The organism is Dechloromonas denitrificans (genome assembly GCF_001551835.1).
Classification (GTDB): Bacteria; Pseudomonadota; Gammaproteobacteria; order Burkholderiales; family Rhodocyclaceae; genus Azonexus; species Azonexus denitrificans.
Window position 1 is genome coordinate 1 of sequence record NZ_LODL01000002.1, and the last position, 57,671, is coordinate 57,671.

General features: G+C 61.7%; 49 protein-coding genes (1 of these 49 running past the window's edge). 17 read left to right on the plus strand and 32 right to left on the minus strand.

The genetic code is table 11. The features are described from left to right. Positions 1 to 14: 14 nt before the first annotated feature. Positions 15 to 1,787, minus strand: coding sequence for a DEAD/DEAH box helicase (locus AT959_RS00010; RefSeq protein WP_066879057.1), 1,773 nt, complete (start codon positions 1,785 to 1,787; stop codon positions 15 to 17). Positions 1,788 to 2,258: 471 nt separating this feature from the next. Between AT959_RS00010 and AT959_RS00015 the strand changes: the two genes are divergently transcribed. Then, complete coding sequence (locus AT959_RS00015; protein ID WP_205629800.1) at positions 2,259 to 3,020, plus strand: nitroreductase family protein; 762 nt, start codon at positions 2,259 to 2,261, stop codon at positions 3,018 to 3,020. Between the two features lie 131 nt (positions 3,021 to 3,151). Here AT959_RS00015 and AT959_RS00020 read toward each other — a convergent pair whose 3' ends face one another. The 3 genes from AT959_RS00020 to AT959_RS00030 form a co-directional block, all read right to left on the minus strand. Further along, a complete protein-coding gene (locus tag AT959_RS00020; RefSeq protein ID WP_066879065.1) occupies positions 3,152 to 3,520 on the minus strand; it encodes a hypothetical protein in 369 nt (122 codons plus the stop codon). A 179-nt stretch (positions 3,521 to 3,699) separates the two neighbouring features. Further along, the gene (locus AT959_RS00025) at positions 3,700 to 6,216 is read right to left on the minus strand and encodes a Lon protease family protein (RefSeq protein ID WP_240481639.1); all 2,517 of its coding nucleotides are present in this window, start codon (positions 6,214 to 6,216) and stop codon (positions 3,700 to 3,702) included. Beyond that, entirely contained in the window at positions 6,191 to 6,589 is a 399-nt protein-coding gene (locus AT959_RS00030) for a DUF3135 domain-containing protein (protein WP_066879070.1), read from the minus strand. Before AT959_RS00030 ends, AT959_RS00025 begins: the two co-directional genes overlap by 26 nt. 551 nt (positions 6,590 to 7,140) lie before the next feature. Here AT959_RS00030 and AT959_RS21935 point away from each other — a divergent pair. Both AT959_RS21935 and AT959_RS00040 read left to right on the plus strand, forming a co-directional pair. Continuing rightward, the gene (locus AT959_RS21935; protein ID WP_066879073.1) at positions 7,141 to 8,247 is read left to right on the plus strand and encodes a methyl-accepting chemotaxis protein; all 1,107 of its coding nucleotides are present in this window, start codon (positions 7,141 to 7,143) and stop codon (positions 8,245 to 8,247) included. Next, entirely contained in the window at positions 8,247 to 10,481 is a 2,235-nt protein-coding gene (locus tag AT959_RS00040; RefSeq protein ID WP_240481640.1) for a putative bifunctional diguanylate cyclase/phosphodiesterase, read from the plus strand. Before AT959_RS21935 ends, AT959_RS00040 begins: the two co-directional genes overlap by 1 nt. A 1-nt stretch (position 10,482) precedes the next feature. Here AT959_RS00040 and AT959_RS00045 read toward each other — a convergent pair whose 3' ends face one another. Continuing rightward, the gene (locus AT959_RS00045) at positions 10,483 to 11,724 is read right to left on the minus strand and encodes a threonine/serine exporter family protein (protein WP_066879076.1); all 1,242 of its coding nucleotides are present in this window, start codon (positions 11,722 to 11,724) and stop codon (positions 10,483 to 10,485) included. Between the two features lie 106 nt (positions 11,725 to 11,830). Continuing rightward, positions 11,831 to 12,142: a hypothetical protein gene (locus AT959_RS00050; protein WP_066879079.1), complete on the minus strand. Its 312-nt coding sequence runs from the start codon at positions 12,140 to 12,142 to the stop codon at positions 11,831 to 11,833. A 122-nt stretch (positions 12,143 to 12,264) separates the two neighbouring features. Here AT959_RS00050 and AT959_RS00055 point away from each other — a divergent pair, with 122 nt between their 5' ends. Then, positions 12,265 to 13,014, plus strand: coding sequence for a Mut7-C RNAse domain-containing protein (locus AT959_RS00055; protein WP_066879082.1), 750 nt, complete (start codon positions 12,265 to 12,267; stop codon positions 13,012 to 13,014). Positions 13,015 to 13,162: 148 nt separating this feature from the next. Beyond that, on the plus strand, positions 13,163 to 13,474 hold the full coding sequence (locus AT959_RS00060) for a hypothetical protein (RefSeq protein WP_066879085.1): 312 nt from the start codon (positions 13,163 to 13,165) through the stop codon (positions 13,472 to 13,474). A gap of 118 nt (positions 13,475 to 13,592) precedes the next feature. On the opposite strand, the gene AT959_RS00065 is transcribed toward AT959_RS00060, so the two are convergent. From AT959_RS00065 to AT959_RS00075, 3 genes are all read right to left on the minus strand, one after another. Further along, positions 13,593 to 14,582 (minus strand): hypothetical protein, encoded by a 990-nt coding sequence (locus AT959_RS00065; RefSeq protein WP_066879088.1) that lies wholly within the window; start codon positions 14,580 to 14,582, stop codon positions 13,593 to 13,595. 383 nt (positions 14,583 to 14,965) lie between these two features. Next, positions 14,966 to 17,341, minus strand: coding sequence for a phosphoenolpyruvate synthase (gene ppsA, locus AT959_RS00070; RefSeq protein ID WP_066879091.1), 2,376 nt, complete (start codon positions 17,339 to 17,341; stop codon positions 14,966 to 14,968). A gap of 33 nt (positions 17,342 to 17,374) precedes the next feature. Next, positions 17,375 to 18,151: an FCD domain-containing protein gene (locus tag AT959_RS00075; RefSeq protein ID WP_066879094.1), complete on the minus strand. Its 777-nt coding sequence runs from the start codon at positions 18,149 to 18,151 to the stop codon at positions 17,375 to 17,377. Positions 18,152 to 18,326: 175 nt separating this feature from the next. On the opposite strand from AT959_RS00075, the gene AT959_RS00080 reads away from it, so the two are divergent. The 10 genes from AT959_RS00080 to ppsR all read left to right on the plus strand — a co-directional run bounded on the left by AT959_RS00080 (position 18,327) and on the right by ppsR (position 32,277). Continuing rightward, positions 18,327 to 19,109 carry a (Fe-S)-binding protein gene (locus AT959_RS00080; protein WP_066879097.1) on the plus strand — a complete coding sequence of 261 codons (783 nt, stop codon included), beginning with the start codon at positions 18,327 to 18,329 and terminating at the stop codon, positions 19,107 to 19,109. After that, positions 19,106 to 19,777: a LutC/YkgG family protein gene (locus AT959_RS00085; RefSeq protein ID WP_066879101.1), complete on the plus strand. Its 672-nt coding sequence runs from the start codon at positions 19,106 to 19,108 to the stop codon at positions 19,775 to 19,777. The genes AT959_RS00080 and AT959_RS00085 overlap by 4 nt, the downstream gene beginning before the upstream one ends. Beyond that, positions 19,774 to 21,216, plus strand: coding sequence for a LutB/LldF family L-lactate oxidation iron-sulfur protein (locus AT959_RS00090; protein ID WP_066879103.1), 1,443 nt, complete (start codon positions 19,774 to 19,776; stop codon positions 21,214 to 21,216). Before AT959_RS00085 ends, AT959_RS00090 begins: the two co-directional genes overlap by 4 nt. A 601-nt stretch (positions 21,217 to 21,817) precedes the next feature. Next, positions 21,818 to 24,586, plus strand: a complete 2,769-nt coding sequence (locus AT959_RS00095) for an FAD-binding and (Fe-S)-binding domain-containing protein (RefSeq protein WP_066879108.1) — start codon at positions 21,818 to 21,820, stop codon at positions 24,584 to 24,586. Between the two features lie 74 nt (positions 24,587 to 24,660). Further along, positions 24,661 to 25,107 (plus strand): universal stress protein, encoded by a 447-nt coding sequence (locus AT959_RS00100; RefSeq protein ID WP_066879111.1) that lies wholly within the window; start codon positions 24,661 to 24,663, stop codon positions 25,105 to 25,107. A gap of 96 nt (positions 25,108 to 25,203) precedes the next feature. Next, positions 25,204 to 27,966 carry a phosphoenolpyruvate carboxylase gene (gene ppc / locus AT959_RS00105; RefSeq protein ID WP_066879114.1) on the plus strand — a complete coding sequence of 921 codons (2,763 nt, stop codon included), beginning with the start codon at positions 25,204 to 25,206 and terminating at the stop codon, positions 27,964 to 27,966. A gap of 141 nt (positions 27,967 to 28,107) precedes the next feature. Beyond that, positions 28,108 to 29,616, plus strand: a complete 1,509-nt coding sequence (locus AT959_RS00110) for a CHASE2 domain-containing protein (protein ID WP_083518116.1) — start codon at positions 28,108 to 28,110, stop codon at positions 29,614 to 29,616. Then, positions 29,613 to 29,975 carry a hypothetical protein gene (locus tag AT959_RS00115; RefSeq protein WP_066879116.1) on the plus strand — a complete coding sequence of 121 codons (363 nt, stop codon included), beginning with the start codon at positions 29,613 to 29,615 and terminating at the stop codon, positions 29,973 to 29,975. Before AT959_RS00110 ends, AT959_RS00115 begins: the two co-directional genes overlap by 4 nt. Then, the gene (locus AT959_RS00120; protein WP_066879117.1) at positions 29,972 to 31,417 is read left to right on the plus strand and encodes a M48 family metallopeptidase; all 1,446 of its coding nucleotides are present in this window, start codon (positions 29,972 to 29,974) and stop codon (positions 31,415 to 31,417) included. Before AT959_RS00115 ends, AT959_RS00120 begins: the two co-directional genes overlap by 4 nt. A gap of 41 nt (positions 31,418 to 31,458) precedes the next feature. Continuing rightward, positions 31,459 to 32,277, plus strand: coding sequence for a posphoenolpyruvate synthetase regulatory kinase/phosphorylase PpsR (gene ppsR, locus AT959_RS00125; RefSeq protein WP_066879118.1), 819 nt, complete (start codon positions 31,459 to 31,461; stop codon positions 32,275 to 32,277). 3 nt (positions 32,278 to 32,280) lie between these two features. Here the strand turns inward: ppsR and AT959_RS00130 are convergent, their stop codons facing one another. The 17 genes from AT959_RS00130 to rfbD form a co-directional block, all read right to left on the minus strand. Next, complete coding sequence (locus tag AT959_RS00130) at positions 32,281 to 33,051, minus strand: TrmH family RNA methyltransferase (RefSeq protein ID WP_066879121.1); 771 nt, start codon at positions 33,049 to 33,051, stop codon at positions 32,281 to 32,283. Further along, complete coding sequence (gene rnhB, locus AT959_RS00135; protein WP_066879124.1) at positions 33,048 to 33,638, minus strand: ribonuclease HII; 591 nt, start codon at positions 33,636 to 33,638, stop codon at positions 33,048 to 33,050. Before rnhB ends, AT959_RS00130 begins: the two co-directional genes overlap by 4 nt. Beyond that, entirely contained in the window at positions 33,626 to 34,774 is a 1,149-nt protein-coding gene (gene lpxB, locus AT959_RS00140) for a lipid-A-disaccharide synthase (RefSeq protein ID WP_066879127.1), read from the minus strand. Before lpxB ends, rnhB begins: the two co-directional genes overlap by 13 nt. Then, the gene (gene lpxA / locus AT959_RS00145; RefSeq protein ID WP_066879130.1) at positions 34,774 to 35,544 is read right to left on the minus strand and encodes an acyl-ACP--UDP-N-acetylglucosamine O-acyltransferase; all 771 of its coding nucleotides are present in this window, start codon (positions 35,542 to 35,544) and stop codon (positions 34,774 to 34,776) included. Before lpxA ends, lpxB begins: the two co-directional genes overlap by 1 nt. Before the next feature lies 1 nt (position 35,545). After that, positions 35,546 to 35,980: a 3-hydroxyacyl-ACP dehydratase FabZ gene (gene fabZ, locus AT959_RS00150; protein ID WP_066879133.1), complete on the minus strand. Its 435-nt coding sequence runs from the start codon at positions 35,978 to 35,980 to the stop codon at positions 35,546 to 35,548. A 4-nt stretch (positions 35,981 to 35,984) separates the two neighbouring features. Beyond that, positions 35,985 to 37,007, minus strand: coding sequence for a UDP-3-O-(3-hydroxymyristoyl)glucosamine N-acyltransferase (gene lpxD / locus AT959_RS00155; RefSeq protein WP_240481653.1), 1,023 nt, complete (start codon positions 37,005 to 37,007; stop codon positions 35,985 to 35,987). Between the two features lie 20 nt (positions 37,008 to 37,027). Beyond that, positions 37,028 to 37,534: an OmpH/Skp family outer membrane protein gene (locus AT959_RS00160; protein WP_205629801.1), complete on the minus strand. Its 507-nt coding sequence runs from the start codon at positions 37,532 to 37,534 to the stop codon at positions 37,028 to 37,030. A 12-nt stretch (positions 37,535 to 37,546) separates the two neighbouring features. Further along, complete coding sequence (gene bamA / locus AT959_RS00165; RefSeq protein ID WP_066879469.1) at positions 37,547 to 39,826, minus strand: outer membrane protein assembly factor BamA; 2,280 nt, start codon at positions 39,824 to 39,826, stop codon at positions 37,547 to 37,549. 3 nt (positions 39,827 to 39,829) lie between these two features. Continuing rightward, positions 39,830 to 41,197 (minus strand): RIP metalloprotease RseP, encoded by a 1,368-nt coding sequence (gene rseP / locus AT959_RS00170; RefSeq protein ID WP_240481641.1) that lies wholly within the window; start codon positions 41,195 to 41,197, stop codon positions 39,830 to 39,832. Continuing rightward, entirely contained in the window at positions 41,194 to 42,378 is a 1,185-nt protein-coding gene (ispC, locus tag AT959_RS00175) for a 1-deoxy-D-xylulose-5-phosphate reductoisomerase (protein WP_205629803.1), read from the minus strand. Before ispC ends, rseP begins: the two co-directional genes overlap by 4 nt. Positions 42,379 to 42,383: 5 nt before the next feature. Beyond that, positions 42,384 to 43,214: a phosphatidate cytidylyltransferase gene (locus AT959_RS00180; protein WP_066879145.1), complete on the minus strand. Its 831-nt coding sequence runs from the start codon at positions 43,212 to 43,214 to the stop codon at positions 42,384 to 42,386. Continuing rightward, a complete protein-coding gene (gene uppS, locus AT959_RS00185) occupies positions 43,207 to 43,968 on the minus strand; it encodes a polyprenyl diphosphate synthase (protein WP_066879148.1) in 762 nt (253 codons plus the stop codon). Before uppS ends, AT959_RS00180 begins: the two co-directional genes overlap by 8 nt. 28 nt (positions 43,969 to 43,996) lie before the next feature. Beyond that, positions 43,997 to 44,554 carry a ribosome recycling factor gene (gene frr / locus AT959_RS00190; protein WP_066879152.1) on the minus strand — a complete coding sequence of 186 codons (558 nt, stop codon included), beginning with the start codon at positions 44,552 to 44,554 and terminating at the stop codon, positions 43,997 to 43,999. Positions 44,555 to 44,566: 12 nt separating this feature from the next. Further along, the gene (gene pyrH / locus AT959_RS00195; protein WP_066879154.1) at positions 44,567 to 45,283 is read right to left on the minus strand and encodes a UMP kinase; all 717 of its coding nucleotides are present in this window, start codon (positions 45,281 to 45,283) and stop codon (positions 44,567 to 44,569) included. Positions 45,284 to 45,303: 20 nt separating this feature from the next. Beyond that, the gene (gene tsf, locus AT959_RS00200; protein ID WP_066879157.1) at positions 45,304 to 46,203 is read right to left on the minus strand and encodes a translation elongation factor Ts; all 900 of its coding nucleotides are present in this window, start codon (positions 46,201 to 46,203) and stop codon (positions 45,304 to 45,306) included. Between the two features lie 56 nt (positions 46,204 to 46,259). Continuing rightward, on the minus strand, positions 46,260 to 47,009 hold the full coding sequence (gene rpsB, locus AT959_RS00205) for a 30S ribosomal protein S2 (RefSeq protein WP_066879159.1): 750 nt from the start codon (positions 47,007 to 47,009) through the stop codon (positions 46,260 to 46,262). A gap of 199 nt (positions 47,010 to 47,208) precedes the next feature. Continuing rightward, positions 47,209 to 48,120, minus strand: coding sequence for a dTDP-4-dehydrorhamnose reductase (gene rfbD, locus AT959_RS00210; RefSeq protein WP_066879472.1), 912 nt, complete (start codon positions 48,118 to 48,120; stop codon positions 47,209 to 47,211). Between the two features lie 119 nt (positions 48,121 to 48,239). Between rfbD and map the strand changes: the two genes are divergently transcribed. Beyond that, complete coding sequence (gene map, locus AT959_RS00215; RefSeq protein ID WP_066879162.1) at positions 48,240 to 49,040, plus strand: type I methionyl aminopeptidase; 801 nt, start codon at positions 48,240 to 48,242, stop codon at positions 49,038 to 49,040. Continuing rightward, positions 49,037 to 51,598: a [protein-PII] uridylyltransferase gene (locus AT959_RS00220; RefSeq protein WP_240481642.1), complete on the plus strand. Its 2,562-nt coding sequence runs from the start codon at positions 49,037 to 49,039 to the stop codon at positions 51,596 to 51,598. Before map ends, AT959_RS00220 begins: the two co-directional genes overlap by 4 nt. A gap of 79 nt (positions 51,599 to 51,677) precedes the next feature. On the opposite strand, the gene AT959_RS00225 is transcribed toward AT959_RS00220, so the two are convergent. The 6 genes in view from AT959_RS00225 to AT959_RS00250 are tightly spaced (at most 1 nt apart) and all read right to left on the minus strand, a layout consistent with a single transcriptional unit that may run on beyond the window. Further along, a complete protein-coding gene (locus AT959_RS00225; protein ID WP_066879165.1) occupies positions 51,678 to 52,445 on the minus strand; it encodes an S-methyl-5'-thioinosine phosphorylase in 768 nt (255 codons plus the stop codon). Position 52,446: 1 nt separating this feature from the next. Next, a complete protein-coding gene (locus AT959_RS00230; RefSeq protein WP_066879168.1) occupies positions 52,447 to 53,148 on the minus strand; it encodes a class I SAM-dependent methyltransferase in 702 nt (233 codons plus the stop codon). Beyond that, complete coding sequence (locus tag AT959_RS00235) at positions 53,148 to 53,693, minus strand: hypoxanthine-guanine phosphoribosyltransferase (protein ID WP_066879171.1); 546 nt, start codon at positions 53,691 to 53,693, stop codon at positions 53,148 to 53,150. Before AT959_RS00235 ends, AT959_RS00230 begins: the two co-directional genes overlap by 1 nt. Next, positions 53,693 to 54,565, minus strand: a complete 873-nt coding sequence (galU, locus tag AT959_RS00240) for a UTP--glucose-1-phosphate uridylyltransferase GalU (protein ID WP_066879173.1) — start codon at positions 54,563 to 54,565, stop codon at positions 53,693 to 53,695. The genes AT959_RS00235 and galU overlap by 1 nt, the downstream gene beginning before the upstream one ends. Continuing rightward, a complete protein-coding gene (gene ligA, locus AT959_RS00245) occupies positions 54,565 to 56,949 on the minus strand; it encodes an NAD-dependent DNA ligase LigA (protein ID WP_066879176.1) in 2,385 nt (794 codons plus the stop codon). The genes galU and ligA overlap by 1 nt, the downstream gene beginning before the upstream one ends. Further along, positions 56,949 to 57,671, minus strand: the 3' portion of a protein-coding gene (locus AT959_RS00250; RefSeq protein ID WP_066879179.1) for a cell division protein ZipA C-terminal FtsZ-binding domain-containing protein. 564 nt of this gene lie beyond the right edge of the window; 723 of the gene's 1,287 nt are visible here — the last part of the coding sequence; the start codon falls outside the window, past its right edge — the gene reads right to left on this strand; it ends in the stop codon at positions 56,949 to 56,951. Before AT959_RS00250 ends, ligA begins: the two co-directional genes overlap by 1 nt.

Genomic DNA, 57,671 nt, shown 5'->3' on the forward strand with positions numbered 1-57,671 from the left:
CCCCCCAAATATTATTAAAAAATAACCAACTCCCGCGTCGCCCGCGTCATCGCCACATACAACAACCGCGCCTCTTCATCCTTCCGCCCTTGATCCGCTTCCGCCCTACCCGCCCCCGGTATCGCCACCAGCGGGAACTCCAGCCCCTTGCAGCTATGCATGGTCAGGAACTTCACCGTGTCTTCCTTTTCGGCGAAGGTAATGTCGTCCTGATAAGTCACCGGGACGCCTGCTTTGCGTAGCGTCGCCAGCACAGGTTTGCCGATGTGCGGGTAGTCACGGTAGATGACCGCCATGTCGCTCCACGGGGTGCCGGTTTTGTGGGCTTCCTTGAGGTGATTGGCGATGTAGTCGGCTTCGTCCTGAATGCTCGGCAGCTTGATCAGCAGTGGTTTGGGGCCGTGGCGGCCGGCGCTGATCGGGGCGACGAGCGGCACGCCGTCTTCGTCCGAGGCAGTCGGCTTGAGCAGTTCGCTGGCGATGCCGCTGGCCAGCTCGAGCACTTCCTGCGTGTTGCGGTAGTTGACCTTGAGGATGGTGGTACGCCCCTGCGCCTGTATGCCGAGGCTCTTGAAGCTGAGCTTGCCGCGCTTGTCGCGGCCGTAGATGGATTGGGCATCGTCGTAGAGAACGAGCAGTGAATTGGTGCTCGGGTTGACCATCTGGGCGACGAGCTTGAGCCATTCGGGCTCGAAGTCATGGCCTTCGTCGATCAGCACGGCGTCGTACTGGCCGGCCGGGATGATATTGGCGTCTACGGCGCGAATGATGCGGTCGACCAGTTCCGAGGCGTAAAAATCGTTGTCTTTGCCATTTTCCGGCAGGCCGGCGTCGTAGGCGACAAGTTGCGCCCGGCACCACTGGTGAAAGCTGTGCACCAAGACCTTGTCGGCCAGCCCCTTGGCCGCCATGCTGCGCGCCAGCCGTTTGGCCAGAGTACGGTTGTAGCAAAGGACGAGGATCGGCCGGGCGCAGACCTTGGCCAGATGTTCGGCCCGGTAGCCGAGGATCAGCGTCTTGCCGCTGCCGGCAACGCCGTGGATGACGCGGTGGCCTTCGCCGAGGCTGCGTGCGAGCTGCTCCTGCTGAATATCCATGACGCGGACAATGTCGGGAATCTCGGGTTCGCCTTCTTCGAACAATCCACCTTGTGCGAGTGCGGCGATGCGAATTTCCGGGAAGAGGTGCCAGCGGATGCGGTCGATCTGCGGCAACGAGAGCGGCACACTGCGGGCAAAGGGCAGCATCCCCCAGAGGCGTTCCTGCAGCGCTTCGGCATCGACCGCTTCGGTCATTTCATCCTGGCAGATGACACGATGCGCGTCGAGCACTTCTCCGAGGTTGGTGCTCTCGAACTGCTTGCGGGTGATATTGGCCAGCACGACGCCATACCCCCAGGGGAACAGCAAGGTGCCTTGCATCCTGCCGCTGTTGATGGTCAGTTGCGGATCGCGTTTGAGGAGATCGACCACTTCATGCGCGTATTGCCGGGCCTGTTCGAGCGGATTGGCCTGACGTTTGAGGCCGTTGCTGGTCAGCAGGCTGACGCTTTGCCGGTCGATTTCCTGGATGGTGTCGAGGCGCCAATCCTTGACCTCCAGCACCAGCAGGCCACGCCGCGGGTTGAAGACGACGAAGTCGGGATGCACATTGCGCGGGCCGAGCGGTACGTCGTACCAGAGCAGCCAGTCGTCTTCGAGCTTGTTTTCTAGGCGCTGGGCCAGCCGCCGTTCACCGCCGGTCATGCGTGAAACGCAGGTACCGATGGCCGGAATCAATGAAGCCACGACGCTCCCCTTTTTTTGTTATGACTTTATCGTTGGTCGATTATGCCATGTGCAGCAATGCACCGTTGCGCACTCTCCGCTGTGAAAGAAGGCTTGTGGCGCTTCCTGGCGATGCTTGCAACTGATCGTCATAGCACCGATCCGGCAGCGCTCCAGCAAAAAGCAGGTAGCGCCTGCCAACTTGAAATAATCAAATATAGGTATTTTCTTAAGCCTGACTGTCCGTCAAGATTGCAGAGGTCGATGCCTGATACATATTCCACCAACAAGCAGGCAAAGACAGTTCCATATCGCATCGAGGTGCATCCGGCCTGACGGTTTTGCCGTCGGCTGGCTGCGACGCGGAGACATTCGATAGAAAGCGAGGAATCTTGTGCTGAGACAACACAAGCATGTAGATATGCACGTTCCACAGGTCGGGCATGATGCAGACTGGCAAGCGGTTGCCCGTGCCCATTCATCAAACCTTCAATGGGCCAGGGAGAAAATGCCCGGGCCGCAACAGGCGGACGAGGCAGCGATCTCGGGCCGGCATTCAACGATCCAGCATCTGGCAAGCGAAACGGCCCGCCTGCAACGCCGTTTGGCCGAGCTTTACCCGGCCCTGGCGAGAAGTCAGCAGTCGTATGGCTGAGTGACCAACTGCCGGCGATGGTCCATCTGCTTGCCCCCTTGAATACACTTGAGGCCATCAACCAGCGTCGTTCGGTGCGCTCGTTTTGCAGCAAAGGCATCTCGCGGGAAACTGTCCGCCAGTTGCTGGCCGCTGCGGTGCGCGCACCGACGGCGATGCATCAGGAGCCTTGGGCTTTCGCCGTCATTCAGGATCGCCAGTTGCTGAAAAGCATCTCGGACCGGGCAAAGCCGCTCGCCCTGGCCGAGATGCAGCGCGCCGATTGCGACGCCGAGGTGCTGAGTTTGTTTGCCCACCCCAATTTCAACATTTTCTACAATGCCGGGACTTTGATTTTGATCTGCGGCCAGATCGCGAACCCGATGGCAGTCGCCGATTGCTGGCTGGCAGCGGAAAACCTCATGCTGGCGGCCTGTGCGATGAGCCTGGGCAGTTGTGTCATCGGCTCGGCGAGCGAGACGCTGAACACGCCGCCAATCAAGGCGGAACTTGGCATCCCGGACGACATGCAGGTGCTGGCGCCGATCATTGTTGGTGTACCCGATGTGGCGGGCAAACCGTCACCAAGAAAAGAACCACGGATTCTTTGCTGGAAATAAGCCTGGCTCGACCGCATTGGCGGTGGGAGCGGCAAGCCGGAGCTTGCCAAATCGGATCGGAAACGCTGCCGATCCTGAGCGGCCGGCGCTGATCGGCGGATACGCCGTCAGCGTCGACCGCTATCGCGACCTTAGCTGGCGCTGGAAATCTGGGTGCTTTCCATCATGCCCTTGATGAACTGACGGTTCATCTCGGGTACTTTGTTCTTCATCAGGTCGATCACGGTGTTCTGGTAGTTGAGACCATTGGTCAGGTAGCCGGTCGCCCCTTCCGAGGTGACGCGAATGGTGTTTTCAACGATTTTCGGCAGCTTGTTCATGATGGCCGCCGGTTCGCCGGACTTGATGATCTCGCGATAGCCTGAAGTGGTGCTGGTGTAGACCTTCTCGGCAATGTCCAGTTGCGACTGGAGCAGTTGCGCGGTGCATTCCATCATTTGCTGAGCATACTCCATGGCGCTTTGGGCGCTGGGAAGAAACGGGCCGGCTTTTTTGATCATGGGAACTCCCTTATTGAATGACGATTTAAGCAGTGCGGCCCCACCAAACTGAGTCGATGACTGCAATGCAGGAGTTGGCAAGTTTCTTTTTTGTAACAATGTTCTGGAATACCCGGAGCACGGTAATCCGTTACCGGCTTTCGCCTATTTTTGTTGGATTTCGCACATATTTAGCATAATTATTGGCTGGTTTTCTTTGGCGGCTGCTTGAGTACCGGCTTTTTCCGGTGGCTGACGTGTTTGGCACTGGGCTTCCTCTCTTCGTGCGCTAGTTGCTGCATTGAGTGCAGTTCAAGAAGATGCGTCGCCACCAGGTAATTGATGCTGCCCTCGGGAACTGCGCCGTTGGCGTCGGCATCGCCAGCCGGCAGACCGGTGAGCAGTTCGATGGCCTGGTCGACATGATCCACCGCCGCTACGCGGAAGCGCCCGGCGGCGACGGCTTCGAGCACGGCCGGCTTGAGCATTAGGTCGCGAACGTTGGCGGCCGGGATGATGACGCCCTGCTCGCCGCTCAAGCCGCGGGCGGCGCAGATATCGAAAAAGCCCTCGATTTTCTCGTTGACCGCGCCAATCGGCTGAACGGCGCCATATTGATTCACCGAGCCGGTCACCGCCCAGCACTGACGGATCGGCACGGCGCCGATCGCCGAGAGCAAGGCGCACAGTTCGGCCAGCGAGGCGCTGTCGCCCTCCACCTCGCCATAGGTCTGTTCGAAGACGAGACTGGCATTGAACGCGAGGGGCATGCCCCGGCCGAAGCGGGCGGAAAAGAAGCCGGACAGGATCATCACGCCCTTGGAATGGATCGGCCCGCCCAGTTCGACCTCGCGCTCGATGTCGATCATTTCGCCTTCGCCAATCCGCACGGCGGCGGAAAGACGCACCGGGTGGGCAAAAACGAAATCGGCCAGGGCAATGGCTGCCAGCCCATTGACCTGCCCGATCAGTTCGCCTGCCGTGGCAATGAGCAGGATGTCGCGCTGGATTGCCTCGAAGACCCGCTCGCGCAGGCGGTCAACACGCCGCGTCCGCGCCGCCATCGCCTGCTCGACGTGCGCCCGGCCGATCAGTTCGGCGCTTCCGGCCAGGAAATCGGCCTCCTGCATCAGTTCGAGCAGTTCCCGGGTCAGCACGCTGAGCCGTTCGGCATCCTCGGCCAGGCGAGCGGCGTGTTCGATCAGGCGGGTGACTGCCGCCCTCTCCAGCGGCTTGAGCTGGTGGCGGCGGGCCTGGGTGGCCAGATAGCGGGCAAACTGGCCGCTGTTCTCCGTATTGCGGGGAATTCTGTCGTCGAGGTCGGCGGCGACCTTGAACAGGCCGGCAAACTCGGGGTCGAATTCGGCCAGCAGGTAATAAATGATCGGCTCGCCGATCAGCACGACCTTGACCTTGAGCGGGATCGCTTCCGGCTGAAGTTGCAGGGTGCTGGTCAAGCCGTAGATTTCACCGAGCGACTCGATGCTGATCCGCCCGCTTTGCAGGGCGCGCTTCAGGCCGTCCCAGGCACCCGGCTGGCTGAGCAGGCGGACGGCATCGAGAACGAGATAGCCGCCATTGGCCCGGTGCAAGGCGCCAGCCCGGATCAACGTGAAGTTGGCGAGCAGCGTGCCCATGTGCGAGACGTGTTCGACCCGGCCGAGCAGATTGGGCAAGGTCGGCAGGTTTTCGCAAATGACCGGCTGGCCTTGGGTCGCTGCGTTATCGACCAGCAAATTGACGTGGTAGCGCTGGATGGAAATGCTGCCGGTGAAATGCATCGTTTCGGGGTCCGGATCTTCCTGCCGGGTTTCGCGCAGCGTATCGCCGGAGTCGACGATATCGGCCTCGACGGCATCGAGAAAGGTCAGCACGGCCGGCAGATCGGCGTAGTTGGTTCTGATTTCCGCCAGCAGATGGCTGATGGTCTGGCGGATGGCATCCCGGCCAATCTCCCGCAGCGCTTCCTGCAACTCGTGCCGCCAGCGGGGAAAGTGGGCGAGTAGTTTTTCCAGCGGCGCCTGGAACTCCTTGATGATATCGACCAGCTCGTGCTGACGCGCCTCGGGCAGTTGCTCGAAAGCCTCCTTGTCGATTGGCTCCTTGCTCGCCGGATCGATCGGCGTGAACGCGAAGCCGGCCGAGGTGTGCATCAGCGCCACACCACGCGCCAGGGCGGTGTCGCCCAGCTCGCTCAAGGCCCCCTCCTGGCGCTGCTTGAAGCCCTCCTCCAGCGCGCTGACCCGGGCCCGGTATTCCTCGCTTTCAAAAGCCATCGCGATGGCCGGGCCAAGGCAACTGGTCATCTGCTGCATGTCGTCGCGCAAGCGTGTTCCGCGACCGGCCGGCAGTTGCAGCAGGCGGGGTGCATGCGGGTTCTGGAAATCATTGACGTAGCAGTAATCGACGTGGGCCAGCGTCTTTTGCCGAACCTCTTCGATCAGATGACAGACCAGGGCGTGTCGGCGGCTGCCGCTTTCGCCAAGCACAAACAGATTGAAGCCGGCCTGCGGCATGGCCAGGCCGAAGCGCAGCGCTTCGACGGCCCGCGGCTGGGCAAAGCTTTCATCGACATCGGGCAGTTCCGAGGTATTGCTGAAAGGCAGCTCGTCCAGTGTGCTGGCCGTATAAAGCTGGTGGGGCTCAAGCAAACGGGCGGGCATCGCGGCGTGCGTTCTCGACGAGGTGAAATCAGAGACGGCCACCCATGCTCGCATTGGATCGCCGAATGGTCAGCGAAATGACTGCGGCGCTCCGTTTCGGCGGCGCCCGACCGGTCATCGGCGGAGAGGTGCTGCCTCGGTTCAGCAGGCCGAAACGATGCAACTCTTCCTTCAATTGCACGAAGGACTCCCACATCAGTGCATGGATGCGCTGGCTGGCCGCCAGCGGCGAGCTCGAAGTCTTGCGGATGCCGTCGATCCTGAATTGCAGTTGGCGCAGGCGAAGCTGCACGGCTTCGGGCGCACTGGCGATCTGGCGCTCGATCAACTCACGGCGCAGCGCCTCAAGTGCTTCGGGATCCTCACTGGCCAGCCTGGCCAGCGCTTCGTGCGGGGGCAGGATTGCCACCGGTCGGTTCTCGTTCATCGTGCCACCTCCCCTTGCCCGGTCCTTCCTTGCTCCGTGATCGAAGCGGAAAGACAGCGATGAAAGGGTTGGCGCATCGCCCAGCCCCTGCCATCGTCACTTCAATACTGCCCGGCGTGAAAACGCGTCAGGCGCCAGTCATGCCTCGCCCCTCCTGCCCTCGGGCAGAAACAGGGTCATGCAATGGACGAATTTCATTTCCTTCCCCCATCCAATCGCGAGACAAAGACAAAACGGCAAATTGAAGCAATACGAGCGGCGGGTCAGCCTGTGCATGCCACGGGCTTAGCCTTCTTAGATGTCATTCAATCTACGATTGGCCGCGCCGGAAAAACATACGTTGAGCCCAGTATTGTTGATACCGGCTATCGAGTAGGCAGCGAAACCCCGCCCCCCGGCCATTGCTTCCGGCTTTTGCCGTTTTACCGACGTTGACCGGCGGAATCGCCTGCCGCAACGACCGGCCGGACAAATTTGATCTTGGTCATGCGTCGCCGCGTAATACCATAGTAAATTACTCAACTTTAAAGACCCATGTAAAAGGAAGCCGCATGTTCGGAAACAAGGCAAAACGGGAACTGGCGGCAGCCCAGGCGGAAAATGCCCAGTTGAATGCGCGCTTGCTTGCCCAGCAGGATGAACTGGCCCGGACCCAGGCCCAGCTCACCCAGGCGACAGCGCAAGCGCAGCAACTGGCCAACCGGCAGACCCTGCTCGATGGCGTCCTCGGCAACATCCCCCGCTTTGGCGAATCGCTGGCCGGCATGCGGCAGTCGTTTTCGGGCCTGTCTGGGCAACTGAACGAGGACTCGGCGGCGGCCCTGACCGCTGCCGCCGAATCGGACAGCAACCGGGGCGCCTTCGAGAAAATCGCCACCAGCCTGCATGGCATGTTCGAGCGGATCAGCGCTGCCGGCCAGAGCGTCGAAGGTCTGTCGCACCGGGCCGGCGAAATTGGCGGCATCGTCCAGTTGATCAAGGAAATTGCCGAGCAGACCAATCTGCTGGCGCTGAATGCCGCGATCGAAGCGGCCCGGGCCGGTGAAGCGGGACGCGGTTTTGCGGTGGTCGCCGACGAAGTCAGAAAGCTGGCCGAACGCACCGCCAAGGCAACGACGGAAATCGGCGGGCTGGTCACCGGCATCCAGCAGGAAACCGGCAACGCCAAGGCAATCATGGATCTCGGCGCCGACAATGCAGCCAATCAGAGCGCCGAGAGCGAGGCCGCGATGCGCAGCATGCAGCGCCTGCTCGAATTGTCGCAACGCATGCAGGGCAGCATCGCCTCGTCGTCGCGGCTGGCCAATGCCGAACTGGCCAATATCGAAGAGCTGACGCTGAAGCTCGAAGTCTACAAGGTGCTGCTCGGCCTCTCCGATCTTCGGCCGGAAGCGCTGCCCGACGAAACCGAGTGCCGCCTCGGCCAGTGGTATTACGAGGGCGAAGGCAAGGCGGAGTTTTCGCGCCTGCCCGGCTACCGGGAAATGGAAGCGCCGCACAAGGCGGTGCACGACTACGCCCGGCGTGCCGTCGACAATTACCGGCGCGGCGACTTCACCGGCGCCCTCGATGCCCTGACCCGGATGGAAGAAGCCAACCTGACCGTGATGGGCGGCATGGAACGCATCCTGGCGCAAATGCCCGGACGCTGCGCCTGATGAACGCCGCCGCCCCGCACCTTGGCCAGCCGCCCGGCGAGCTGGACGGCATCGCCGCCGAAATGGGCATCGATGCCGCCGAGATCGCTTCGCGCAAAGCCTTCCTCGAATTCACCGAGGCCGACGCCGAGCAACTGCGCGCCATCCGCGGCAAGCTGGCCGCTGCCGAGGACGGTTTCGCCGACGGTTTCTATGCCTACCTGCGCCAGTTGCCGGAACTGGCCGCCCTGCTCCCCGACGACGCCACCGTCGCCCGCCTGAAGGCGGCGCATGGCCGCTACTTTGCCAGCCTGACCGAAGGCTGCTACGACGAAAGCTACGTCGGCGGCCGTCTGCGCGTCGGCATGACCCATGCCCGCATCGGGCTGACGCCGAAATGGTATGTCGGTGCCTTCCGCAAGTACCTTTCGGACATGCTGGGCGCGACCTGGGCCGCCGCCGACGGCGATTTTGAGACCTTCAAGCCGGCTTTCGACGCGCTGCTCAAGGTCGTCATGCTCGACCTCGGACTGACGCTGGACACTTACATCCATGCCGACAAGCGCGCCATCGCGCTGCGCGATAGGGCCATCGAGTCGAGCGTCAATGGCATCTTCATCGCCGCCGCGACGCCACCCGATTACCGGCTGACCTACGTCAATGCCGCGTTTTCCGAGATCCTCGACAGCCCGCGCGAGACCGTTCTCGGCCAGCCCTGCCTGTGCACCGGTGAGGACGACGGCTTCGCGCTGATCCGCGCCGCCATCGCCGAAGGCCGCGATGGCTACACCACGCTATCAAGGCCGCGCTGCGATGGCTCGCGGCAATGGATCGAACTCTTCCTGGCCCCGGTGCGCAGCGACGCGGGGGCGATTTCGCATTTCGTCGGCGTCCTCAACGACGTCACGCCGCGCAAGGAAGCTGAAGAACAACTGGCTTTTCTCGCCCACCACGACTCGCTGACCGGCCTGCCCAACCGCAGCCTGTTCGAACAACGCCTGCGCCAGGCGCTGGCCCGCGGCGAACGGCGGCAGGGTTTCGCGCTGTGCTTCATCGACCTCGATCGCTTCAAGCTGATCAACGACAGCCTCGGCCACGATGCCGGTGACAGCGTGCTGCTCGAAGTGGCGCGCCGGGTCGGCGCCGTCTGCCGCGACGGCGACATGCTGGCCCGGCTGGCCGGCGACGAATTCGTCATCCTGATCGAAGGCGCCGGCAAGGCCGAACCGGCGGCGGCCATCGCCAACCGGGTGCTGGCCGCGCTGAGCCGCCCGATCCGCGCCGGCGGCCGGGAAATCGATGTCGGCGCCAGCCTCGGCCTGGCGCTGTGCCCGACCGATGGCAGCGATGTCGACACCTTATTGCGCAACGCCGATGCCGCGATGTACGCCGCCAAGGCGGCCGGCCGCAACACCTTCTGCTTCTACGACGAAGCGATGAACCGGCAGGCCAGCCAGCGGCTGGCGCTGGAAGCCGACCTGCGGCGGGCGGTCGGGCGGCAGCAGCTCGAACTGTTCTACCAGCCGCAGATTCGCGCCGTCGAAGGCGGCCTGGCCGGGGTCGAGGCGCTGCTCCGTTGGCACCACCCGGAACGCGGCCTAGTCTCGCCGGGCGAATTCATTCCGCTCGCCGAAGAGGTCGGCATCATCGCCGAACTCGGCGAGTGGGCCTTGCGCGAAGCGGCGCAGCAGATCGTCGACTGGCAGCGCCGCGGCATCGCCGTGCCTCGCGTCGCCGTCAACCTGTCACCGCGGCAGTTCCACGACGCCGACCTGGCTGAACGGCTGGAACGCATCCTGGTCGCCACCGGTGCACCGCCGGAATGTATCGAACTGGAAATCACCGAATCGGCCGCCATGCAGCACCCGGCCGACGCCGTTCAGGTGCTGCAGCGTCTGCGCCAGCGCGGCATCCAGGTCGCGATGGACGATTTCGGCACCGGCCACTCCTCGCTCGCCATGCTGCGTACCCTGCCCCTGCATGTGCTCAAGCTCGACCTCAGCTTTGTCCAGCACCTGCCCACTTCGGAAACCGATGCCGCAGTGGCCGGCGCAGTCGTCACGCTGGCCCGGCAACTCGGCCTGTCGGTGGTCGCCGAAGGGGTCGAAACCGAAGCGCAACGGCAGTTCCTGGCCGGCATCGGCTGCGATCTGCTGCAGGGTTTCCTGTTCGCCCGCCCGATGCCGGTGGCGCAATTCGAGTCCTGGCTGGCAACAACGACCATTCCGCCGGTCAACCTCGCCAGCGGGCAATAAATCAAACGGCCCGGTCGCCGGCGCCGCGCCGCTCGAAAATCAGCGGCAGGATGTTGTCGGCCAGCAGCAGGCCGACGGCGAGCACGGCACCGGTCATCACCATGTCGGTGAGCAGGCTGATGCCGGCCGCGCTGTCCTGCTGGATCAGCGCATGGACCCCGCGAAAGCCCATGCTGCCCGGAACCAGCGTGATCAGCCCGGGAATCTGGACCAGCGCCGCCGGGCGCTTGCTCAGGTATTGGTAAAGGTGCCCCGCGCTGGCCACGGCCAGCGCCCCGGCAAAGGCGCCGACCACGTTGCCCATCCGGGCATTGACCAGCGAGTAGACGGCCCAAGCCAGCAGGCAGGCACCGACCGAGACATGCACCGCCGACCACGGTGCCTGCAGCACGGCAAGCAGCGAAATGCCGAGCGCCGCAATCGCCGCCCAGATCGCCCAGGCCGGCAAGGCGGCGACGCTGTCCGGCAGCGGCACGGCCGGCAGCCAAGCGAGGCTGATCTGGGTGCCGATGGCCAGCCCGGCGCCCATCAGGAAGAGCAGCACGAAAGCGCCGGTCAACCGGCCGGTGCCGGCCAGATAATTCTGCGTCGCCAGTTCAGACATCGCGACGGTCAGCATGAACCCGGGCAGCAACAGCACGATGCCGGCAACGGCCGATATGAAGGGTACTTGCTGCGGCCACAGATGGGCCAGCCCCTGCGCTCCGATTGCCGCCAGGGCGCAAAGAATGACCGGCACGGCCGGCCCGAGCCGGGGAATACGGGCGAACTGCAGGTAGCCGGCAACGAAGAACATGCCAAGTAAGCCGCCGCACAGCATCTCGACCCAGCCGCCGCGCAGCAGCAAGGCGACTGAGCCGGAGAGCAGAAAGCCCATGCCGACAAAACGCCAGCCCGACCACGGCGCCGGCTGGCGCATGATGGCGGCGAGGCGCTCGATGTAGTGCTCCAGATCGTCCACCGACGAAATCTCGCGGCACAGCGCATCGAGTTCGATCAGCCGAGCCATGTTGTAGTCGTAGGGCGGCAGGCGCAACAGTTCGACGCGCCGCGAGTTGCCGCCGGCGACCACGGTCAGGGCGAGAAAAGTCAGTACCGCGAAACCTTCGACCCGCGCCCCGAGGCGCCGGCCAATCTCCTTCATCGCCGTTTCCAGATCGTGCGCCGGAGCGCCGCTGACATGCAGAGCCTGCCCGAGGTCGCGCAGAAAAAGCGCCAGTCGCGCCAGGGTTTGTTCATTCATGCTCAGGGAAGGCCAGTCGACATCGCGGCACAGGATGCAGGGAGACGCACTTTACCTCAGGAAAGCCGCCGGCTCGGCGGCCTGAACAAGCGAGAGGCAAACCAGGCTAGGAACCCGCCTTACCCCGCAACCGCCGGAACAGCGCTGCGCAGCTGTCATCGAGGGCAAGGCCCTGGGCCTGCATCAGCCGGACATGGAGCACCAGGTTTTCGAGGACCAGCTTGGCAGCCACCGCCAGCAATACCGTGCGGGACTCCTCCTCGCCCAGTTCCTCGGCCCGGCCGGCAATGTCGCGCACCTGGTCGCAAACCAGCAGCCGCAACTCCTCTTCAGCATAGGGCAGATCACCATAGTCGATCGGATCCTCGGCTTCGACTTCGCGAATCAGTTCAACCAGTTCGGCGGTGTTGATCATCATGACAACTCCTTGCGGCTCACTTCCTGCTTGATCAGACCGCAAGGGCGAGCGAAGGTGCCCGGGCCGCTTTGTACTATGCTGGATATGTTTGCTTCGCCGGTGCTGCCGGGGAAAGGATCGCCATGCCCAGCTTCCGTTTCTACGAGGAACTGAACGATTTCCTCGCCCCCGGCCGCCGTTATCGCGATTTCGACCTGCCCTGCGCCGACGGGGCGAGTCTCAAGCATGTCATCGAAGCCGTCGGCGTGCCGCATACCGAGGTCGAACTGATCCTGATCAACGGCGTATCGGTCGGCTTCGCGGCAAGCCTGCAGCCCGGCGACCGCGTTTCCGTCTATCCGAAATTCGAAAGCCTCGACATCGGCCCCCTGCTCCGCTTACGGCCACAGCCCCTGCGGGTCACGCGCTTTGTCGCCGACGCCCACCTCGGCGGCCTGGCCCGCCTGCTCCGCATGGCCGGCTTCGACACGCTCTACGACAACCATTTCGACGACGCCGAAATTGCGCGCCTGGCGACCAGCGACGGGCGCATCGTACTGAGCCGCGACCGCGCCCTGCTCAAACGGCGCAGCATCACCCACGGCTGTTACGTCCATGCGCTGAAACCGCTGGCGCAACTGGTCGAAATCCTGGCCCGCCTCGACCTCACCGCCCGCGTCCAGCCGCTTTCGCTGTGCCTGGAATGCAATGCACCGCTGCAGCCAGTGGCCAAGACGCAGATCATCGACGCCCTGCCCGCCAACGTTCGCGCCGGCAAGCACAGCTTCAGCACCTGTCGCGTCTGCCAGCGCGTTTTCTGGGAAGGCAGCCACTGGCAGCACATGCAGCAGCGCCTGGCATTCGCCGTGACCGCCGCCTCGGCGAAAAACTAGCGACTGACGGCCCAGGCCCGGCCATCTCTGTGCATCTAGTGTTGCAAGATGTAAGCAGTCATTAAAGCCCTCAACCTTGGGCCCTGTCTGGCCGTTAATAGCAGTACGGAAGCAGTTTTCCGGACTCGATCAATGAAGGAGTACCACCATGATGCAGCTCACCCAGACCGACCTCAGTACGCTTGAAGCCACCGCGACAACCGCCGCGGCGTATCTGGATGCCTGCGACAGTGGTGCGAAATTCGTCCGCCTGGACCCGACCTATTACCAGGCCTGCGGCCGCCTGCTGCTGCTCATCTTTTCCGCGACTGATGCCAACAGATCCTTCCCCAGCCTGGTCAAGCAGTCGGCCGCCGCCCGCGACGCACTGGAATCGGTCGATATCGGCCGCCACATCGAACTCAGCCGCCTGGCCTACTATCCGCAACTGAGCGTGATCCTGAACCGGGCGGCGGCCTGATGCGGGGGCAACACACCGCATGCAAAAAGGCCGGGATCGCTCCCGGCCTTTTTTACTAGTTCCTGCGGTCGACCGCTGAAATCAGGTCTTTTTGAAACAATGTTGAAAAACCGCCAATTCATCCGACGCCGTGAGTCGCGTTGTAATTGGCCAAGGCCTTGGCCACCTGGCCGCTCGGCATCGCCGGGTCACCCTGACCGAATTCGGCCTGCAAGGACGCCATGTTGGTATCGATGTAGCTAATGACACGCGACAGATTGTCCAGACGATTGGCGATGAAGTTGCCGGCTGAATTCAACAACTCAGCGGCCTTTGCGAAATTGGCGGTGAATTCGTGCAGCGCGCCGATTGCAGCCGTCTTGTTGTTGGTCAGCGCGGCATCCAGCCGGGCGTTATCCAGTGTCGCCAGCTTGGTCAGCGGATCGATGCTCAGACCGAGGTCAGCCATGCCGTGCAGGCCATCCTTGGCACCATTGAATGGATTGGCGATGCTCTGCTCAAATTCCCACTGCGACACCTTGGCCGCCTGCGTGCCAGCCAGCAAGCCGCCATCCTGCAACTCGCTGCCAAAGCGCTGCATCCAGCCATTGTAGGCATCGGCAAATGCCTGCACTCGGCCACGGACCTCTTCGCCGCTGCTCAAGGCATCGGTACCGCCCAGCTTGACCGCCTCCTGCTGTAGCGTCGATATGTAGGATTTCATGTCGCCCATTTCGGACGACTCGGCCTTGTAAGTGGCGGCTTTGGTGTTGATCAGCGTCATCATTTGATAAGCCGACTCCGGGTCGAACAAAGCCATGTTGCGTCCCGGAGCCGACACGCCATTCACGCTCGCGGCATTGCCCAACATCTCTTCCAGAGAGGAAGTGCCGGCCGTTTTGCCGAGCCCGAGGATATCGGCAAAGCTTGCCGCCCCCGACACCTTGCCGGAACCGAGCGCCGACGAGACCAGCGAGCCGACAGTTTGTGCTTCAAGATTGGCCATCTGCAACTTCAGCGCGGACGAGAAGTCCACCGCCCCAGCCGAGCCAGCCGCCGGCGTCGTCGCCCTGTCACCCAAGAGTTTTGAGAAATCGAAACCGTTGCTGTTAATTCCATTGACCGACATATCGCCTCCAGCTGTTTAGAAGGCCAAAGGCCCTCGTCCTGCTTCAGGTCCAATTACCAGCAACAATCACACCTGTCTGTTGCATCGACTTGGATCGTAGCGGAGCAAAGCCAAGCTTCCCGGCCGGACCCGCTTGCGGCACAGGGAATCCAGAGATTCGGCTACATACCGAGCAAAATTCTGACAGTCAATGATAGACCTGAGCGCAGCCCGCGCGTTCCCTGCAAGGCTGGCAATTTCTACCGAGCCGGGAGGTACCGGGCAAAATATCAGTCAATTCAAACGCCACTGCCTCCCCCCCCGATTTTAAACCCTAAAAAAGAAGGCCGGGATCGCTCCCGGCCTTCTTAACTTCTACGCATTCCTGCGGTCGACCGTAGCAATCAGGCCTTTTTGTGACCGGCCAGACGGGTCCAGGTATCGACCACGGTATCCGGATTCAGGGAGATCGAGGAGATACCCTGGTCCATCAGCCATTCGGCCAGATCCGGGTGATCGGACGGGCCCTGACCGCAGATGCCGATGTACTTGCCGGCCTTGTTGGCAGCAGCGATGGCCATGCCGAGCAGCATCTTGACGGCCGGATCGCGTTCGTCGAACAGGTTGGCGACCAGACCGGAGTCACGGTCCAGACCAAGGGTGAGCTGGGTCAGGTCGTTGGAGCCGATCGAGAAGCCGTCGAAGATCTTCAGGAAGTCTTCGGCCAACAGCGCGTTGGACGGGATTTCGCACATCATGATCAGCTTGAGGTCGTTTTCGCCCTGCTTCAGGCCGTGTTCGGCCAGCAGATCGACGACGGCCTGGCCTTCGCCGACGGTACGGACGAACGGCACCATCAGTTGCACGTTGGTCAGGCCCATTTCTTCGCGGACCTTCTTCATGGCGCGGCATTCCATCTCGAAACAGTCGCGGAAGGACTGGGCGATGTAACGCGAGGCACCACGGAAGCCGAGCATCGGGTTTTCTTCTTCCGGCTCGTAGAGGTCGCCGCCGAGCAGCTTGCGGTACTCGTTGGACTTGAAGTCGGACAGACGGACGATGACCGGGTTCGGCCAGAAGGCGGCGGCGATGGTGGACACACCTTCAACCAGCTTCTCGACGAAAAATTCCTTCGGCGAAGCGTAGCCACGGGCACGGCGCTTGATTTCGTCGCGCTTCGAAGCCGGCAAGCGCTCGACGTCGAGGATGGCCTTCGGGTGGATGCCAATGACGTTGTTGATGATGAACTCGACGCGGGCCAGACCGACACCGGCGTTCGGCAGCTGGGCGAAATCGAAGGCCAGTTCAGGGTTGCCGACGTTCATCATGACCTTGACCGGGACGTCCGGCATGGCCGAAATGTCACGCGAGGTGATTTCGAAGTCGAGGCGACCGCGATAGACGTGGCCGGTATCGCCTTCGGTACAGGAAACCGTCACTTCTTCGCCTTCGGTCAGCGTTTCGGTGGCGTCACCGCAACCGACGATGGCCGGGATGCCCAGCTCGCGGGCGATGATCGCGGCGTGGCAGGTGCGGCCGCCACGGTTGGTGACGATGGCGGAAGCACGCTTCATCACCGGTTCCCAGTTCGGGTCGGTCATGTCGGCGACCAGCACGTCGCCCGGCTTGACCTGGTCCATTTCCTTCGGGTCCTTGACGATGCGGACCGGACCGATACCGATCTTCTGGCCGATGGCGCGGCCGGAGGCGAGCACCTTGGAGAACTGCTTGAGCTTGAACTTCTCGACCTTGCCGGCGCCAGTCTGCGACTGCACGGTTTCCGGGCGGGCCTGCAGGATGTAGAGCTTGCCGTCGACACCGTCCTTGCCCCATTCGATGTCCATCGGGCGACCGTAGTGCTTTTCGATGATCATCGCGTAGCGGGCCAGCTCCATGACTTCTTCGTCATTGATGGAGAACTGGTGGCGCAGGCTTTCTTCGACATCCTCGGTGATCACCGACTTGCCGGCCATCTTTTCGGCCGAGAAGGTCATCTTGATCATCTTCGAACCGATGTTGCGACGGACGACGGCCTTCTTGCCGGCAGCCAGCATCGGCTTGTGCACGTAGAACTCGTCCGGATTGACGGCGCCCTGGACGACGGTTTCGCCGAGGCCGTAGGAAGAGGTGACGAAGACGGCATCACGGAAGCCGGATTCGGTGTCGAGGGTGAACATGACGCCAGCGGCGCCCTTGTCGGAGCGCACCATGCGCTGGATACCGGCGGACAGTGCGACATCGGCGTGGATGAAGCCCTTGTGCACACGGTAGGAAATGGCGCGGTCGTTGTACAGGGAAGCGAAGACTTCCTTGATCGCGTGCAGGATGTTTTCCAGGCCGACGATGTTCAGGAAGGTTTCCTGCTGACCGGCGAAGGAAGCGTCCGGCAAGTCTTCGGCGGTGGCGGAAGAGCGCACGGCGAAGGACATGTCGGCGGAGGAGTCGGCCACCAGGCGCTGATACTGCTCGGTGATGGCGATGGTCAGTTCCATCGGGAACGGGGTTTCCATGATCCACTGACGGATCTCGGCGCCACAGGCAGCCAGGGCATTGACGTCTTCGACATCGAGGGCGTCGAGGGCGGCGTTGATCTTGTTGTCCAGACCGCTCTGGGCCAGGAAGTCGCGGTAGGCCTGCGCCGTGGTGGCAAAGCCGCCCGGTACGCGCACGCCGGAATCAGCCAGCTGGCTGATCATTTCGCCGAGGGAAGAATTCTTGCCGCCGACTTGCTCAACGTCGGTCATGCGCAGCTTTTCAAAGGGAATAACCAGGGGCTCCATGCGGATTCCTTTCAGTGGGTCAAATTAAAACGATTAAACAGATAGGGAAGGTGAAAACTCGGTATTCAGACGGCGCTCGGCCGTTTCGCGGCGGGCGGCGGAACGCAGCGACTGGGCCAGCGTCTCGCGGACGAAGTCGATATGCGTCTCGGCAGCAGCCCGGGCGGCTTGCGGCTTGCGCTCGGCAATCGCCTTGTAGATCGACTCGTGCTGGCTCATCAGCAATGAACTGGCGGCCGGGATGCCTTTCAGTTCGCCGAGGTTGAGGCGGATGTTGTCGTGCATCAGGCGCAGCAAGGCGGCCGACATGTGGCCGAGCAGCGCATTGTGGGCGGCATCGCCAATCGCCTGGTGAAAGGCGATATCGGCGGCCGAACGCTTTTCGGTGTCGTCGCTGGCGAAAGCGTCGCGCAAGGCGCTGAAGGTTTGTTCGAGGCGCTGCAGGTCGGCATCGGTAGCCCGCTCGGCGGCCCAGGACGCAGCCTGGCCTTCCAGCATGTGACGAAACTCGAGCATGTCCTCGCGCAGGTTCGGGTGGTTACCCAGCATGTCGCGCCAGGGATCAAAGAAGGTAGAGTTGAGACTGTCGGTGACGTAGGTACCGCCGCCCTGTTTGCTCTGCACCATGCCTTTCGAAGCCAGCTTCTGGATTGCCTCGCGCAACGAGGGACGGGAAACGCCGAATTCGGCGGCCAGTTCGCGCTCCGGCGCTAGTCGGTCACCCGGCTTCAAGGAGCCTTCGAGGATGCGACGCTCCAGCGATGCCGCAACGGCATCGGATATACGCGGAACCTGCACCTTGTTCGACATCGGTAAGACCACCTTGATTGGTAAGACCAACACATTCTAAACAGCGAATCGGTAATGCGCAAGCGTAGGGATTTCCCTATCGTGATTGACTAAGTATCGGTATTCACGTAAATTTTCACCCCATCAAGCATTGGTCTTACCAATGTACCGATAAATATTTAACGTCGGAGACACAATGAGCAGCCCAAAACCGGAAACCCCCAGGCCCAGCGACGTCTATTTTTTCGCCACCTGCGTCGTCGATCAGTTCTTTCCCGGCGCCGGGATGGATGCCATTACCCTGCTTGAACGCGAGGGCATCCGCGTGCACTTCCCCGAGGAACAGACTTGCTGCGGTCAACCGGCCTACACCAGCGGTTTTCCCGACGAGGCGCGCAAGGTCGCGGCCCTGCAACTGACGCTGTTCCCGAACGACTGGCCGGTCGTCGTGCCCTCCGGCTCCTGCGCCGGCATGATGAAGCACCATTACCCGACGCTGTTCGCCGGCGACCCGGTGCGCAAGGCCCAGGCCGAGGCGCTGTCGGGCCGGGTCTACGAATTCACCGATTTTCTGGTCAATGTGCTGAACTTCAAGCCGGAAGACAGCGGCAGCGACTGCACCGTCGTCCTCCACACCTCCTGTTCGGCCCGCCGCGAAATGGGCGTCCATCTGACCGGCCGCAAGCTGCTCGGCGATCTCGGCAAAGTCACGGTCGCCCAGCAGGACCACGAATCGGAATGCTGCGGTTTCGGCGGCACCTTCTCGGTCAAGCAGCCGGAAATCTCCGGCGCCATGGTCGAAGACAAGGTCAAGGCACTCAAGGCGACCGGCGCCGAACGCGTCGTCAGCGCCGACTGTGGCTGCCTGATGAACATCCTCGGCCACGCCGCCTGGAAGGACAAGCAGGAAGGCCGCGCTACACCGAGCCTGCCCGGCGAACACATTGCCACCTTCCTGCTGCGGAGGACCGCCAAATGAGCGCCCGTGATCGCATCCTGGCCAAATTGAAGGCCAACGCACCGTCGACTGCCGGCGAGCTGCCCAATGTCGCCGACTGGTACGCCACCCACCGCAGCGTCGAGAGTCAGGCCGACAAGGCGAAGCGCTTCCGCCACTTCATCGAACTGGCGCACGCCGAGGTCTATTCGGTGTCGCGCGGCGGGTGGCTGCAAAAGCTGTGGGAAGTGCTCGATGCCAAGCAGCTCGGCAAATTGTTGGTCGCTCCCGGCACCGCCCACGGCGAGCGGGCCGAGCGCGAACTGACGGCGTTGGGTATCGACTGTCCGAGCTACGGGCAGGCCATCGAAAACTGGAAACCGGCAATGTTCAACGAGACGCCGGCCGGCTTCACCGCCGCCCGCGCCGCCATCGCCGAGACCGGCACGCTGATTCTCTGGCCGGACGCCGACGAACCACGCCTGATGTCGCTGGTACCGCCGGTACACATCGTGCTGCTCGATGCTGCCAACATTTACAACACCTTTTACGAAGCCATGCAGACGGAAGGCTGGGCCAACGGCCTGCCAACCAATTCGCTGCTCATTTCCGGTCCTTCGAAAACCGCCGACATCCAGCAAACGCTGGCCTACGGCGCGCACGGCCCGAAGGAGCTGGTGGTCTTGATGATCGAGGACAACCTGCAATGAACGCCCCCCAGACCCCGCACGCCCTGCACTTCATGCCCTCCGAAGGCTTCCGCGCCCGCTCCAAGGCGGTCGTCGAGAATCCCTTCCTGCGCCAGAGCTTCCGTGGCGCGATGGATTTCCTGATGAGCAAGCGCGCCGCCCAGTTTCCGGATGCCGAGGAACTGGAAAGCCTGCGCAGCCTGGGCGAACGCATCCGCCAGTACAACCTGGCCAAGCTGCCCGACCTGCTGGTGCAACTCGAAACCAACCTGACCCGCAACGGCATTCAGGTCCATTGGGCGGAAACGCCAGACGAAGCCAACGCCATCATCCTCGGCATCTGCCAGAAGCATTCGACCAAGCTGATGGTCAAGGGCAAGTCAATGGTCAGCGAGGAAATCGAACTGAACCACGCCGCTGAAGCGGCCGGCATCGGCGCACTGGAGTCGGACATGGGTGAGTACATCGTCCAGCTTGCCCATGAAAAGCCGTCGCACATCATCATGCCGGCCATCCACAAGACCAAGCAGGAGATCGCCCAGCTCTTCGCCGACAATGTGCCGGGTGTCGACTACACCGACAACGTCGATGCGCTGATCCAGATCGGCCGCAATGTACTGCGCCAGAAATTTTTGGAGGCGGACATCGGCCTCTCCGGCGTCAATTTCGCCGTCGCCGAAACCGGCACCCTGTGCCTGGTCGAAAACGAAGGCAACGGCCGGATGTGCACGACGGCACCGCCGGTCCACATCGCCATCACCGGCATCGAGAAGATCGTCGAGAAGCTGGAGCATGTGCCGCCGCTGCTCTCGTTGCTGACCCGCTCGGCCACCGGCCAGAACATCTCGACCTACTTCAACATGATCTCCAGCCCGCGCAAACCGGGCGAGAAGGACGGTCCGGGCGAAGTGCACCTGGTACTGCTCGACAACGGCCGCAGCCAGGCCTACGCCGACGAGCAACTGCGAAAGACGCTGCAATGCATCCGCTGCGGCGCCTGCATGAACCACTGCCCGGTCTACACCCGCATCGGTGGCCACGCCTACGGCACGACCTACCCCGGCCCGATCGGCAAGATCATCTCGCCGCACATGCTGGGCCTCGAAGCGACCGCCACCATGGCCACCGCCTCCTCGCTGTGCGGCGCTTGCGGCGAAGTCTGCCCGGTGAAGATTCCGATTCCCGAATTGCTGATGCGCCTGCGCGAGGAATCGTTTTCCGAGCCGCACGCCAATCCGGTGATGCGTGGTCAGGGGGCGGGCTATAGCCGCCTGATGACTTCTATTTGGCGCGGCTGGGCGGCGGTTTATCGCTCGCCGGCGCTGTATGGGGCGGTAACCTGGTTGGGCAGCCGGTTTGGCTGGTTGATGCCTTCGAAGCAAGGGGCGTGGACGAGTGTTCGCGTGCCGTTGAAGCCGGCGCCGAAGCGGTTGCGGGATATGTTGAAGGAACGGGGCTAGTGTTTTCCCGGTTCGAACTTGGGGTTCCGCCTTGCTGGCGGGCGTACTTTTTCTTGCTTCGCCAAGAAAAAGTAGCCAAAAAGAAGGCGACCCCAGGTTACGCGGCCGGCGTTGCCGGCTCCCCTGTGCTACTCGCTACCGACGGGGGCTGCGGAACTCGGGCCTTTGGCCCTCAGACAGTCCTCGCCCTTTTTCCGTCGGCAGCTGCGTTGCTCGGCGCTCCACATGGGGACCCGAAAGGCGTCGCGGGACAACCACCAGCCGGTTTTCTTGATTGCTGCGGTCGACCGGGGAAAAAGCCCAAAAACCAAAACCACCACCCGAATACGGACGCTTTTCCGGGCCCCTTGCGAGGTGCCGAGCAACGCAGAAGCGCTGGGGGCATTCGGCGAGCACTGTTTGAGGGCCACAGGCCCGAGTTGCGCAGCCGCCCGGCGTTTCGAGTAGCGCAGGGAACCGGGCGAAGCCCGGCACCGACCCAGGGGTCGCCTTTTCTTTGCTTACTTTCTTTTGGCGAAGCAAAAGAAAGTAAGACGCCCCGCAAGGGCGGAACCCAACGCCAATCAAGCACCACCAAAAACCTAAACGAGACAAACCCGCAATGAGCGACCTGATCCAATCTCTCCGCCAGCACCTGCCCGAACAGCAGATCATCGTCGATGAACTTCGTCGCCTCGCCTACGGCACCGACGCCAGCTTCTACCGCCTGATTCCGCAGGTCATCACCGTCATCGAATCGGAAAACGACGCTAAAACGGTGTTGACCACAGGCAAGCGACACAACACCCCGGTCACCTTCCGCGCCGCCGGCACCAGCCTCTCCGGCCAGGCCATCACCAACGGCATCCTGGCCCTGATCGGCGAGGGCTTCGCGACGTACGAGCTGAACCAGGACGCCAGCAAGGTTCGCGTCGGCCCGGGCATCGTCGGCGGCGAAGTGAATCGCCGGCTCGCGCCGCACGGCAAGAAGATCGGCCCCGATCCGGCCTCGATCAACGCCTGCAAGATCGGCGGCATCGCCGCCAACAACGCTTCCGGCATGTGCTGCGGCACGGCCCAGAACAGCTACCGGACATTGGCCGGCCTACGCGTCATGCTCGCCGACGGCTCCGTACTCGACACCGAAGATCCGCTCAGCGTCGATGCCTTCACCAAGAGCCATGCCGTGCTGCTCGGCGAACTGGAGCGACTGGGCAGCGACACGCGCAACAACGCCCGGCTGGCCGAACGCATCCGCCACAAGTTCAAGATCAAGAACACCACCGGTTACAGCCTGAACGCACTGGTCGATTACGAACACCCAATCGACATCCTGGCCCACCTGATGATCGGCTCCGAAGGCACGCTCGGCTTCATCTCGCGCATCACCTACCGGACGGTGGTCGAAGATCCGTTCAAGGCCAGCGCGCTGGTTTTCTTCCCCGATATCCGCACCGCCTGCGAAGCGGTCATCCGCCTCAAGCCGCAACCGGTGGCCGCCGTCGAACTGCTCGACCGCCCGGCCCTGCACTCGGTCGAGAACAAGCCGGGGCTGCCGGCGATCATGCGCGAACTGGGCGAGGACGCCGCTGCGCTGCTGATCGAAGTCCGTGCCGCCACGGCCGAGGGCATCAATGAACGGATTGCTGCCGTTCATGCCGCCATGGCGGGCGTCGCCACCGTCGAGCCGATGCAGTTCTCGACCGACCCGGCCACCTGCGACATGTACTGGAAGGTGCGTAAAGGCACCTTCCCGTCGGTCGGTGCCATGCGCCGTACCGGCACCACCGTATTGATCGAGGACGTCGCCTTCCCGATCGTGTCACTGGCCGATGCCACGCTCGACCTGCAGGCCCTGCTCCGCCACCACGGCTACCACGAGGCGATCATTTTCGGCCACGCCCTGGAAGGCAACCTGCACTTCGTGTTCACGCAGGATTTCGGCGACCAGGCCGAAGTCGACCGCTACGCCCGCCTGATGGACGACGTCTGCGATCTGGTGGTCAAGAAATACGATGGCTCGCTGAAGGCCGAGCACGGCACCGGCCGCAACATGGCGCCCTTCGTCGAACTGGAATGGGGCAAGGAGGCGACCGAACTGATGCGCAAGATCAAGCGCCTGTTCGACCCGGACAACCTGCTCAACCCCGGCGTCATCATCAACGACAATCCGCAGGCCCACCTCGAAAACCTGAAGCCGATGCCGGCCGCCGAGGACATCGTCGACCGCTGCATCGAATGCGGCTTCTGCGAACCGCTCTGCCCCTCGCACCGGCTGACCCTCAGCCCGCGCCAGCGCATCGTCAGCGTCCGCGAACTGGCCCGTCGTGCCGCCGCCGGCCAGCCGGCCGGCGCCATTGGCGAGGACTACGCCTACATGGGCCTCGACACCTGCGCCGGCTGCGGCCTGTGCTCGACCGCCTGCCCGGTCGGCATCAACACCGGCGACCTGACCCGCCGCCTGCGCGGCCGCAAGCTGAGCGACACCAGTCGTGCGGTCAACGCCTGGACCGGCAACAATTTCGGCACCCTGGCCAATGCCTCGCGCCTCGGCCTGAGCGTCGGCCATGCCGTTTCCGGCGTGCTCGGCGACAATTTCCTGAGTCGCATTTCCGGCGGCGCCTGGAAGAAGAACATGCCGCATGCCGGCAAGGCCCCCGTTGCCCGGAGCAGCCAGGGCGACCCGGTGGTCTATTTCCCGACTTGCGGCAGCCGCATCTTCGGGCCGGCCACCGCCGGCGAAAAGCAGCAGGGCGATGTCATTCTCGAACTGCTGATCCGTGCCGGCTACGCACCGCGCCTGCCGGAAGGTTTCGACAAGCTTTGTTGCGGCCAGATGCTGGCCAGCAAGGGCATGGCCGAAGAAGCCGAAGCGATGTCGAACACGCTGGAAGCGGCGCTGATGGCGGCCAGCGACAACGGCCGCTACCCGGTGATCATGGACGCCAGTGCCTGCACGGCGCGCATGGTCGAGCACCTGGCCGGCCGCCTGCAACTCTACGACTTCCACGAATTCGCCCACGATGCGCTGCTGCCGCGCCTGCAGCTGACCAAGCAAGCCGGCCCGATCGCCCTGCACATCAACTGCAGCGTGCGCCGGACGGGCAGCGAGGCCAAACTGAAGAAGTTGCTCGCCGCCTGTGTCGAGCAGGTCGTCGAGCCGGCCGGCGTCAATTGCTGCGGCTTTGGCGGCGACCGCGGCTTCGTCGTGCCGGAACTGAACCAGCACGCCCTGCGCAAGATTCATGACGAACTGCCGGCCAATTGCGGCTGCGGCGTCTCGACCAACCGCACCTGCGAAATCGGCCTGACCGCCGAAACCGGCCGCACTTACCAGTCGATCGCATATTTGCTCGAACAATGCAGTCGACCGCAGGACATCGCATGTTGAGGATTTCCCTAACAGCGAAAACCCCGGTGGCTTGCTAAGGTACGCCCCATCCAACGAATTCAAGGAGAAGACCCATGTACAAAAAGATTCTGGTTGCCATCGACGACAGCGAAACCTCGGCCTGCGCCCTGAAGGAAGCCCTGCACATCGCCAAGACCAGCGGCGCCAAGCTTTACATCTGCCACGTTGCCGACGAAACGCTGATGGGCATGCACGGCCGCACCTTCACCACCTCGCTGAACATCGACAACGCGATCAAGGCCATCGCCGATGCCGGCCGCGCCCTGCTCGACGAAGCGATCAAGTCGGCCGACGGGGTCGACGCCGAAACCGTGCTCCTCGAAGCCCGCAATCGCCGGGTTTCCGAAACCATCGCCGACAAGGCCAAGGAACTGGGCGTCGACCTGATCATCATCGGCCGTCACGGTCAGCGCGGCCTGGCCACGCTGATCCTCGGCTCGGTCGCCGAACAACTGGCGAAAATCGCCGATGCCTCGGTGCTGCTCGTCCGCAAGCACTAAAGCCACCGGCTGCAGGACCCGCTGTGGCGGGAAAACGATGTTTCAAGCAACCAAGGATCCCCGCCTGGCCGGGGATCATTCATGATGGGATTCCCAATGCCTGACCGCGCCTCCGACACCAGCAAGGACGAACCGCTCCGCACCGATATCCGCCTGCTCGGCCGCATTCTCGGCGACACCGTGCGCGAACAGGAAGGCGAAGCCGTCTTCGACATCGTCGAGCGCGTCCGCCAGACCGCCGTCCGTTTCGCCCGTGACGGCGACCCGGCCGCCCGCGCCGAACTCGCCACGCTGCTCGATCCGCTGCCGGGCGACACGACGCAATCCGTCGTCCGCGCCTTCAGCTACTTCCTGCAACTGGCCAACATCGCCGAAGACGAGCATCACATTCGCCGGCGCCGCGCCCACGACCTGGCCGGCTCGCCGCCGCGCGAGGGCAGTCTGATTTTTGCCCTCGACGCACTGTCGACCGCAGCAGTGTCGCCGGAAGCCATCGCCGACTTCTTCGCCCACGCCGTCGTCGCCCCGGTGCTCACCGCGCACCCGACCGAAGTCCAGCGCCAGAGCCTGATCCGCAATCACCGCGACCTGGCCCGCCTGCTCGACCAGCGCGAACGCCTGCAGATGACGCCGGAAGAAGAGGCCGAGAACGACCACGCGATCGCCAATTCCATCCTCACCCTGTGGCAGTCGCGCATGCTGCGCCCGGTCCGCCTGAAGGTGCTCGACGAGGTCAAGAACGGCATCACCTATTTCAAGGAAACCTTCTTCACCGAACTGCCGCGCCTCTACATCCAGGCCACCCAGCAGTTGCAGAAGCGCTACCCCGAGAAAATCTGGGCCCTGCCGCCCTTCTTCCGTGTCGGCAGCTGGATCGGCGGCGACCGCGACGGCAATCCCTTCGTCACCGCCGAGATCCTGCGCGAAGCGCTGCGCCTGCAATCGGCCGCCGCACTCAGCCATTACCTCGACGAAATCCACGAACTGGGCGGCGAACTGCCGCTCTCCGACCTGCTGATCAAGGTCACACCGGAACTGCTGGCCCTGGCCGAACACTCGACCGACCATTCGCCGCAGCGCGCCGACGAGCCCTATCGCCGCGCCCTGTCCGGCATCTACGCCCGCCTCGCCGCCACCGCCCGCGCCCTCGACCATTTCGAGCCGGTCCGCCATGAAATCGGCCAGGCCGCCGCCTACGAGACGCCGGAAGCGCTGCGCGCCGACCTCAAGGTGCTAAACAATTCGCTGAAGCTGAACGGCAGCGCCGCGCTGGCCGGCGGCCGTCTGCGCCGCCTGCTGCGCGGCGTGCAGGTCTTCGGCTTCCACCTGGCGCCGATCGACCTCCGCCAGAACTCGGAAGTGCATGCCCGCAGCGTCGCCGAACTGCTGGCCGGGGCCGGCCGCTGCCCGGATTACGAAGCACTCGACGAAGCCGGCCGCATCAAGCTGCTGGTCGAGGAAATCAGCACGCCGCGCCCGCTCTATTCGCCCTACCTGAGCTACTCCGAAGAAACCCAGGGCGAACTGGCCATCTTCTTCGCCGCCCGCGAGCTGCGCCAGCGCTACGGTGCCGCCGCGCTGCCCAACTGCATCATCTCGAAGACCGACGGCGTTTCCGACCTCCTTGAACTGGCGCTGCTCCTCAAGGAATCCGGCCTGCTGCTGCCGGGCGCGGCACCGCGTCTCGACGTCAATATCATCCCGCTGTTCGAAACCATCGAAGACTTGCAGAAGAGCGCCGTCACCATGGCCGGCGTCTTCCAGTTGCCGGCCTACCGCGAACTGATCGCCGGCCGCGGCGACGAGCATGAAGTCATGCTCGGCTACTCCGACAGCAACAAGGATGGCGGCTTCCTGACCTCGGGCTGGGAACTGTACAAGGCCGAGATCGAGCTGACCCGCGTCTTCCAGCAATACGGCGTCCGTCTGCGCCTGTTCCACGGCCGCGGCGGCTCGGTCGGCCGCGGTGGCGGCCCGACCTACCACGCCATCCTGGCCCAGCCGGCCGGTGCAGTGTCCGGCCAGATCCGCCTGACCGAACAGGGCGAAGTCATCTCGACCAAATACGGCAACCCGGACACCGGCCGCCGCAACCTGGAAGTGCTGCTCGCCGCGACGCTGGAAGCCAGCCTGACCGACCACGAAAACCAGATCGAGCCGGCCGAGCAGTTCCATCCCGTAATGGACGAGTTGTCGGCCCGCGCCTTCAACGCCTATCGCGGCTTGGTCTATGAAACGCCGGGCTTCACGACCTATTTCCGCCAGTCGACGGTGGTGTCCGAAATCGCCTCGCTGAACATCGGCAGCCGCCCGGCTTCGCGCAAGGCTTCCGACCGTATCGAAGACCTCCGGGCCATTCCCTGGGTCTTCAGCTGGGCGCAATGCCGACTGATGTTACCGGGCTGGTACGGCTTCGGGGCTGCGGTCGACGGCTATCTGGCAGCCAATGCCGACGGTCTTGCAACGCTGCGCCGCATGGTCCACGCCTGGCCTTTCTTCAAGAGCCTGCTGTCGAACATGGACATGGTGCTTTCCAAGACCGACCTCGCCATCGCCTCACGCTATGCCGAACTGGTCAGCGACGTCGAGCTGCGCGAGCGCATCTTCAGCCAGATCACGGCCGAATGGGCGCTGACCAAAAAGCACCTGCTGGCCATTCTGGAGCAGGACGACTTCCTCGGCGACAACCCGATGCTGAAGCGTTCGCTGCAACTGCGCTCGCCCTACATGGACCCGCTGAATCACCTGCAGGTCGAATTGCTGAAGCGCCACCGGGCCGGCGACACCGACGAACGGCTGGCCCGCGGCATCCACCTGTCGATCAATGGCATCGCCTCGGGGCTGCGCAACAGCGGCTGACCGCGACGGACCGCCAGAGCCTCCCCCCCGGCGGTCTTTTTCGCCGTTTTGTCATTCTCAAAAAATGTCAAATCGTTTATTCTGTTCGGATTACAAGAAATATCACAAGAAACCTAAATCTCTGGGGAGGGAAACGGGTTCATGGTGTCATCCACGACTGCCCGTGTCTTGCGGGTATTGCTGCTGGCCGCAATCGGCTATGCGTTTTTCATTTTCCACGGCCTTTCCGAGCACCTGAATCCCTGGTCACAGGCCCTGATCAACGCTGCGGTCAAGCACGTATACGAAGACAAGGGGCAGCAGGACATTAGCGTGCTGCTGTTCCGCGAGGAAAATCTCGCCGACCTGAAAACCCATTATCCGGTCCCTTACCGCCTGCACGCCGACATCCTGGAAGCGCTGGCAAGCTACGAGCCACGCGCTCTGTTCATCGACTTCGCCTTTGTCGACAACCGCGACGAACGGGCTATTCGGGAACTCTCGGAAGCCATCTGCCAGTTGCGCGACGCTGGCACCAAGGTGTACTTGGCCGCCCCCATCGACAATGGCAAACTACCGCAGGTCGCCCCCGACCTGCTCGCCTGTGCTTCGCCCGCCATGCCCGAAATGGATGGCAAGACTGCCGAAAGCGGCATCCTGACCTATTTCCACGGCCGCCCAATGAGCAGAGGCTTCCTGCCGACGCCTGCCTTCGCGCTCGCCGCCGACCACCTTGGCATCGACCCGAAGCAGGCCGAGCACATGGAGATCGTCTGGGGCAAGGGCGTCGCGCCGCTGAACCGTAGCTGGATGGATTGCAAGGAAAAGCGCGGACTTGAACTGCTCGAGGAACTCCTGCACGAAAGTCCGTTGTCGGACAAACTGAGCTGCCCCTACCACCGTACGATCACCGTCAGCCACCTGCTCAATTCAGTCGGCGATGGCGATATCGAGCTCGCGCTGAGCGGCAAGACAGTGTTCTACGGTGCGGGCTTCCGCTTTACCGGTGACCGGGTGGAATCTCCGGTCTACGGCGAAATGCCCGGCGTTTACCTGCACGCCATGGCCTATGACAATCTGCTGAACTTTGGCGCCCATTACAAGCGGGCCGACCGCCTCGGCTGGCTGGTCAAAAGCATCGACGCCGTACTGCTGCTGATTGCCGCCTGGCTACTGGTCTTCCTGCCTGTGCCGGAAACCCCCGAAGCGGAATCGTTGCTGGAGTTCGTCCAGCACGCGAAGACAATCGCCATCGCACTGAGCCTCGCAGTGCCGATCATGGCAGTGGCGCTGGACAATGGCATCGATGCGGCCTGCCTCACCGGGGCGGCACTCTACGTCTTCGTCAGGGTAGTCCTGCAAAAGGACCGCGCCTTCCTGGTATTGGTCATTCTGACCCTGCTCACCTCCGCCCTCTGTTATTACTGGCTCGATCTCGGCCCGCGCAACATCCTGGCCTTCATCGCCTTCTTCGAGATCGTCGGTCACTACCAGGAAAAACTGGTGAAAAAGGCCAAGACATATTACGAATTTCGGACCGCATTCTTCTCCGGGCGATCCAGCGACCAAGAAGGTGCGGTCGACGAACGCCCGCTCTGGGACAAGATTCTGGGCCGCATTTTCTGGATTTTCCAAAACCCAGCCACCGAAACCAAGGAGTCAACGCCATGAAACGAGCCGCTGCATTCGTCGCCACCCTGCTGCTTGCCGCCGGAATCCAGGCTGCTTCGGCCGACGCCGTGAACGTCACCAAGCTGCGCCTATCCCGCGTCGTGCTCTTTGATGCCCCGAACGGCGCGCCCGTTGGCGAAATGCTGCGCGAGCAGTACGTGCCGGGCACTTGGACGGTCAGCGGACTGCCGGAAGCAGGCTTCGTACAGATCCGCGTCGATGGTAAGACTTTTTATGTGAAGAACAGCGCCATCGACACCGACAAGCGTATCGCTTCGAGTGCCGAATGCGGCGTCAAGGTTGCCGGAAAGGTCGAAAAGATCGGTGCTACCCGCGCCCTCGGCGAAGAATGCAAATGATGATCCGGTGCTACCTGCTGCTGGCCCTTGCCTTGGCACTCGCCGGTTGCGCCAGCCAGGGTGGCTTTTCCAAAGCTGGAATTCCGCTGCTGGACGCTCCTGGTAGCAAGCAACCAGTCCATACCCAGTTGGCACCGGGCAAGTACGAAGCCTCGATCATGGCCATCGGCAGCGATCACGACTTGGCTCGGGAACGCGGCCAGAACCTGGGCTTCGTCAACAACCGTGGCCTGAAAACCTGGCTGAAGGGGATCCGTGAACGCCTTCTGGCCGTCTCAGGCATCACCGACGTACCCGGCACAGTTCAGATCACCGCCAACACTACGTACGCAGCCTACGCCACCGCCGACGGCAACGTCATGATCTCGATAGCCTGGCTGACCGACATCGAATCCGAAGACGAGATCGCCGCGATCATCGCGCATGAAATCTCACATGTGTTATTGAAGCACCAAGCCACCGACGTCATCGGCCTGACCCAGAAGCGCCTGCAAAGCATGCATGAAATGCTGGTCGGGGGCCGGATGTCGGCCACGCGCGCCACGCAGCTCGGCAAAGCCGACAGCAAGGCGCTGCTTGCGGCGCAACTATCCGTCAAATTGGTGGACACGATAATCATGCCGGCATGGAACCGGCGCCAGGAAACCGAGGCTGACCTGCTCGGCCTTGATCTGATGATCAAGGCCGGCTATTCGCCGGAAGGCATGCAGGCGATGCTGGAACGCCTGCGTTCTTCGGAAAGAAAAAGCCGCCTCGCCGAGGAGGCGATGCAGCAGCGACTCAAGGAAATAGCAGCCCGTGACCCGGCCAAGGCAGTGCAGACGGCAATCGATACCTTCGTCTCCGAGCTAGCAAGCAAACACCCCGAGACCGACCAGCGCCTCGACGGCATCAGCGAGTACCAGGAGCGCCATTACGACTTGCTACAACCACCGAAGCTCACTATCACCACGCTGAAAAAAATCCGCACCACCCGTGACATCGGGCCTGTGCTCGCCAATTACCAGCATGTGGCCCGCGCCAAGAACCGCCTGGAACAAGGCAAGGTCAAAGAAGCCTATAGCGAAGCCGTGCTGGGCGCCCAGAAGCCCACCGCCATGGATGCCCTGCCCAACTGGATTCTGTGGAAAACTGCCGTCGCCTACGGTAAACAGCAGCAACACAAGAAAGCACTGGAAATCGCGCTGAATTCGCCGGAGCCGATCCCGGATATCTACAACGAGGTTATCCGCTACAACGAAGAACAACGCAATTACCAGGCCGCACTCGGTTTCGCCAACAAGGCCAGCGAAGTCTTCGGTGACGATCCCACGTGGACGCCGGTCCGCATCCGCCTGTTGACCCGGCTGGGACGTAAGAACGAGGCCCAGGGCCTGGTTCTGCAATGTAGCGTGAAAACGCCGCAGATCCGCAAGGAGTGCTACGACGCCACAAAGAGCTGATAGCGGCTATCATTGGCGGTTTGCCCATTGATCTGAAAGCAATGCCCAATCCCATCAAACGCACCGTATTTTTCGTGTCCGACGGCACCGGCCTGACCGCCGAGGCCCTCGGCCACAGCCTGCTGACCCAGTTCGAGGACGTCGAGTTCAAGCAGATCCGCATCCCCTTTCTCGACAACATCGCCAAAGCGCAGGATGCCGTCGCCCGCATCAACGCCCAGGGCGAGCTGGACGGCATGCGCTCCATCGTATTCACGACGCTGGTCAATCAGGATCTGGCCAGCATCGTGCACCAGTCGGATGCCTTCTGCCTGTCCTACTTCGAGACCTTCCTCTCGCCGCTCGAAGCCGAACTCGGCCAGAAGTCCAACCATACCGTCGGCCGTTCGCACGGCACGGCCGACAGTTCGGACTACAAGAAGCGGATCGAGGCGATCAACTACACGCTGGCCCACGACGACGGCATCACCGATCGCGATCTGGAAGAATCGGACGTCATCCTGGTCGCCGTCTCGCGCTGCGGCAAGACGCCGACCTCGCTCTATCTGGCCATGCAGTTCGGCCTCAAGGTGGCCAATTTCCCGCTGATTCCGGAAGACTTCGATCGCGGCCGCCTGCCCAGCACGCTGGAACGGCACCGCCCCAAGCTGTTCGGCCTGACCATCCAGCCGGAACGCCTGACGCAGATCCGCGAGGAACGAAGGGCCGCCAGCAAGTACGCCTCGCTGCCCAACTGCCGTTACGAGATTGCCGAAGCGGAAAAGATGATGCGCCGCGAAGGCATCCGCTGGCTCGACTCGTCGACCAAGTCGATCGAGGAAATCTCCACCACCATCCTGCAGGAACTGAAACTGCGCTGAGGCTTACGCCTGTTTGCGGCGCACCGCCTCGAACAGGCAGACGGCGGCTGCGGCAGCGACATTGAGCGACTCCACCGCGCCCGGCATCGGAATGCGAATTCTGAGCCGGGCCGCAGCGATCAGCGCCGGACTGACGCCCTGCCCCTCGGCCCCGAACACCCAGGCCAGCGGGCCATGCCAGTCGGCTTCGTACAGCGACGTCGAACCATCCAGACAGGTTACCGCCGTCGTTCCCCGGTAAGCCGCCATGAAACCGGCCAGATCGACATCTTCATGAATGGCCAGGGCAAAATGGGCGCCCTGCCCGGCGCGCAGGACTTTCGGCGACCAGGCGGCGGCACAGCCCGGCGCCAACAGCGCCTGCTTGATGCCGGCCGCCGCTGCGGTACGCAGGAGGGTCCCGACGTTGCCCGGGTCCTGCACGCCGTCGAGCAAAATGGCCTCTTTTTCGAGGTCGACCGCAGCAATCGAATTTGGCATCGCCGCCACCGCCAGCAGGCCGCTTGGCGTATCGACCAGACCGAGTTCGCGCATCAGCGCATCGGCCAGCACCACTGCGTCGCGCCCTTCGACGAAGCGGGCAACTTCACCACCGGCCAGCGCCGATTCGGCAACGATCAAAGTCTCGACAGGGCCGAATGCCGCCTCGTAAGCCTCGACCAGGTGCACGCCGTCGAGCAGCGTCTTGCCGGTTTTGCGGCGCTCGCGCCCCGATTCGGCCAGCCGTTTCAGCGCCTTGAAAAAGGCGTTGTCGCGCGACTGGATCAGCTTCATAACAGGGCCAGTTGCCTGGCGACCGGCCCGAAACTGCGGCGATGCACCGGCGAGGCGCCATGTTCCGCCAAGGCTGCGCAATGCGCCGCCGTCGGGTAGCCCATGTGGCGGTCGAAACCGTACATCGGGTACTGCGCATGCAAGGCCAGCATCTCGGCATCGCGCACCGTCTTGGCGAGGATCGAGGCGGCGGCGATCGAAGCGATCTTGCCATCGCCCTTAACCACGGCTTCACTGGGCATTTCCAGTTGCGGACAACGGTTGCCGTCGATCAGTGCACTGGTCGGCCGGACCGACAAGGCGGCGACTGCCCGCTGCATGGCCAGCATGCTGGCATGCAGGATGTTCAGGCGGTCGATTTCCTCGACCGAGGCCGACGCCACCGCCCAGGCCACCGCCCGCTCGCGGATCAGCACGGCCAGCGCGTCGCGCTTCTTCTCGCTGAGCTTCTTGGAGTCGTTGAGGCCGGCAATCGGCCGCAGGGGATCGAGAATCACCGCCGCCGCCACCACCGTACCGGCCAGCGGCCCGCGCCCAGCCTCGTCCACGCCGCAGACCAGGCCTGGCGGGATGATCAGTTCAGGCATTCGATAACCGCATTGGCGGCCTTCTCGGCGGTGTTCTGACGCAAGCGGTAATGAATCTCGGTAAATACGTCGGCGACCACCTCGGCGTTTTCCTTGTCCTCATAGAGCTTGACCAGCGCTTCCGCCAAGTTTTCCGGCGTCGCCTGATCCTGCAGGATTTCCGGCACCACTTCGCGGCCGGCCAGCACATTGGGCAGGCCGACGAATGGCTGGTAGGCCATCCGCTTCATGATCCAGTACGACAGCTTGGCGATCTTGTAGGTGATCACCATCGGCCGCTTGATCAGCGCCGCTTCCAGCGTCGCCGTGCCGCTCGCCACCAGCGAGACATCAGCCGCGCCGAGGGCATCCTGGGCATGCCCGAACAACAGCCGGAACGGCACCTCGCCTGCCTGCTGCGTGTAGATCGCCATTTCGAACTGCAGACGCGTTTCGCGCGTCGTCAGCGGCACGACGAACAGCGCATTCGGCAGGTAGCGCTCGCGGATGAGCTTGGCGGTCTGCACGAAGGTTTCGGCCATCATCGCCAGTTCGCCCTGACGACTACCTGGCAGCAAGGCAAAGATCGGGTAGTCGCGCGGCAGCGCCAGCTTCTCGCGGACCGCCAGTTTGTTGGTTTCGAGCGGAATGATGTCGGCCAGCGGATGCCCGACATAGGTCACCGGAATCCGCTCCTTCTCGTAGAGCGGCGGCTCCATCGGAAACAGGGCCAACACGCGGTTGACCGCCCGGGCGATCTTCTTGATCCGTCCGCCGCGCCAGGCCCAGATCGACGGGCTGACGTAATGGATGGTCTTGACGCCGGCCGACTTGAGGTCGGTTTCCAAGCCCAGATTGAAATCGGGCGCATCGACCCCGATGAAGATGTCTGGCCGGATGTCGAGCAGGCGCTTCTTCAGTTGCCGGCGAATCCCGGCGATCTCGCGGTAATGCTTCAGGGCATCGACATAACCCATCACCGCCAGTTTTTCCATCGGCCACCAGGCATCGAAGCCCTGCGCTTCCATGCGCGGTCCGCCGATGCCGTAAAACACGGCGTCGGGCAAGCGCGCCTTGAGGGCCGCAATCAAATGGCTGGCCAGGAGATCCCCGGAGGCCTCTCCTGCCACCATCGCAATCCGTACTGCGTTTCCCATCAGCGGATGATGCCGCGCTTGGACATTTCCAGGAAATCGACGAAGCGCTGAACGTCCGGCTGGGTCTTGGCAACTTCCGCCAGTTTGACCTTGGCCTCTTCCAGCAACAGCCCGGACTTGTAGAGCGTGCGATAGGCACGCTTCAACGAAGTCAGGGCCTCTGAGGTGAAGCCGCGCCGTTTCAGGCCTTCGACATTGATGCCGTAGGGCTGTGCGGTATTGCCGGCCGCCATCAGGTAAGGCGGCACATCCTGCAGAATCACGGTGCTGACCGCCGTCATGACGTGGGCACCGATCCGGCAGAACTGGTGCACGCCGGTGAAGCCGCCGAGGATCGCCCAGTCATCGACGACGACGTGACCGGCCAAGGAAGCGTTGTTGGCGAAAGTGACCTTATTGCCGACCTGGCAGTCATGGGCGATATGGACGTAGGCCATGATCCAGTTGTCGTCGCCGATCCTGGTGACACCGGCATCCTGAACGGTGCCCAGATTGAAGGTGCAAAACTCGCGGATCACGTTGCGGTCGCCGATTTCCAGGCGTGTCGGTTCACCGGCGTATTTCTTGTCCTGCGGCACTTCGCCGAGCGAGCAGAACTGGAAAATCTGGTTATCGCGACCGATCCGGGTATGCCCATTGATGACGACGTGCGGCCCGATCCGGGTGTTATTCCCGATCTCGACGTGCGGGCCGATAATCGAATAGGCGCCGATCTCGACATTGGCGCCGATCTTGGCACCCGGATCGATAATGGCAGTCGGATGAATCATCTCAGACGTCCCGCTTGGCGCACATCAGATTGGCTTCGGCGACAACCTGACCGTCGACCCGCGCTTCCGCCTTGTACTTCCAGATGCCGCGCATGTTGCGGACGATCTCGACGTGCAGGTGCAACTGGTCGCCCGGCATCACCGGCTTCTTGAAACGGCAGTCATCGATGCCGACAAAATAGAACACCGAATTGGCATCCGGCTTCGAGCCCATGGTCTTGAACGACAGGATGCCGGCCGCCTGGGCCAGGGCTTCCATGATCAGCACCCCCGGCATGACCGGATGGTGCGGAAAGTGGCCGACAAAGTACGGCTCGTTCATCGTGATGTTCTTGTAGGCGTGGATCGACTTGCCTGGTTCCACTTCCAGCACGCGATCGACCAGCAGGAAGGGATAGCGGTGCGGCAAGTGTTCAAGAATTTCGTGAATATCCATTTAATCAGCCCTCTATATCCGTATTTTTAAGTTTTTTCTCAAGTTCGGAAACACGCTCGGCCAGTTTCGCCAAATGGCGGATCTGGGCAGCGTTGTGCAACCAATGACTATGTTCTTCCAGCGGAAAAACGCTGGTGTATTGCCCCGGGCGGGTAATGTTCTTCATGACCAGCGAACCGCCGGAAATGACAGCGCCGGAAGCAATCGTCACGTGCCCGGCAATCATCGCCGCCCCACCGACGATCACGTTGTCCTTCAATTCGACGCTACCGGCAATCGCCGCACAGGCCGCCACGACGCAATTTTTACCAATGACGCAGTTATGGCCGATCTGAATCTGGTTGTCGAGCTTGCAGCCATCACCAATCACCGTATCGTCGAGCGCCCCGCGGTCAACCGTCGTACTGGCGCCGATTTCGACATCGTCACCGATCACCACACGACCGATCTGCGGAATCTTGACCCATTGCCCCTGGTCCGGCGCAAAGCCAAAACCATCGGCGCCGATCACCACGCCGGAATGGAGAATGGCATTACGGCCGATCGAACAGCCCGCATAGATAGTGACATTGGGGTACAACACACTGCCAGCGCCAATCCTGACGCCATCACCGATTACGCAGCCGGGATGAATGACTACCGAGTCACCGAGGATCACCCCGAGACCAATACTCGCATTCGCCCCGACACTGACGCTGGCCGGTATCTCCGAGCCACAAAATGCCGTCGGATGAACACCGGCAGCAGTCGCAACCCGGGGATTCAGCAGCGTCGCCAGCCGAGCATAATAAGCGTACGGATTGCGCGTCACGATACGCGGCAAATCGAGCCCATCGGCAAAGTCCGGTCCGACAATGACGGCCGACGCCCGTGTCGTCCGCAACTGGCTTTTGTATTTCAAATTGGCGAGAAAACCAATCTCTCCTTCACCGGCCGAAGCCAGCGTCGCTACCTGTCGAATCTGCGTTTTGGCATCGCCAAGCACATCGCCGCCCAGACGGGCGGCGATATCGGACAGCGAGAGCACAACACCCGCTGCGGCAGGCATTATTTGCCTTCGGCGAGTGCCTTGATCACGCGATCGGTGATGTCCAGCTTGGGGCTGACCCAGACGACATCCTGAAGAATCAGGTCATACTTGTCGGATTCGGCAATCTGCTTGATGGCCTTGTTGGCCTTCTCGATCACCGCCGCATTTTCCTCGTTCTGACGCAGGTTCAAATCTTCGCGGAACTCACGCTGCTTGCGCTGGAATTCGCGCGACAGCTCGCCAAATTCCTTCTCCTTGGCCCGACGGTCGCTTTCAGCCATCGTCACGGAGTTCTTTTCCAGATTCTCCTGCAGCCCCTGCAACTGCTTGGCCATGCGCTGCAAATCCTGATCGCGCTTGGCGAACTCACCTTCAAGCTTCTTGGCAGCCTTCTGAGCTGCCGGCGCATCACGGAAAATACGCTGGGTATTGACGTAACCAACCTTCAACTCGGCAGCAACAGCACCGGTCACAAACAGTGCGGACAACAACGAAGCGAGAACAATAGACTTAATTTTCAACATGACACTCCCAAATCAAAATGTGGTGCCCAACTGGAACTGGAAGGACTCGGTTTTATCGGTATCCTGCTTGTTGAGCGGCATACCGTAACTGAACTTGAGCGGACCAACCGGTGAAATCCATGCGGCAGAGAGGCCCGTTGAATAACGAAGTTCACCAAAATCCATCTTTTCATCCTTGCCGAAAACCTGGCCGGCATCAAAGAACCAGCCCATACGGAAGCTCTTTTCCATCCCCGGGATACCCCAGAGCAGTTCAGCATTAGCAATTACACGACGATTACCACCAATACGATAATCAGTTCCATCGGTGTTGGTAATAGGTCCTAGGCTGGCTGCCTTGTAACCACGCACCGAAGTAACCCCACCCGCATAAAAATTCTTATAGAACGGCAGGCCATCGCCACTATAGCCATCAGCATATCCGATCTCGCCATTCAACATCAAAGTGAACTTTGAGTTCAAGGGGAAAAACTGCTGCAACTGATAACTGGCTCGGTAATAGGTTAGGTCGCCACCGGGAATTGCCACCTCAATACCGGCTTTCTGGAATGTCCCGCGAGTCGGGAAAAAATAGCTGTCCTTGCCGTCGCTCACCCAGTTTGCCGACATTGGAATAGTCAGATTCTTATTACCATACTGGTTAACGAAATCCTTGTAGTACTGGGGGCTATCGTCATAAGTTGTAATGTCGGTCGAATCAAGACCGGCGCCAAAACTCAGAGACTCCTTTTCGCCAATCGGGAAACCAAAGCGAACGCCACCGCCAGTGGATGCCGATGTGTAATAAGCCAGCGTCGTTGAACTGGTATTTACCGTACGATGGTAAACATCAAACCCCTGACTGATGCCATCCGTCGTAAAGTAAGGATTGGTGTAGGAGAACGAATAAGTCCGATAAGACTTCGCCGAATTGACCTGGATCGCGACGTTGTTGCCGCTTCCCATGAAGTTATTCTGGGCAATCGACCCGGACAAAATAACCTTGTCAGTACTTGAGGTTCCCAAGCCGAGCATCAGGTTACCAGTCGGCTTTTCCGTCACCTTCAGATTTACATCGAGTTGGTCGGCTGTTCCCGGCACCGCGGGCGTTTCGACAGCCACTTCGGTAAAGTAGCCGACCTTATCGAGGCGTAGTTTGGAAGCGGCGACACGGTCCGCGTCATACCAGCCGCCCTCCATCTGGCGCAATTCACGCCGGATGACCTCGTCGCGCGTCTTGGTATTGCCGGTGACGTTGATCCGGCGCACGTAAACCCGCTTCCCCGGATCGACGAAAATGGTGAAGGCTACCTTGCGCTTCTCCTTGTCGATCTCCGGTGCCGCATTGACGTTGGCGAAGGCATAACCTTCCTTGCCGAGGCGGTCGCTAATCGCTTTGGTCGAGTCATTGAGGCGCCCGCGCGAAAAAACATCGCCCGCCTTGACCAAAACCAGCTTCTGCAACTCTTCATCAGGAATGGCAAAGTCACCGGCCAGCTTGACGGAGGAAACCTGATAACGCTCCCCCTCCGTCACATTGACGGTGATATAGACATCCTGCTTGTCCGAAGAAATGGAAACCTGGGTCGACTCGACGGCAAACTCCAGATAGCCCTGATTCATGTAGAAGGACTTCAGCTTTTCCAGGTCAGCCGACAGCTTTTGCCGGGAATACTGATCATTCTTGGTGTACCAGGTCAGCCAACCAGGCGTCGTCAGCTCCAACTGGCTGAGCAATTCCTTTTCTTGGTAAGCCTTGGCCCCAACGATATTGATCTGCTTGATCTTGGCCGCCGCACCTTCTTCAACGTTGAAATTGACGCCCACCCGGTTACGCTCCAGCGGCGTCACCGTCGTCGTAATATTGACGCCGTACTTGCCGCGCGTCAGGTATTGGCGCTTCAATTCCTGCTCTGCCTTTTCCAGCAGGGAACGGTCAAAAATCCGGCCTTCGGCAATCCCGGTATCCTTCAGGGCTTTGACGATGACATCCTTCTCGAATTCTTTCATGCCGACGAAATCGACCTTGGCAATAGCCGGGCGCTCCTGCACGACAATCACCATGACGTCCCGATCGACCTCGACGCGGACGTCCTTGAAGAAACCGGTGGCGAAAAGCGCCTTGATCGACTGCGCAGCCTTTTCGTCGTCCAAAGTATCGCCCACCTTGACCGGCAAATAGCTGAAGACAGTTCCTGCTTCGGTGCGCTGGATCCCCTCTACACGAATATCCTTGACAGCGAATGGCTCAAAGGCCAACGCAGGCACGGCAAAAAGGCCGGCAACCAAGACGGACAACAGGGATTTTTTCATCATTCAGCCGGAAATCAGGCGATTTATGTCGTTAAAAAAGGCGAAAGCCATCAGAACAAAAAGAATGGACAAACCTATCTGCTGTCCAATCTCCATAGCCCGCTCGGAAAGCGGGCGCCGTCTGACGACTTCGATCATATGATACATCAAATGCCCACCGTCCAGAACCGGGATGGGGAGCAGATTCAGCACGCCGAGACTGATGCTGACCAGTGCCATGAACTTGATGTAATAGTCCACGCCAAGGCGGGCTGACTGCCCGGCATAATCGGCAATCGTCACCGGACCGGACAGGTTTTTCCACGAAACTTCGCCGGTCAGCATTTTGCCAAGCATGACCAGACTGAAAACGGACTTATCCCAGGTTTCCGCCAGCGCCTTGCCTCCGGCCGCGAAAAAACCATAGCGCACGAAAGTATGCAGCTCACGCCGCGTATCGCCGTTCTCCGCCACCGCCACACCGATCTTGCCAACACTGCGACCACGCTCGGAAACCGCCTCCGGAACGACGTCAACCGTAGCAATGTCACCTTGCCGGAGCACTTCGAGGCGCAAGCTCTGGCCGGCCGAATTGCGAACCCGGATGACCAACTCCTGCCACGTGAAGACCGCCTCGCCATTGATCGCACGCACCAGATCACCAACCCGCAAACCGGCACGCTCGCCCGGGCCACCGCCAACCAACTTACCGACCACCGCCGGAATTTTTGGCCGAAAGAAAGCCAGCCCCAAACGCTCCAGGGCGTCGCCTTCCCAGCCCTGCTCCCCAGCCGCTTTCAGATCAAGGCGACGCAGTGCAATTTCCTTCGCTTCGTTGATCAGTTCGAGATCGACACTTTCCTGGGCGACCGCCTTCTGCAGGATCAACCAGCGAAAGTCATTCCAGGTCTGTACCGCCTGCCCATCCACCGCTCGCACCTGCTCACCGTTGGCGATACCGGCTGCCGCCGCCGGCGACCCCGCGGCCGGCGTACCGAGAATCGGCAACAGCTCGTTGCCGCCGTAAATGAAAACAGCCCAGAACAGCAGGATGGCCAGGATGAAATTTGCCAGCGGCCCCGCCGCGACAATCAGGCTGCGCTGCCCCACCGACTTTCGATTAAAGGCACGATGAAGCTCGCTGACATCCACAGCCCCCTCTCGCTCGTCAAGCATCTTGACGTAACCGCCCAGCGGGAAAAGGCCAAGCGCCCATTCCGTCTGGTCACGCCCGACACGCCGCTGCCAGAGCACACGCCCGAAACCGACGGAAAAACGCAGGACTTTGACATCGCAATATCTCGCCACCAGGTAGTGACCAAGTTCGTGCACTACGATGAGCACACAGAGCACGACCAAAAAAGCAGCGAGATAGAACGCTAGGCCGCTCACGCGAAACGACATTCCTTGATCAAGCGGCTTGCCACTTGGCGAGCCTCCGCATCGGCAGCCAGCACATCGGCCAGACTGCCCTCCGGCCCGGCCTGCACCTTGGACAAGACTTCTTCGTTCAAGCGGGCAATGCCCAGAAATGGCAACTGCCGGTCAAGGAACGCGGCCACGGCAACTTCATTGGCGGCATTGAGAATGGCCGGCGCCGTTCCGCCCTGATGCAGGACATCGTAAGCCAGCTGCAGGCAGCGAAAACGCTCGAAATCGGGATCAAAAAACTCCAGGCGCCCGATCTTGAACAGATCCAGCGGCTCGACACCCGCTTCGATACGCTCCGGATAGGCCAGTGCGTAGGCAATCGGCGTCCGCATGTCCGGATTCCCCAATTGCGCGAGGACCGAACCATCGGCGTAATCTACAGCCGAGTGAATCACGCTCTGCGGGTGAACGACGACCTGAATCCGCTCGGGTGGCGCCGCAAACAGCCAATGCGCCTCGATGACCTCAAGCCCCTTGTTCATCATGGTCGCCGAGTCGACTGAAATTTTCCGCCCCATCACCCAGTTAGGATGGGCGCAAGCCGCCTCTGGCGTTACACCTTGCAGGTCGGCCAGCGGCGTATTCCGGAATGGACCACCGGAAGCAGTCAGCAGGATTCGACGCACTCCGCAGGCCGTCAAGCCGCGCGCAAAATCCGTCGGCAAAGCCTGGAAAATCGCGTTATGTTCGCTATCGACCGGCAACAGTGAGGCACCGGATTCACGGACGGCGCGCATGAACAATTCGCCAGCCATTACCAGGACTTCCTTGTTGGCGAGCATGATCTTCTTGCCCGCCCGGGCGGCGGCCAGTGTCGGCTCCAGACCGGCCGCGCCGACAATCGCCGCCATCACCGCATCCACCTCGGGCAGGGAGGACAACTCAATCAGCGCTTCGATGCCGTGACGAACTTCGGTATCCAGGCCCGCCGCACGACAGCGCTCGGCCAACAGGCTTGCCAACGGTGCATCGCGCAACACGGCAAAGCGCGGCCTGAATTCGCAACACTGCTCAAACAGCTTTTCGAGCTGGCTATGGGCGCATAAAGCGAAGACCCGATAGCGCTCGGGATGACGACGGATAACATCGAGCGTACTGACCCCGATCGAACCGGTTGAACCGAGTACGGTAATGTTTTGCAATATATTCAAGGCCGGTAAACAGTGAGCAGCAAGGCAACAACGGGCAAGGTCGAAGTCAGACTGTCGATACGATCAAGCACGCCACCGTGCCCCGGCAGGACATTGCTGCTGTCCTTGATTCCGGCCTTGCGCTTGAGCAAGGACTCGTAAAGATCGCCAATGATGCTGACGGCAGTAACGGCGAGCAGCATCACTCCCCAGAGCAGAAGCGAAGGGGTATCAAGCTGAAAAGCCAGACGAATGAGCAGACCATAGATCACGACACCGACACCGGCGCCTAGCGCCCCTTCCCAGGTTTTGCCCGGGCTGATTGCCGGTGCTAGCTTGTGCTTGCCAAACGCCTTACCGGAAAAATAGGCGGCGATATCGGCCATCCAGACCACGGCAAAAATGGCAAGGAGAACACCGGGCCCCAACGCACGCAATTGCACCATGGCCAGCCAGGTTGGCAACAACACAACGGCACCGACCGCAAGGCCCAGCACACCGCCATGCAAGGACCACTTTTTTTGCAACCAGAACGGCATCACGAGACACCAGAAGACCGCTGCCGCCCCGTAAAAAACAAGAACCCACAGCGCAGCCGGTTCGAAGAGTTCGCCGGCACCGATTGCCGCCGGATCAATTTGAGCCAGCGCGACACAAATCAGCGCCGTTACGCCACCGAGCAGCCGCCGCGAAGTTTCCGACCAACGGAGCAGGCCACCCCATTCCCAGGCAGCGACACCAATGAAAGCCGCAACAAAAATCGCCCAGTAAGCCTGCGGCAAAAGAAAAAGGCTGGGCAAGAGCAAGGCCAGCAAAACGAGCGCAGTGATGACGCGCGTCTTAAGCATTCGATTTTTCCGACAACTGCTCACTGGTTCGCCCAAACCGCCGCTCCCGTTGCTGATAGGAAGTGATCGCTTTGCCGAATTCGGCCGTATCAAAATCAGGCCACAGCGTCGGGGTGAAATACAGTTCGGTATAAGCCAGTTGCCAGAGCAGGAAGTTACTGATCCGCTCCTCACCACCTGTACGAATGAACAGATCGGGCTCCGGCGCAAAGCTCATCGACAGGTAAGGGTCGAGATCGGACTCGGTCCACCCTTCTCGCTTGTCGGGCTGGCCAGCCAACATGCGGTTTACTGCCTGCATGATGTCCCAGCGTCCGCCGTAGTTGGCGGCAATGGTCAGGTCAAGGCGAGTATTGCCCGCCGTCCTGTTCTCCGCATCGCGAATCAACTGCTGCAAACGACTGTCGAAGCGGGACAGATCGCCGATGATGCGCAGGCGGACGCCATTGCGATCGAGCTTCTCGACTTCCTGCTCAAGCGCCTTGACGAAGAGCTGCATCAGCAGACTGACCTCGTCCTGCGGTCGACGCCAGTTTTCCGAGGAAAATGCAAAAAGGGTCAGGTAGGAAATCCCACGTTCAAGGCAGGCTCGAACCATCTCGCGGACCAGTTCGACGCCTTTGACGTGGCCGGCGACGCGGGGCATGAAACGCTTTTTGGCCCAGCGGCCGTTGCCGTCCATGATAACGGCAACGTGCTTGGGCACGGTTGCCGCATCGGGAACCTGGCGTGTCGAGCTTGAGAAAATCGCCATTCAGCGGTCGATCAGCGTCAGACGGCTTTTAAACCTGCAGCAGCTCGGCCTCTTTCGCGGCGAGCATTTTGTCGACTTCGACGATGAATTTATCGGTCAGCTTCTGGACTTCGTCTTGCGCCCGGCGCTCGTCGTCCTCGGGAATCTCGCCCTTCTTCAACGCATCCTTCAGATGGTTGTTGGCATCGCGCCGCAGATTGCGGATGGCGACCTTGGCGCCCTCGCCTTCATTCTTGACGACCTTGATCATTTCCTTGCGGCGCTCTTCGGTCAGCGCCGGCATCGGCACGCGGATAAGGTCACCCTGCGACGCCGGGTTGAGGCCGAGGTCGCAATCACGAATCGCTTTCTCGACTTTTTGCAGCATGGGCTTTTCCCAAGGCTGCACACCGATTGTCCGCGCATCAACCAGAGTGATGTTGGCGACTTGATTCACCGGCACCATCGAACCGTAGTAATCCACCTGGACATGGTCGAGCAGGCCGATATGAGCACGGCCGGTGCGAATTTTCTGGAGATCGTTCTTCAACGCATCCAGCGTCTTCTGCATCTTGCTTTCGGCAGTTTTTTTGAGTTCTGGAATCATCTCTTGTTTTCCTCAGCAATAGACCAGCGTGCCTTCATCTTCGCCACAGACCACGCGCTTCAGCGCGCCGGCCTTGAAGATGGAAAACACGTTGATCGGCAATTTTTGATCGCGACAGAGCGCGAAGGCGGTCGCATCCATGACGGCCAGATTTCTGGAGATCGCCTCGTTGAAGCTGATCTTGTCAAAACGGGTAGCTGACGGATCCTTTTTCGGATCGGCCGTATAGATACCATCGACCTTGGTCGCCTTGAGGACGATTTCGGCGCCGATTTCCGAACCGCGCAGAGCCGCTGCAGTATCGGTGGTAAAGAAGGGGTTGCCGGTGCCGGCACCGAAAATGACGATCTTGCCTTCTTCGAGATAGCGAATCGCCTTGCCGCGAATGTACGGCTCGATGACCTGCTCGATATTCAGGGCCGATTGCACACGGGCATTCAGACCACACTGGCGCATCGCGTCGGACAGCGCCATGGCGTTCATCACCGTGGCCAGCATGCCCATGTAATCCGCGGTAGCGCGATCCATCCCGGTGGCCGTACCGGCCATGCCGCGGAAGATGTTGCCACCGCCGATCACGACACCGATTTCCACACCCAGATCAGCGACCGCCTTGACCTCTCCGCAAATGCCCGCGATGGTCTGCGGATTGATGCCGTAGGCATCCGAGCCCATCAAGGCCTCGCCGGAAAGTTTCAAGAGAATGCGCTTGTATTTGGGTGTAGTCATCGGTCTTTTTCCTTGCTTGATTACTTCTTGGCAGCAGCGGCAGCAGCCTGGGCGGCTACTTCAGCAGCGAAGTCGTCAACCTTCTTCTCGATGCCTTCGCCAACCAGGAACAGACAGAAGCCGGCGACGGAAGCGCCCTTCGCCTTCAGCAGCTGTTCGATGGTTTGCTTGCCGTCTTCAGCCTTGACGAAGACCTGAGCCAGCAGGGTCACGTCCTTCAGATACTTTTGAACTGTGCCTTCGGCAATCTTCTCGAGCATGGCTTCCGGCTTGTTGTCAGCCCGGGCCTTCTCGATGGCGACGCGGCGCTCGGTATCGAGCAATTCGGCGGAAACACCGGAAGCGTCCAGCGCCTTCGGCTTGGAAGCGGCAATGTGCATCGCCAGATCCTTGCCCAGTTGCTCGTCGCCACCAACCAGGTCGACCACAACGCCAACCTTGGCACCACCGTGGATGTAGGACTGCAGCTTGCCCTTGGCTTCGAAGCGGACGAAACGACGGATGGTCATGTTCTCGCCAATCTTGCCGATCAGTGCCGAACGGGTCGACTCGACCGTGCCTTCGCCCATCGGCAGCGCCGACAGCGCAGCGACGTCAGCCGGGTTATTGGTGGCAACCAGTGCGGCAGAGCCGTTGGCCAGCGCAATGAATTCGTCGTTTTTGGCAACGAAGTCGGTTTCGCTATTGACTTCGATCATGGCACCGGTCTTGCCATCAGCCGAAATGCTGATTGCAACGATGCCTTCAGCTGCGATTCGGGCCGCGGCCTTGGAGGCCTTGTTACCCAGCTTGACGCGGAGGATTTCCTCGGCCTTGGCCATATCGCCATCAGCTTCGGTCAAGGCCTTCTTGCATTCCATCATAGGCGCGTCGGTCTTGCCGCGCAGTTCTGCCACCATGCCTGCGGTAATTGCCGCCATACTCAATCTCCTGAACTTATAGAACTGGCGGAGCTTGACGCTCCGCCGTTACAACCTTATTGCGCAGCTTCTTCCTGGACTTCGACGAATTCGTCGTCGCCACCGGCCGCAACAATTTCCTGAACAACCTGGCTACGACCTTCGAGGATGGCATCGGCCACACCGCGGGCGTAGAGTTGGATAGCACGGGAAGAGTCGTCGTTACCCGGGATCACGTAAGCAACACCGTCCGGGGAGTGGTTGGTATCGACCACACCGATAACCGGGATACCGAGCTTTTCAGCTTCGGTGATGGCAATCTTGTGGTAACCGACGTCGATGACGAAGATGGCGTCCGGCAGACCAGCCATATCCTTGATGCCGCCGATGGATTTTTGCAGCTTTTCCAGTTCGCGACGGAAGGTCAGCGCTTCTTTCTTCGGCATGCGCTCGAGATCACCGGCTTCAACAGCCAGCTCCATGTCCTTCAGGCGCTTGATCGAGGTCTTGACCGTCTTGAAGTTGGTCAGCATGCCGCCCAGCCAACGCTGATCAACGAACGGCGCACCGGCGCGAACAGCTTCTTCGCCGATGATTTCGCGGGCCTGACGCTTGGTACCGACGAACAGGATGTTGCCGCGATTGGCCGACAGCTTCTTCACGAAAGCCATGGCTTCGTTGTACTTGGCCAGGGTCTTTTCGAGGTTGACGATGTGAATCTTGTTGCGAGCACCGAAGATGTACGGGGCCATCTTGGGGGACCAGAAACGGGTCTGGTGACCGAAGTGAACACCAGCCTCCAGCATTTCGCGCATAGTAACGGACATACTAAAACTCCTTAAGGGTTGAACCGCCACCCGCCGGAAACGCACGCCATTATTGAATTCTGGCGAACACCCTTAATCGGCGGATGTGTGGATTGATTGCGCGCATCAAGCACGCAACCGTTTATTTCGGTCGACATGACCGAGAAAAACCGCCGGATTATAGCAGCAGAACGGGCAACTAAAAAGCCTGTTGGCAGGCTCAGTAACCATTTTGCTTAAGTGCGAGCAGTTGTAGCATGCGCTCGAGATAAGGCTGCCAGTCCGGCATCTGCAATCCGAAATCGTTTTCGAGACGGCCGCAGTCGAGCCGGGAATTCAACGGATGGCGGGCCGCGCTCGGATATTCGCCACTGGCAATCGGCCGAATCGCCGCCGGCCGCAAACGAAGATTGAAGCCGGGCGCCGCCGATGCCAAACCGACAATGGTCTGCGCAAAGGCATGCCAGTTGACCGGGCGCGCCGCAGCCAGGTGATAAAGCCGGTTTTCGCCCTTTTCGAGCAGTTGACCGCGCCGCACCATGGCCAGCACCACGCCGGTCACTGTCGCGACCAAGGCGGCCGGCGTCGGCGAACCGAACTGATCGGCGACCACGTCGAGCGCCTCCTTTTCCCGGGCCAGGCGCAGGATGGTCTTGATGAAATTGCCGCCCCGCGCGCCAAAGACCCAACTAGTCCGGAAAATCAGCGACTTGCCGCCGGCCGCACGAATTGCCTCGTCGCCGGCTAATTTGCTGCGGCCGTACGCGGAAAGCGGCCCGGTCTGATCGCCTTCCAGATAGGGCGTAACCTTGGTGCCATCATAAACGTAGTCGGTCGAATAATGGACGAGCAAGGCGCCAAGCCGCGCCGCTTCTTCAGCCAAAATCCCCGGCGCCACGGCATTGATGCGGAACGCCTTCTCTACCTCAGACTCGGCTTTGTCCACCGCGGTATACGCCGCCGCATTGACGATCACCGCGGGCTTGAGATCACGCACCAGGGAACGAATCTGATCGGCATCGGATAAATCGCAGGCAGCACGCCCGACGGCAGCGACCTGACCGTGCGGCGCCAGCGAACGCTGCAATTGCCAACCAATCTGACCATCCTTGCCGAGGAGAAGAATACTCATCACCCATTCCTGCATCGAAAACCGGTAAGACGGCAAGTATGCCATCCCGCTCGGCCCGGCTTTGAGAAACAGGGGCCATCATTTATCCTTGCCCCTCTCCAACGCAGAACAGAACAGCCATGAGCATCACGATCAAGACGCCTGAAGAAATCGAAAAAATGCGCGTCGCCGGGCGCCTCGCCGCCGAGGTTCTCGACTATATCGAGCCTTATGTGAAACCCGGCATCACCACGGAAGAACTCGACCGCCTGTGTCACGACCTGATGGTCAATGTCCAAGGCTGCGTCCCGGCACCGCTCAATTACGCGCCGTCCGGATATGACCCCTATCCAAAATCGATCTGCACCTCGATCAACCAGCAGGTTTGCCACGGCGTACCCGGCGACCGCGCCCTGAAGAACGGCGACATCATCAATCTGGACATCACAACGATCAAGGATGGTTACCACGGCGACACCAGCCGGATGTTCGTCGTCGGCGAAGGCTCGATTCAAGCCAAGCGTCTGTGTGAAATCACCTTCGAGTGCATGTGGCTGGGCATTTCGGTCGTTCGCCCCGGCGCCTACCTGGGCGACATTGGTGCCGTCATCCAGAAATATGCCGAGAAGAACGGCTACTCGGTGGTACGTGAATTTTGCGGCCACGGCATCGGCAAGAAATTTCACGAAGACCCGCAGGTCCTGCATTACGGCAAGGCCGGCACCGGCCCCAAGCTGGAGCCAGGCATGATGTTTACCATCGAGCCGATGATCAACGCCGGCAAGGCGGCCATTCGCGAGATGGCCGACGGCTGGACCATCGTCACCAAGGATCGCAGCCTCTCGGCGCAGTGGGAACACACGATCCTGGTCACCGAGACCGGCTATGAAGTGATGACCCTGTCGGCCAATTGTCGCCCAAAACCTGACTGGATCAAATGATGATCGGCAACGTGGCGGCGCTGCGCGCCGAGGTCAAGGAGCGCCAGCTCAAGCTGCAACAGGAGTACGAGCGTACCGGCGATGCCTGCGCCCTGCTCCGCGGGCGTAGCGCCGGCGTCGATGAGGTCCTGTGCAAGCTGTGGACATCGCTCGACTTTCCCGCCACCCTGGCACTGGCCGCCGTTGGCGGCTACGGCCGCGGCGAACTGTTCCCCTCCTCCGACATCGATCTGCTGATCCTGCTGCCACAGGAGGCCTGCCCGGCCCTGCAGGAAAAACTGGAAACGCTGATCGGCCACTTCTGGGACATCGGCCTTGAAATCGGCCATAGCGTCCGCACCATCCAGGAATGCCTGGAGGAAGCCAGCAACGACATCACGGTGCAAACCGCCTTGCTCGAAGCGCGCCTGCTGACCGGCAACGAAAAGCTGTTTGCCACCTTCGAAAAGCGCTTGCACGGCAACCTCGACCCGCTGCTTTTCTTCGAAGCCAAGAAACTGGAGCAGCAGGAGCGCTACCTGCGCTTCAACGAAACGCCGTTCAGCCTGGAGCCGAACTGCAAGGACTCGCCCGGCGGTCAACGCGATCTGCAGGTCATTTTCTGGATTGCCAAGGCCGCCGGCTACGGCGGCACCTGGCATGAACTGCACCAGAGCGGCATCCTGACCCATGAGGGCATCACGCTGGCCGAGAGTTGCGAGGAATTCCTGCGTCACCTGCGCATCCGGCTGCACCTGCAGGCCGGTCGCCGCGAAGACCGCCTGCTCTTCGATTACCAGAACACGCTGGCCGAACGCTTCGGCTTTGTCTCGACCGATGCCCGGCGGGCCTCCGAACAGTTGATGCAGGTCTACTACCGCAACGCCAAGGCGGTGACGCTGATCAACACCATCCTGCTGCAGAACATGGGTGCCGCCCTTTCGCCGGAAAGCGAGCAGGTGCCGCAGGTGCTTGACGAGGACTTCCAGTCGGTCGGTAACCTGCTCGACATTCGCGACGAGAAACTGTTCGAACGCAAACCCTCGGCCATTTTCGACAGTTTCCTGGCCATGCAGGAAAGCCATGAACTGCATGGCATGACTGCCCGCACCTTGCGCGCATTGTGGCGGGCCAGCGACCGGATCGGACCGGAGTTCCGCGCCGACCCGGCCAACCAGGCGGCCTTCATCCGGCTGTTCACGAGCCCGCGCGGTGTCGTCCACGAATTTCGCCGGATGAACCAGCTCGACATCCTCGGCGCCTACCTGCCCAATTTCGGCCGCATCGTCGGCCAGATGCAGCATGACCTGTTCCACGTCTACACCGTCGATCAGCACATCCTGCAGGTGATGCGCAACATCCGCCGCTTCACGATGAGCGAGTTCGCGCACGAGTACCCGCTGTGCGCCCGGGTCATGAGCGAGTTTGACCAGCCCTGGCTGCTCTATATCGCCGCCCTCTTCCACGATATCGCCAAGGGCCGCGGCGGCGACCATTCGGAACTTGGCACGGCCGACGCCCGCGTGTTCTGCGAGGAACACCGCCTCAGTACGCAAGATACCGAACTGGTGGTCTGGCTGGTCCGCAACCATCTGGTCATGTCACAGGTCGCCCAGAAGGAAGACCTGACCGACCCCGAGGTGATCAGCAATTTCAGCCGCCTGGTCGGCGACCTGCGCCATCTGCAGGCCCTCTACCTGCTGACCCATGCCGATATTCGCGGCACCAGCCCGAAAGTCTGGAACCAGTGGAAGGGCAAGCTGCTGGCCGACCTCTTCTTCCAGACCCAGCATTATCTCGAACAGAAAGAAGCCCCCGCCCCGCACGGCATCATCGCCGAACGCCAGGCCGAAGCGATGCGCCTGCTCCGCTTCTTCGCGCTCTCCGACACCGTCCATGAACGGCTGTGGAAACAGCTCGACATGGTCTATTTCCTGCGCCACTCGGCCGAGGAAATCGCCTGGCACACGCGCTCGCTGCATTACCGGATCTTCAACAACCAGCCGGTCGTCCGCGCCCGCCTGCATCAGGATGGCGAAGGCCTGCAGGTAATGGTCTACACGCAGGACCAGCCCGACCTCTTCGCCCGCATCGTCGGCTTCTTCGCCCGCGCCGGCTACAGCATCGTCGATGCCAAGATCCACACCACCGCCCACGGCTACGCGCTGGACAGCTTCGTCGTCCTCGACATCGAGAAACGCGACAACAATCGCGAGATGGTCGCCTACATCGAACACGAACTGGAGCATCGCCTGGTACACCAGACGCCGCCGGAAGCGCCGTCCGCCGGGCGCCTCTCGCGCCAGGTCAAGCACTTCCCGATCAAACCGGAAGCCAGCATCCGCGGCGACGAGCGCGGCACGCATTTCATCCTGTCGCTGATCGCCGCCGACCGCCCCGGCCTGCTCTACGCCGTCGCCAACATCCTGGCCGAGCACCACGCCAACCTGCATACCGCCAAGATCACCACGCTCGGCGAGCGGGCCGAAGACGTTTTCCTGATCAGCGGTGGCGACCTGAACGAAAGTGCCAGCCGCATCCGCCTGGAAACGGAGCTGATGGATCAGCTGAAAATCTGATCCGGGCAGGATTGCCGGGCCACCCCGGCAGTCCTGCGGTCAACCGGCCAAAAACCTCGATTTCTGGCCGGTTCTGCGCTTAAACCGAAGCCGCCGGCGGGCAGTTGTTCTGACAACCGACCAGCCCTTCGATGACACTGCGCACGCGGCCCATCGCTTCATGCAGGACCACTTCCAGACTCTCGAAACGAATGCCGTTGGCACTGCTGCCGCGACCGGCGGCATGGTTGGCGACAACGTTGATCGCCGCGTAGGGCAAATTCAGCTCACGGGCCAGCGCCGCTTCCGGCATGCCGGTCATGCCGACCACGTCGACGCCATCCTTTTCGAAGCGATTGATCTCGGCGGCAGTCTCCAGACGCGGTCCCTGCGTCGCGCCATAGACGGCACCGACCTTGACATCGATGGCCAGCGCCTCGGCGGCCTCGCGAATCCGTTCCCGCAATTCGGCATCGTAGGGCTCGGTAAAGTCGATGTGGGTCACCGGGCTGGCCACGCCGTCGAAAAAGGTCGATTTCCGGCCCCAGGTGTAATCGATGATCTGATGCGGCAGGACGATGTCGCCCGGCTGCAGGTCGCTGCGAATGCTGCCGACCGAGGCGACGGAAATGACGCCGACCGCCTTGTGATGATGCAGCGCCCACAGATTGGCGCGGTAATTGACCATGTGCGGCGGAATGGTGTGACCGTAGCCGTGGCGCGGCAGGAACATCACCGGCTTGCCGCAGATTTCACCGAAGACCACCGCGCCGGAGGCTTCGCCAAACGGCGTACGGACCACCTCGCGGTGCGAAACATCGAGATTGGACAGCGTCGTCAGACCGCTGCCGCCAATGATTGCCAACATTTTATTTTTTCCTTTCGGCCAGCAACGAAGCCAGCACCGGCACGACGTTCTTCAACGACGGGTGTGAATTGCGGAATTTGCTCATCGCCAGCGTATTGTCGTCAAGCTTGCGATACAAGGCATGCCGGCGTTCGGCAGTGAATGGCAGGTCGCGCAGCGTCTTGCCGCCGTGATAGCCGACCAGCGTATCGCGGCCGATATCCTTGGCCTGCCAGGGAATCACCGTGCGGTCGACGAAATGCAACGCCTGTACGCTGGGCAGGCTGGCCGCCAGTTCGGCGACGGCGCGGTGGATTTTCTCGCGATAAGCCACCACCGCCTGCCCGGCATCGCTCGGCGCGGCACCGGTGACCTCGGCCGGCGCGCCCATCAACCAGCAGACCACCGTATCCGGCGCGAAGCCTTCAAGCTGGGCCCGCTGTTCGCCAGTCAGCGCCGTGACCTCGGCCTGCAGCAACTGCACCGCCGGATCGGCGACACGGGCCTGCGTCGCCGCCAGGCACTCGGCCAGCGAATCCAGCGCCAGCACTTGCAAGCCGCGGGCGGCCAGGGCCTGCGTCGCGTAACCGACGCCGCAGCCAATCTCCAGCACCCGCTGCCCGGGGACCAGCCCGGCCATCCATTCGTAGTCGCCGCGGCGGACGTAGTTCAGCCCTTCGGCCTCCCAGTAGCCGAGGAACTCGGCAACCGTTGCCCCGCTCATCAGTCTTCCTTCATGGCGTAAATGGCCGGCAGATTGCGCCAGGCGCCATCGACATCCATGCCGTAACCGAAGACGAAGCGATCCGGTACGGTCAACCCGACGAAATCGGCCGAAATGGGCTTGGCCTTGCCATTCAGCTTGTCGGTAAAGACGGCGAGCAAGACTTCGGCGGCGCCGAGGCGCGTCAGGCTTTCCTTGACCGCAGCCAGCGTCACGCCCTCATCGAGAATATCGTCGACGACCAGCACGCTACGCCCCTTGACCGAGGTCCACGGCGCCATCCGCCAGGAAATCTTGCCCCCCTGCGTTTCCGGGCCGTAACGGGTAGCGTGCAGGTAATCGAAGTCGAGCGGAAAATCGAGCTTGGGCAGCAGTTGACCGCAGAAGATCACGCCGCCGGTCATCACGCAGAGGACCAGCGGATTCTTGTCGGCCAACTGGCCGCGAATGCGACCAGCCACCTGCGTCAATGCCTCCTGCACCGTTGCTTCGGAGTGAATAAGCTCGGCCTCGGCCAGCAGCTTGCGGGCTTTTTTCTCGTCCATCAGTTCCCCAGCGTCTTCAGGTAAGCATCGAAGGCCGGGCCGACTTCCGGGTGGCGCTGGCCAAAAACGACCGTCGCCTGCAGATAGCCCAGCTTGGAACCGCAATCGTAGCGGGTTCCGGCATAACGGTAGGCCAGCACCTGCTCTTCGGAGAGTAGCGAGGCGATGCCGTCGGTCAACTGAATCTCGCCGCCGGAACCCGGTTTGATATTTTCCAGATGGTGGAAGATGCGTGGCGTCAGGATGTAGCGCCCGACGACGGCCAGCGTCGACGGCGCCTCTTCCGGCTTCGGCTTTTCGACGATGGCATTCACCTGTTCCAGGCGATCGGCCACGCTGCGCGCATCGACGATGCCGTAGCTCTTGGTGTCGGCCCGCGGCACATCCTGCACGCCGAGCACCGAGCAGCGGTAGTAGTCGAAGGTGTCGGTCATCTGCTTCATCACCGGCACCTTGTCGCCATCGAGCAGGTCGTCGGCGAGCAGCACGGCAAACGGCTCGTCGCCGATCACCGGCTTGGCGCACAGTACGGCATGGCCGAGACCAAGCGCTTCGGCTTGGCGGATATAGATGCAGTTGATGTTCTTCGGAATCATGTTGCGGACGAATTCCAGCATCTCGTCCTTGCCGCGTGCCGCCAGTTCCGATTCCAGCTCGTAGGCCTTGTCGAAATGGTCCTCGATGGCGCGCTTGGAACGACCGGTGACGAAAATCATGTCGGTAATACCGGCCGCCACCGCTTCCTCGACCGCATACTGGATCAGCGGCTTATCGACGATGGGCAGCATTTCTTTCGGGCTGGCCTTGGTCGCCGGCAGGAAACGTGTGCCCATGCCGGCCACCGGGAATACGGCCTTTCTGACTTTTTTCATTATTTATCTTCCTCTTCCAGCAATTTCAACAATTCTGTTTCGTCGATGACCATCACGCCCAGTTCCACTGCCTTTTCCAGCTTGGAACCGGCTTCTTCGCCAGCCACCACGTAATCGGTTTTCTTCGATACCGAACCGGCCACCTTGCCGCCGGCAGCTTCGATCATCGCCTTCGCCTCGTCACGCTTCAGGGTTGGTAGCGTGCCGGTCAGCACCAGGGTCTTGCCGGCCAGCGCGGCCACCAGGGCTTCCTGAGCGGTCACCGCCGGCAGTGCGGCCAAGAGTTCGTCGCGACGAGTCGCCACCGCCGCCAGCAAGCCGCGGTTGCCGCGTGCCTGCAACCAGTCGCTGAGCGCAGTAATGAGCTCGCCGGGAATGCCGGCACTCGACAACGCGGCGCCATTGATCCCCTGCGCCGCCAGCGTCGCCCCGTCGATCACGTTGGCCAGTTGCTTGGCCCGCACCGGCGTCAAGCGGGGCACGCCGAGCACCGCGTACAGTTCGCTCCAGGCCAAGCGTTCGGCCAAGGCGGGCCGCGGCGGGTGCTCGTCGGCCGGTGCGACACCGATTTCCGGGCGCAGCAGCTCGTCGACCGCCTGCACATTGCGCTCCTCAGCGAAGAAATCGGCAATCGCCGCCGCCACCGTCGCGCCGATATCCGGCAGCACCGCCAATAGCGGCGCCGGAGCCCGGCGCACACGCTCGACGCTACCCAGCCAGTCGGCCAGCGTCTTGGCGGTCGACTCGCCGACGTGGCGGATACCCAGTGCGAACAACAGTCGGGCCAAGCTCGGCCGCCGACTGGCGGCAATGCCGTCGAGCAGGTTTTCGGCCCAGCGGGTCGGCACCTGGCCGGCCTTGACCGTTTCGGGCAGGCTGCCGTCACGCTCGTCGGCGCGCCGCTTCATTTCGAGCAGATCGTCAAGTTTCAAGCGATAGAGGTCGGCGATGCCATGCACGTAGCCAAACTCGACCAGACGCTCGACATAACGCTCGCCGAGGCCTTCGATATCCATCATACGACGCCCGGCAAAATGCAGGATCGCCTGGATGCGTTGGGCGCTGCATGCAAAACCGCCGGAGCAGCGGGTCACCGCCTCGCCCGGTTCGCGCACGACGTGTGCGCCGCAGACCGGGCAGGCGTCGGGCATCGCGAAAGGTTGCGCATCGGCCGGCCGGCGCTCGGCGACGACGCCGACCACCTCGGGAATGACATCGCCGGCGCGGCGCACGATCACCGTATCGCCCACGCAAATACCGCCCTTGCGCTCGACCTCGTCAGCGTTGTGCAGCGTCGCATTGGTCACCGTGACGCCGCCGACGAAAACCGGCGCCAGCCGCGCCACCGGCGTCAGCGCCCCGGTCCGGCCAACCTGGATGTCGATCGCCTCGACCACGGTCAACGCCTCCTGCGGCGGATATTTATGTGCCACCGCCCAGCGCGGCTCGCGCGAGCGGAAACCCAGGCGCTGCTGCAGTTCCAGGCTATTCACCTTGTACACCACACCATCAATGTCGAACGGCAGCCGCCCCCGCAATTCCGCGATTTGGCGGTGGAAGGCGGCCAGCGCCTCGCCCCCCGCCAGCACGGCGCGATGTTCACAAACCGGTAGGCCGAAGGCGGCCAGCGCGTCGAGCACGCCAGCGTGGGTTTTTGGCATTTCCCAGCCGTCGACTGCACCAAGGCCATAGGCGAAGAAACATAGCGGCCGACTCGCGGCGATCGCCGGATCGAGCTGGCGGATGCTGCCTGCCGCGCCGTTGCGCGGATTGACCAGGGTCTTGTCGCCACGCGCGGAGGCCGCCGCGTTGTAGCGTTCGAGATCATCGCGCCGCATATAGACTTCACCGCGCACTTCGAGCAGTGGCGGCGCATCACCCGCGAGGCGCAGCGGAATCTGGCGCAGCGTGCGCAGATTTTGCGTAACATCCTCGCCGGTCACGCCGTCGCCGCGCGTCGCACCGCGCACCAGCACGCCGTTCTCGTAGCGCAAGCTGATCGCCAGGCCATCGAACTTGAGCTCCGCTGCGTACTCGATGGCCGGCGCTGTGGGCGGCAATTCCAGCTCGCGCCGGATACGAGCATCGAAATTCAACGCACCGCTCGACTCGGTGTCGGTCTCGGTCTGGATCGACAGCATCGGCACGTCGTGCCGGACCGGCTGGAATTTCGCCAAGGGCTGCCCACCAACCCGCTGGGTCGGCGAATCGGCAGTCAGCAGTTCGGGATATCGCTGTTCCAGCACCTGCAATTCACGAAACAACAGGTCGAACTCTGCATCGGGAATTGTCGGGGCATCCAGGACGTAATAGGCATGGTTGTGCGCCTCAATGTCGGCGCGCAACTGGGCGGCGCGTTGCGCCTCCGGGACCGGCACCGCCATCAGGAGAACAGGCGCCGAGCCTGGGCCGATCCAGCGGGCAAGCCGAAGCCGAGCATCGTTGCCTGCGGCTTGCCGATGAATTCGCGACGGATATGGTCGAGCTGTGCATCCGACAGCGGCTGGCGATTGTCATCGACCAGAGCGCCGTTCAAGGTATCGGCAAAACGCTTGGCTAGTTCAGCCATCTGCTGGAAGACACGCTCGCCGTGATCGACGCGCGGCACATCGAGCAGGAATGTCAGGCCATGGGTCGTCAACGTGCGCACGGTATCGGCCGTGAACTGCGTGCTTTCGTAATTCTGCAGACTGAACTGGGCGCGACCTTCATCGTCGTAGCGGGTAAACAGGCCGTCGATGCCGAGCACCATGCCGGCCGCTTCGGCCAGTGCGCGGATCTTGGTGCCGGAAAATGCACTGCCGCGGCTGACCAGATTGATGCCGATTTCGAGGTCGACCGCAGCGCAGAAGCGATCAATTTCCGCCGCCTGATCGAGTACGCGCGATGACGGCATATCGGCCACCGCCATTAGTTCATCGGACAGGGCCCGGATTGCGTTGGTGAAAATGGTCAGATCGCCCTCGGAAACCGGCCCCATCCGGTTGACCAGTTGCAGGCCGACACGCAAGCGGCGCAAGTGCAGATCATGGTCGGAGCTGAGGCGCTCCCATTCACGGGTCCGTTCGTTGAAACCGACCCAATGCAGCGGCTTGTTCAGGCGATG

Coding starts and splice junctions, on each gene's coding strand:
- lpxA (WP_066879130.1), bottom strand. CDS start 35,544: ATGATTCATCCGACTGCCATTATCGATCCGGGTGCCAAGATCGGCGCC.
- galU (WP_066879173.1), bottom strand. CDS start 54,565: ATGAAAAAAGTCAGAAAGGCCGTATTCCCGGTGGCCGGCATGGGCACA.
- AT959_RS00085 (WP_066879101.1), top strand. CDS start 19,106: ATGAGCGCCCGTGATCGCATCCTGGCCAAATTGAAGGCCAACGCACCG.
- uppS (WP_066879148.1), bottom strand. CDS start 43,968: ATGGCGATTTTCTCAAGCTCGACACGCCAGGTTCCCGATGCGGCAACC.
- pyrH (WP_066879154.1), bottom strand. CDS start 45,283: ATGACTACACCCAAATACAAGCGCATTCTCTTGAAACTTTCCGGCGAG.
- AT959_RS00115 (WP_066879116.1), top strand. CDS start 29,613: ATGAAACGAGCCGCTGCATTCGTCGCCACCCTGCTGCTTGCCGCCGGA.
- AT959_RS00095 (WP_066879108.1), top strand. CDS start 21,818: ATGAGCGACCTGATCCAATCTCTCCGCCAGCACCTGCCCGAACAGCAG.
- AT959_RS00015 (WP_205629800.1), top strand. CDS start 2,259: ATGGGCCAGGGAGAAAATGCCCGGGCCGCAACAGGCGGACGAGGCAGC.
- AT959_RS00040 (WP_240481640.1), top strand. CDS start 8,247: ATGAACGCCGCCGCCCCGCACCTTGGCCAGCCGCCCGGCGAGCTGGAC.
- AT959_RS00055 (WP_066879082.1), top strand. CDS start 12,265: ATGCCCAGCTTCCGTTTCTACGAGGAACTGAACGATTTCCTCGCCCCC.
- AT959_RS00235 (WP_066879171.1), bottom strand. CDS start 53,693: ATGGACGAGAAAAAAGCCCGCAAGCTGCTGGCCGAGGCCGAGCTTATT.
- AT959_RS00065 (WP_066879088.1), bottom strand. CDS start 14,582: ATGTCGGTCAATGGAATTAACAGCAACGGTTTCGATTTCTCAAAACTC.
- AT959_RS00225 (WP_066879165.1), bottom strand. CDS start 52,445: ATGTTGGCAATCATTGGCGGCAGCGGTCTGACGACGCTGTCCAATCTC.
- AT959_RS00060 (WP_066879085.1), top strand. CDS start 13,163: ATGATGCAGCTCACCCAGACCGACCTCAGTACGCTTGAAGCCACCGCG.
- AT959_RS00080 (WP_066879097.1), top strand. CDS start 18,327: ATGAGCAGCCCAAAACCGGAAACCCCCAGGCCCAGCGACGTCTATTTT.
- AT959_RS00075 (WP_066879094.1), bottom strand. CDS start 18,151: ATGTCGAACAAGGTGCAGGTTCCGCGTATATCCGATGCCGTTGCGGCA.
- rfbD (WP_066879472.1), bottom strand. CDS start 48,120: ATGAGTATTCTTCTCCTCGGCAAGGATGGTCAGATTGGTTGGCAATTG.
- tsf (WP_066879157.1), bottom strand. CDS start 46,203: ATGGCGGCAATTACCGCAGGCATGGTGGCAGAACTGCGCGGCAAGACC.
- rnhB (WP_066879124.1), bottom strand. CDS start 33,638: ATGCCTGAACTGATCATCCCGCCAGGCCTGGTCTGCGGCGTGGACGAG.
- AT959_RS00110 (WP_083518116.1), top strand. CDS start 28,108: ATGGTGTCATCCACGACTGCCCGTGTCTTGCGGGTATTGCTGCTGGCC.
- ppsA (WP_066879091.1), bottom strand. CDS start 17,341: ATGGAGCCCCTGGTTATTCCCTTTGAAAAGCTGCGCATGACCGACGTT.
- fabZ (WP_066879133.1), bottom strand. CDS start 35,980: ATGGATATTCACGAAATTCTTGAACACTTGCCGCACCGCTATCCCTTC.
- AT959_RS21935 (WP_066879073.1), top strand. CDS start 7,141: ATGTTCGGAAACAAGGCAAAACGGGAACTGGCGGCAGCCCAGGCGGAA.
- lpxB (WP_066879127.1), bottom strand. CDS start 34,774: ATGGGAAACGCAGTACGGATTGCGATGGTGGCAGGAGAGGCCTCCGGG.
- bamA (WP_066879469.1), bottom strand. CDS start 39,826: ATGAAAAAATCCCTGTTGTCCGTCTTGGTTGCCGGCCTTTTTGCCGTG.
- AT959_RS00030 (WP_066879070.1), bottom strand. CDS start 6,589: ATGAACGAGAACCGACCGGTGGCAATCCTGCCCCCGCACGAAGCGCTG.
- AT959_RS00130 (WP_066879121.1), bottom strand. CDS start 33,051: ATGAAGCTGATCCAGTCGCGCGACAACGCCTTTTTCAAGGCGCTGAAA.
- frr (WP_066879152.1), bottom strand. CDS start 44,554: ATGATTCCAGAACTCAAAAAAACTGCCGAAAGCAAGATGCAGAAGACG.
- AT959_RS00120 (WP_066879117.1), top strand. CDS start 29,972: ATGATGATCCGGTGCTACCTGCTGCTGGCCCTTGCCTTGGCACTCGCC.
- ppc (WP_066879114.1), top strand. CDS start 25,204: ATGCCTGACCGCGCCTCCGACACCAGCAAGGACGAACCGCTCCGCACC.
- rpsB (WP_066879159.1), bottom strand. CDS start 47,009: ATGTCCGTTACTATGCGCGAAATGCTGGAGGCTGGTGTTCACTTCGGT.
- AT959_RS00050 (WP_066879079.1), bottom strand. CDS start 12,142: ATGATGATCAACACCGCCGAACTGGTTGAACTGATTCGCGAAGTCGAA.
- AT959_RS00100 (WP_066879111.1), top strand. CDS start 24,661: ATGTACAAAAAGATTCTGGTTGCCATCGACGACAGCGAAACCTCGGCC.
- AT959_RS00020 (WP_066879065.1), bottom strand. CDS start 3,520: ATGATCAAAAAAGCCGGCCCGTTTCTTCCCAGCGCCCAAAGCGCCATG.
- AT959_RS00180 (WP_066879145.1), bottom strand. CDS start 43,214: ATGCTTAAGACGCGCGTCATCACTGCGCTCGTTTTGCTGGCCTTGCTC.
- AT959_RS00230 (WP_066879168.1), bottom strand. CDS start 53,148: ATGAGCGGGGCAACGGTTGCCGAGTTCCTCGGCTACTGGGAGGCCGAA.
- AT959_RS00045 (WP_066879076.1), bottom strand. CDS start 11,724: ATGAATGAACAAACCCTGGCGCGACTGGCGCTTTTTCTGCGCGACCTC.
- map (WP_066879162.1), top strand. CDS start 48,240: ATGAGCATCACGATCAAGACGCCTGAAGAAATCGAAAAAATGCGCGTC.
- AT959_RS00025 (WP_240481639.1), bottom strand. CDS start 6,216: ATGCGAGCATGGGTGGCCGTCTCTGATTTCACCTCGTCGAGAACGCAC.
- ppsR (WP_066879118.1), top strand. CDS start 31,459: ATGCCCAATCCCATCAAACGCACCGTATTTTTCGTGTCCGACGGCACC.
- ligA (WP_066879176.1), bottom strand. CDS start 56,949: ATGGCGGTGCCGGTCCCGGAGGCGCAACGCGCCGCCCAGTTGCGCGCC.
- AT959_RS00220 (WP_240481642.1), top strand. CDS start 49,037: ATGATGATCGGCAACGTGGCGGCGCTGCGCGCCGAGGTCAAGGAGCGC.
- AT959_RS00090 (WP_066879103.1), top strand. CDS start 19,774: ATGAACGCCCCCCAGACCCCGCACGCCCTGCACTTCATGCCCTCCGAA.
- AT959_RS00160 (WP_205629801.1), bottom strand. CDS start 37,534: ATGTTGAAAATTAAGTCTATTGTTCTCGCTTCGTTGTTGTCCGCACTG.